This window comes from Paenibacillus xylanexedens (assembly GCF_017874615.1).
GTDB classification, from domain to species: domain Bacteria; phylum Bacillota; class Bacilli; order Paenibacillales; family Paenibacillaceae; genus Paenibacillus; species Paenibacillus xylanexedens.
In genome coordinates, this window is sequence record NZ_JAGIKV010000011.1 from 1 (window position 1) to 57,671 (window position 57,671).

Consider the following 57,671-nt stretch of genomic DNA (forward strand, 5'->3'; position numbering starts at 1 on the left):
TTCAAGCCAAACTCAAACAGCGCGCACCGATTGAATATCGATGCGCACTGGCAGCATAGCTTTTTTCATCTGTCTACTTGACAGGGGTATGACCATAATTAGCGGCTTTTTTTGTAAGTCCATACGAATACGTTCAGTTCTCGCTATGTTATACCTTAATATATATTCGTAAAGTCAATTAAGTCTTCTTCTTCCAAATAATTAAAAACTATAGTGTGCTTACCCAGCTCATATTCCATCTCATAACCACCCACAACTTCATTATAATATTCCGAGGTGGGTTTTCCCATCCATCGTTTCACATTCCATGGTGAGAGATATTGCTTTTCATTGTACAGCTGGATAACTGCAATACGTGATTTCTTGCTAAGCTCGTGCATGTATGAATCAAACCCGATGCCGAATTTAGAATAATAATAGTACGCTCCCCATTCCCCGTTTGAACGAGAATTGGGTTTCCCCAATTTTTTTTGCATTGCTTGAAGCGTCATACCAATCTTGATGTCCGTCCGACCTGGCAATACACCCTTTAAAGCGGCTTCCTTCAGGCTTTTCAGGTAAGCGCGATCGCCAACACCCGAGTTCGGCCAATCTCTTGAACGAAGGTTGCGCGTATCTTCCAACCGCATTTCCAATTTATTCACATTCAGCTTAAACGTATCAACCCCATAGACGAATTGAAGGTTGTTGTAATTTTTGAACTGTACTCGGGCACCTGAAAGAGTACGGATTCCATCATCTCTGCCTGCAGAGTAGGAATCGTCGATTTTTTTACCCTTATTATCGACATATGTTACACGGCGCAATTCCCCGGAACGAACAATATACGTTTTCACCTCATTGAAATTAGAAGTTCCCCAATCGGTGATCATCAGCATGTCTGGTGTACTGGCCTCTTTGCTCTTCACAACGAAGTTCCAGGTTTGAGGCAAAATAATCGTATTCAGATCCAGTTTTGCTGCTTGGACTGTTCCGTATGCTGCGCCTTTTTTCAGCAAGGCTGCACGATACGTTCCTGAATAACTCTTGTCGCCTTTTTTATTGTTGGTCCAACCATTTTCTTCGGTCAGCGTGCTTTTCTGTTCATCATAAGCAAAAATATAAACGGTGTAAGCCGTTTGCATGGCATCACGAAGCGTAAATGAAAGCCGGCTCATACTTTCGAGCTGTTTGGCGGAGATCTTCTCTCCTTTGGCAGCAGCATTGGGTGGTAGCAGAAGCAATGCGCTCAGAACATAGGCGATTAAGGTAAGTAAGGCCAGAGAAGCCCATTTTGCGTTGTGTTTAGGGTGTATCATTGATGACTCTCCTTTGAGTAAAAAAATAAAATCTAACAACTCTTTTCTAATTATGAATCGTTCACAATCTCAACATTCAAACAGGTACTTGCTAGCGTGTAATCTTGATCAAACTATGTAATTAATTTAGGTTCATGTTCAATAAGCATATCCTCCTACTAGTACTATTTTCCTAAGAATGATAACATACCCTTTCTAATAAAGAAATAACAATCTAATTAATAGATTTCGACTCATATAACATAAAAAAGCCGCTATTTAGCGGCTCTTAAAGTAGCTTCGAATACGATATGAATTATAAACAGGAGTACACTACATTACGTAAGCGTCGTTGAACGTATGGTTCCTGACTGTTCAGCAGATGCTGTGCATACATAACTGTAAGCTCTGAATCCGGATCAATAATAGCCATACAACCAGCAGCGCCGCTCCATCCAAATTCGCCAATTGGACTCAGTGAGCCGCTTGCTGCTTTGGAGATATGTGTGCGAACACCCAGTCCATAGCCGTATCCATACATATGATCCCAGGAATAATCAGCACGAGTCATCTCGTTCAGGTGGTCCGTTCGTATCAGTTCCACTGAAGCTTGTGACAGAATGCGCACGCCTTCGGGACTCGTACCGTGCCCAGTAAGCGCGTTCAGAAAACGTGCATAATCGCTAACGGTTGATAGCAACCCTGCACCGCCGCTTTCCAGCTCCGTACCCACACGGAATCCATTGCCGTCCAAACGTACAGCCTTTTCAAGCTCATCATTGTAAGCATACTGTGGAATCAGACGTGTCTGCTGCTCATCGTTCAGATTAAACGCTGTATCGTTCATGCCAAGGGGTCCGGTGATTTCGTCCCGCAGATACGTACCAAAGCGTTTGCCACTTACCACTTCCACCAAGGCTCCTAGCACATCATGGCACATGCTGTAATTCCAGTGTGTCCCTGGTTCAAACAGCAACGGTTCTTTCGCAAGCGCTCTCGCGAAGTCGCGTGTTGGCAACGTTCCGTCGGTGCTTTTTACAGCTTCTTGAATGCTTGGACTACCCACGTCATACGAGAACCCGGCGGTCATGGTGAACAAATCACGTACTGTAATGGCTCTTGTCGCCTTTTCCAGTCGGATCTCCCCGTTCGCCATCGTTTTCTTTACCGTCATCTCAGCATACTCTGGCAGATAATCAGACAGTGGGTCGCTTAGCAGCATTTCACCTCTCTCCACCAGTTGCAATCCTGCCACGCAGGTCATAATTTTGGTCATGGAGTATAGATTGAAGATCGCTCCATCACCGATAGGTGTTTTCTCTTCCAGATTGGCGTATCCATTACGATAATGGAAAACGGTATCATTTCGATGCATCACCAGCACCTCTGCCCACGGTATACGCCAGGATGTAATGCGGTCAATAAATGAAGCAAGCGGTTTAAAGTCCATTTTTTCCCGTCCTTCTATGTAAAATCGTTTATCATTTTGCGATGTGGTCCATATTCAATCCCACAATCGACATATTAATAATATACGACCTTTTACAACGATTGACCACCACCTATATACTCTCCTATGTGCAATTACAACTATATCTTCCTCTTCAATAAAACGCTTCGCACGAATAAAACCGATCCATGAAAGGATCGGCTTATGTTGTAACGTTTTAGACTTCACCGCGTCTGTTCTCAACCGATTTCATACGGTTTTGATCATCTGGTACCCGGTCAACACTGAACTCTTGACCAGCTTCAACCTCACCATGGCCTGAAATATTTCGGGAAAAATTAGTAAACTGTCTTTTTTGCTCATCCAGCTCGTGTTTTTGCTTCAAAAGCTCTTGCGGGTCTTGTTTTGTCACTATGCTAACCTCCCATACATAATAGAAGTCATGCAATTTAACTCGCACTACAGAAGTTTTCCATAAGTGAGCTGGGCTTATGCATGAAGTACAAAGTATTACTATTAAACAAGGTAAACAAAAACGCGCTGGCAAGAGTATTTCTCCTGTCAGCGCATTTTTTGTTAGTGAATATCTTTCTTTTTGAAATTGCCACCTCTTACTTCAGCTACATCATATACGACTACAAAAGCAGTTGGGTCAATTTCGTGAATGATATCTTTAATTTTACTCTCTTCCATCCGGTTAATGACACAAGTAATTTCCTTGAATTGCTCATTAGAGTAGCCACCGTAAGCCTCGGTATACGTTGCTCCACGGCCTAAACGGTCCCGAATGGTTTCAACCATGATTTCTGGTTGATTCGTAATAATTTTAAATGTTTTGGAGCCGCTCAAGCCCTCTTCAACAATATGTATTACTTTAGAAGCAATAAAATACGCAAGTCCTGACAAGATCGCGCCTTGCAGACCAAACACGGTAGAAACGACAATAAATACAAACATGTTGAGGAACAGGATGAGATCACTGGTTCCAAAAGGTACTTTTCGCGAAAGGAGTACAGCCAGCATATCTATGCCATCCAATGCCCCGCCATTACGTAATGCAAGTCCCATACCAAAACCGATGATAATCCCGCCGACAACCGTAACAAGCAAGGTATCACCTTCAATGATGGTTGGTATATGGTGCATCAGACTGGTGCTGATTGCGAGTGAAGCAATACCGATGATCGAATATAACGCAAAGCTTTTTCCGATTTGCTTGTACCCGAGCCACACAAATGGAATGTTAATAATCCCGATGAGCATCCCCAGTGGTAATCCGAACAGCTGTGATCCTACGATACTCAGACCTGTGACACCACCATCTGAGACATTATTCGGGATCAATATGGCTTCGAGGCCATATGCCGTTATAAATCCCCCAATGATAATCAATAATACTTTGGAGAGGATCTTTAACTTGTTTGACTTTTGTTTTCTGTTTTGATGCATTGCATTTCCCCCTTGATGAACAACCGATAAAAAACAGTCTATAATAAAAATCACTGTTTTGGCAATAGATCGTCATTTGTGTGTGTTAGTTCATTGTCCGATGAGCGCCCGATACGACGAAATTTTATGCTCAAGCATCTCATCTGCTGTGTTAAGTATGTGCATCTGTTTTTGAATCGACTCTTTATGCTCCTCCAGCAGCTTTAAACGATCCGCCGCCGTATGCTCCCCTTCCTGAAACAAGGACGCATATTTCTTAATAATAGCAATGGGCATTTGAGTCTCTTTTAATTTGATCACAAATTGCAGCCACTTCAGGTGTGACTCGTTGTATCGCCTGTCTCCACTGGCATCTCGGAGAGGGGTTACAATCTGTTCCTTCTCATAATAACGCAACGTATGTGCACTGATATGGAGTAATTCTGCCACTTCACCAATGGTATGCATGGTTAACCTTCCCTCCATTTTCCCGCTTGACTTAGAGTAAGCTCTAATCAGTATAATCAACTCGTGGTCACATCACAATAAAAAATGAAATCAGATCCAGGAGGAATTACTATGAAATATACAGTGATTACCGGTGCCAGTTCAGGCATTGGATATGAAGCGGCTTTAGCTTTTGCAGCTCGTGGCAAAAATATGATTCTGGCAGCACGCAGAACCGATGAATTGGACAAGTTAAAAGCAAAAGTAGCTGAAATCAATCCTGATCTGGATGTTGTCATTCGTACAGTGGATCTGTCGATTGCCGCTAATGTGCATGGATTCTATGAGAGTCTTCAGGCTTACTCCATCGAGACGTGGATTAACAACGCCGGATTCGGAAATTTTGCTTCCGTTGGCGAACAACATCTGCCCAAGATTGAACAGATGCTTCATCTAAATATAGAAGCTCTTACGATTCTTTCTTCCCTGTATGTACGTGATTATGCAGATGTTGATGGCACACAGATCATTAATATCTCCTCTGGTGGTGGATATACGATTGTAGCCGATGCAGTAACCTACTGCGCAACTAAGTTCTATGTAAGTGCCTTTACGGAAGGACTTGCGCAAGAGTTAAAAGGTAAGAACGCAGCGATGCAAGCCAAAGTTCTCGCACCTGCTGCAACCGAGACAGAATTTGCGAAACATTCCTTTAATGTAGATGAGTTTGAATATGAAGGCAGAGTTCCCAAGTTCCATACGGCGGAACAAATGGCTGGATTTTTGCTGGAGTTGTATGACAGTGAAAGTGTAGTCGGCATTGTGGATGGGTTGACGTATGACTTTGAACTAAGAGAACCGATCTTTCCATACGCTGCGAGAGCATCCTCGAAACCACAAAATTAACCCGAAAACTGAACTCTAAGCTAAGTCGGCTCAATACCGGTAAACATTCACCTAACCTCACTGATAAACATCAATGAATCTAATCGTTAAACTTCAGTTAACGTTAAAAAGGGAACCTGTCTCCAGGTTCCCTTCTTTGTATTTATTTTCAATTCTATATTAATACTTACTATATAATGAAGTAATTATGCCAGCCTCATTTTGAAATCCTGATATCCGAATTCACGGACAACTTCGCAATCGCCGTCTTTTCTTTTGACTGCAATCGCTGGAAGCGGCATGCCGTTGAACGTGTTGGTTTTCACCATGGAGTAAATCGCCATGTCCTCGAATACCAGACGGTCGCCTTCTTGCAAAGGCTGATCGAATGAATAATCCCCAATCACGTCACCAGACAGACAGGTTTGTCCACCTAAGCGATACAGATGAGCCTTCTCGCCTACTTCTCCAGAACCGATCAGCGGCGGGCGATATGGCATTTCCAGCACATCCGGCATATGGCATGTAGCTGAAGTATCCAGAATCGCAATGTCCATGCCGTTTTTATGGAAGTCCAGTACAGAAGTCACCAGATAACCCGCGTTCAGCGCAACAGCTTCTCCCGGCTCCAGATATACTTCCAGGCCATAGTCGTTCTGCATACGCTTGATGCATGCTTCCAGTCTTGGAATATCATAATCTTCACGTGTGATATGGTGTCCACCACCGAAGTTGATCCATTCCATTTGCGGCAACCATTGTCCGAACTTCTCGACAACTGCATTCAGCGTAGTCTCCAGATCGTCGGAGTTTTGCTGACACAGCGTGTGGAAGTGTAATCCGGAGACACCTTCCAACATCTCTGCATCGAAATCCTCCAGTTTCGCGCCAAAACGCGAACCCGGAGAACACGGATCATAGATCTCGTGCCCTTCTTGGGTAGAGCATTCAGGGTTGACGCGCAAGCCGACCTTACGGCCAGCCTGAAGCGCCTTATCCTTGAATTTTGCAAGCTGTGAAAAAGAATTGAAAATAATGTGATCGCAGATAGAGAGAATCTCGTCGATCTCTTCTGCGCGGTATGCTGGAGCAAAGACATGATTCTCTTTGCCCATTTCCTCATGGCCCAGACGCGCTTCATACAAACCGCTCGCCGTTGCACCGCTCAGGTATTCTCCAATCAGCGGATACATCGCAGTCATGGAGAATGCTTTTTGAGCCAGCACGATTTTGGCACCTGTACGCTGCATAACACCGTTCAGGATTTTCAGGTTTCTCTCGATAAGCGCCTCATCAACAACAAAACATGGTGTCGGTAATTGCTCGAACCGCATTTTAGCGAACAAGCTCCGATTCTTTAACTTCTTCTGGCAGCTCATCAACGAGTACCGGGTTGAAGTCTTCTACCCATGGGAGGCCCCATTTGTTCAACTCTTCCATGAATGGATCCGGGTTGAACTCTTCTACATTGTATACGCCTGGTTTGTTCCATTTGCCTGTCATAACCATTGCTGCGCCGATCATAGCTGGAACGCCTGTTGTGTACGAGATCGCTTGGGAACCCACTTCTTTGTAACACTCTTGGTGATCACAGATATTGTAAACATAATATGTTTTGTCTTGACCATCTTTTTTACCTTTGAAAATACAACCGATGTTTGTTTTACCTACAGTACGTGGTCCAAGGGATGCTGGATCAGGCAGTACTGCTTTCAGGAATTGCAGTGGAATAATTTGTTTACCTTCATATTCAATAGGCTCGATTGAAGTCATGCCTACATTTTCAAGAGCTTTCAAGTGAGTCAGGTAGCTTTGACCAAATGTCATGAAGAAACGGATACGTTTCAGACCTGGCATGTTTTTCGCCAAAGATTCCAGTTCTTCATGGTACAACAGGTACATGTCTTTCTCGCCAACTTCTTTGAAGTCGTAGACACGTTTGATTTCCATCGGCTTCGTTTCGATCCATTCACCATTTTCCCAATATTTTCCGTTCGCAGATACTTCGCGAATGTTGATCTCAGGGTTGAAGTTGGTTGCGAACGGATAGCCATGGTCGCCGCCATTGCAGTCCAGAATGTCGATGTACTCAATTTCGTCAAAGTAGTGCTTCAGGGCATAAGCGGAGAATACGCCAGTCACACCTGGGTCAAATCCACTACCGAGCAATGCAGTGATGCCTGCTTGTTCAAAACGCTCTTTGTAATCCCATTGCCAGCTGTATTCAAACTTCGCTGTATCATGTGGCTCATAGTTTGCTGTGTCCATGTAATTTGTTTTAGTTGCAAGGCAAGCATCCATGATTGTCAGATCTTGATACGGCAAAGCAAGGTTCATAACGATATCAGGTTTAACTTCGTTGATCAGAGCGATCAGTTCGTCAACATTGTCAGCATCAACTTGTGCTGTTGTAATTTTTGTTTTTCCGCCATCCAGCTTGGCTTTGAGTTCATCACATTTGGATTTTGTACGACTCGCGATGCAGATTTCCTCAAAAACTTCGCTGTTTTGAACGCATTTGTGTACTGCCACGGAAGCAACGCCGCCGGCGCCGATGATTAGTGCTTTTCCCATTTTACATTCTCCTATCCCAATATGTATTTTTTTAAAATTGGTTTAATACGGTGACAACAAGACAACAAAAAAAGCAAGGTGAAAAATGCTCGCAATCGCGCATCATCACACTTGCTTATCGATATACATCATAAAAAAGACGTGAAGTCTCCATGACCAAAAAAGTTCACAAGAACTCCTTTGGCGGAAAGCTCCTTCATGTATATCAATATTGGATCAGAGTCTATATAGCAAATAATTCGCCTTTACCACTCTTATTGACCGTTTCACAAGTTGATGTGCAATTGCACTGGTTGTAAAGTAACCAACTTATAAAATTTGAGCTTTGAACTCAATCAATAAAGCAACGTAAGTTGCCAATCGGCGTTTGACCCGGCTGTCCGTATGGCCTTAACTTCCTGGTGAAGTGGTCAAAATTATCTGCTGGAAAGCTCTAATTCATATTGATAAATAAACTTCCCAAAATCACAGGTCTTACACTATCAGACGTTGAAAAAAAAATCAAGCAATTATCAAAAAATAATTTTTTGTCCGGATAACGACTAGGAATGAAATTGATATCCTTCGAATACTTTTAACCCTTCTGCGCCCAGTAGTTTCCCTACTACCTCAGGCTTTTGAGGACTTTTGTCGAATACTTCTTCACACGCGATCATGATGTTGCCACCAGCAATTTCAGCTAATTGATCATGGGATACACTATACACCAGCCTCCCCAGATTCGACCAAACCATAGCACCGGAACACATCACACACGGTTCACAACTCGTATACAGAGTGTATTCGCTCAGGTCAAACACATGGTGTTCAGAACAATACTTTCGGATAAGCCCAATTTCTGCATGATGCGTAGGGTCACAAAAAGTGTTGATTTTGTTTTCCCCAATCATAACCACTTCTCCATTTTTCACCAGAATGGCTCCGAATGGTTCGTTTCCTTCTTTGCGAGCTTGCAAAGCAATCTCAATGGCTTTATGCATGAATTGTTCATCTTTATTCATAAGGTTTACCTCCACCACAAAAATTATGTATCCCACTTTATCTTTTACATTAAGATGTGTTCAATCCATTAACATGTTTCTTGTTCATTCCATTCTATCATCTATACAAATAAAGAGTATGACGAAAATTCGTCATACTCCAATGGGTCGTACTAAGTTTATCTATTAAAATTTCACAGGCAATGCTGCCAATCCCTGTGATGACAAAGCAGAATGCCACTGAATCTTTTCCTGAGGAATACTGAGTTGAATATCCGGTAGCCGACGTAAAAGCGTAGTAAACGCCACGTCCCCTTCTACACGAGCAAGTGGAGCACCGAGACACATATGGATGCCGTGTCCAAAGGCCAAATGCCGTTTTATTTTGCGTTCGATATCCAACTCTTCGGGGTCAGTGAACTGCTGCTCGTCCCGATTCGCTGATTTCAGAAGGGGAATCACAACATCTCCCTTTTGAATCAATTGTCCATCCAACTCCGTGTCCTGTGTTGCATAACGAGGACCTGAAGAAGTGGCGGGTCCGTTATATCGTAGCAACTCCTCCACCGCAGAAGGAACCAGATTCAGATCTTGTTTCAGTTGTTCCAGTTGTTCAGGATGGGTCAGAAGAAGATAAGAGCCGGTTGCAATCAGATTGGAAGTAGTCTCATGTCCAGCAAATATCAATAACATGATCATGGATATTAATTCATCTTCATTCAGTCGATCACCCTCCTCCTCAATCGCAATCAATTGACTGATGAGGTCATCTGAAGGTTCTACTCGTTTGTTCGCCACAAGCTGTGAGGTGTACTCTGCGAATGATCGCAAGTGCTGCGCTACGGCAGGGTCCTGTTTACCAAAACCAAGACCTTTTGCAATGGCTTCAGACCATACATGGATCTGAGGTCGGTCTTCCTGAGGTATACCCAACATCTCGGAAATAACGTTGATTGGGAAAGGATAGGCATAGTCTTTTACAAGATCCATCTCTCCTTTGCCTTCGAATTGGTCAATCAACTCATCGGCAATTTCCTGGACGCGTGGACGCAGGCTTTCCATATATCTTGGCGTGAAGGCTTTGGAAACCAGGCTACGCAGTCTACGGTGATCCGGTTCATCAACAAAGAGCATCGACTTTCCGGTAAAAAAGGTCTGGGGTTCCGTTGAACCAAGCTCGCCTGAGAGATTCTTTCGAATATCATTGCCACTATCAATAGAGTTCATATCTACCGTAAATCGAGAGTGATCTTTCAACACTTCCATAGCAACGTCCATCCGAGTTACAATCCAGGTTTGCCCTGCTCCACCCATCGGATTAGGAATAGGAACAACGGAGCCTTTGGCACGCATCTGTGCAAACATGGCAAATGGATCCTTACTATTTTCTTCGCTAAACAAATTAAATTCTACTTTTTCTGATGTCTGGTTATTCGAGTTATTCATATAAATCTTCCTTTCGAAGTGAAGTTATTCGAATCTATGGAAATATATGTTCATTCCGATTATATACTACTCGTATATTTAATTTCAAATATCATAGTTTAAACAACATAAAACAACTGTTATAACAACATTTTATTAATATACTAATAGTATATTAATAAAAACTAGGGGCATAAAAAAGCAAAAAAAGAGGTTGGCTTTGAGCCAACCCCCATATTAATTCCGTTGCTTCACCAGTTCCAAGTACCACCAACAGGCTTCGGTCATTCTATTGGCTTCAGATTGGAACGCACTGGATTTGTACTCTTTGTGAAACGCCTGAAGCACCACTTCGATTACAGGAATATTTAAATCCTCTTGATCCTGTAATAGCGCTAAAAGCCCCTTCGAAAGTTGCTTCAATGATGCAGATTCCTTGGATTTTTGAACACGGTTGTTGAACTCTTCCAATTCCTCCAACAGAGTATCAATATCCAGTCCCATATCATGGTTACGCTCATCGGCATTCAGGAAATAGAGAGACTGAAAGTCGAAAATATGTTCATTTCTCTGATGCATTGTTCTTAGGATCACTTCAATGTACGTTAGTACTTTTGGAACCACTTCGCTCCATACCGGTTTTGGCGTATTTAGACTTCTTGATGTGTTGGCAATCTGATGTAATATGCCATAGCACAATATTGCCCCTTCGTTGGCATATAAGCTAATGTCGTTCCCGTACACCTGAATCAAGCGTGTGGACAGCCATTTTAGGTGAACTGTAGCCAGTTTGGCTGAGTTGATCTCTCCGGAATAAAAACCCGTCCAATATAATTCCCATACTCGCTCTTTATTAGGTACGGACATTGGAATCGCAATCTGATCTACGAGCAGGTCATAATCCGATGTATAGTGATTTTGTTCAAGCTCTTTGCGAATGAACACATCCTCTTGCATGCGCTGATCAATAATCGAATATAAACAGTCTTCTTTCGAACTGAAGAATTTGTAGAATGTGCCTTTGGATACGCCTGATTGATCCAGGATCATCTGGATTGTTGTATTTGCATAGCTATGCTCTAAAAATAGTGCAAGTGCTGTTTCCAATAAACTTTGTTTACGACTACTCATATCTCGTTATCGCCCCAAGTTTTTCTATTGATTTTAACATTCATTCCTCAGGAGTTGAAGCATTGATTCGCAGTATAGCCGTCATATAAAATAATTGCACAATGAGTAAATTTGCACAATGAGCAACTTATTTGTTATGATAAACCTCACAAAGTGCATGTTCAGTAAGTGTGCTCTTCTTAAAAAGAATTAAACCATAGTCATTGGTGCTGGAGGTGAACGCATAAGCGGAGAATAATGATCAAACGAAACTTGCGACATTTGAAGAAAGAAGCAACTGAAAGAGCGCTTGCTGGTGCTGCATTTGAACTTACGCTTGAACATGGCCTTGATGGCTTTACGGTGGAAGATATCGTGCATCAGGTGGGTTGTTCACGCAGAACATTTGCAAACTACTTCACTTGTAAAGAAGAAGCCGTAGCAAGAGGCGCAACATCCGTTCAGAATACAACGGAACTCGAAGCTTTACTTACCGAAATGCCCGAAAATGTCTCCTTGCTTGACGTACTGTATGACCTGATCAAGATGCAGCTTACAACAGAACTATTAGGAAGACTTCATCAGCTACTATCGCTATCCCAGACCTATCCCGTGCTTGAACCGCATTACCTTGGAGCCATGCACCGGATGCAGACGCAGGCACAAGAAACCTTATTAGATTTATCTAACGGAAAGCACGACGAGATTTATACTTATCTTCTAATTAATGCAATGTACGGCACCATACTGCCATTAATTGATGGAAGACTCAATGTGTTGCTGCCCGGACAAGTCATTACTGAAGATACCAAGCCCGGTGCTGTAACGTTCGATCAATTTTTAGAAACCATGTTTGGTCACTTGCGAACAGGATTCGAACAAGCTAACCATCCACATTCATCTTAGAGGGAGTGTAAAATAGAGAAATGTCTACATTATTATACAGAGTGGGGAAAACCGCTTTTAGCAAACCTGCAACCTTCATCATTGGCTGGGTTTTAATTCTGGGAATTGTCATCTCCATGATCAGCATCAATGGTATTCACATCAGTTCTGAAATGAAGATTGAAGGCACAGAGTCACAGAAGGTTCTGGATCAATTGGCAAAAGAACTGCCAGCCGCCTCCGGCGGTCAAGGAAGTGTTGTCTTCAAGGCACCGGACAACGAGCGTTTGGATACGCCTGAACGTTTGGCGGCCATGATGAAAGGTGTTAATGAAGTTTACGGATTAGACAAAGTCATTAACCCTGCGGACTATGCAGCTGAAGCGGGTAATTCGGGTGCTCAGGCGGAGATGGCTCAGAATGCTCAGGCTACTGATATGGCGCAATCCGCAGCAACCACGCCTCCTCCCTATGGACCTTTGATGGTGGATGGTGTTCCTGTACCTGGAATGCTGATCTCTTCGGACGGCAGCATTGCACTGTTCCAGTTCCAATTTACAATTGAACAGTCTGCCATAACACAGGATGTATTTGATTCCGTTATTCAATCTGTTATGACGGTAGAGCAAGGAACCAATATTAAGGTACTGCCGGGCGAAACGCTCAAAACGGTATCGATTGGGGTCGGCTCGGCTGAGATTGTCGGATTGGTGATTGCTGTCATTGTATTGCTGATCACCCTTGGCTCCGTTGTTGCAGCAGGTCTGCCTCTGATCACTGCACTCCTCGGTGTTGCCATTGGAGTTGGTGGTGCGTTCTCCATCTCCAAATTCATTGAAATGCCTAGTGTCACTTCCGTTCTAGCTCTCATGGTTGGATTGGCTGTTGGAATCGATTATGCGCTCTTCATTGTTAATCGCCAGCGTCGAATGATCATTGATCAAGGCTTGAGCGCAAAAGAAGCAACGGCCAGAGCCATTGGTACATCGGGCAGCGCAGTATTTTTTGCCGGATTAACCGTCATTATTGCACTGTGCGGTATGCTTGTCATCGGTCTCACCTTCTTGTCTACGATGGCTTTGGTCGCAGCTGCCACCGTGCTCATCAACGTATTTGTTGCTTTAACTCTGTTACCGGCTTTACTGGGATTGGTAGGAGAACGCATCTGCTCCGCCAAAGCTCGTGAAAAAAGCGCGAAACATCCTAAAGCCGCTAGCAACGGAGTCGCGGACAGATGGGTGAAATTCGTTATTAAAAATCGTTGGGCTACCATTATCGCCATCATCGTCATTCTTGGTTTTGCCGCGACGCCTATCTCCAAAATGGAAATGGGCATCCCCGGCGCTTCCTCAGCGAATCTGGATACAACTGCAAGACAAAGTTATGATGACATCTCCGAAGGCTTCGGAGAAGGATTCAACGGACCACTTATTCTGGTCGCAGAGCCTAATCAGTCTTCCGCAAAAGTTACACCGGAACTCTTGGGCGGTCTGGTGATGGAACTCCAAGGACAGAATAACGTTGCACAAGTCACACCGCTTGGGATGACAGAAGATTTAGCTATTTTCAGTCTCATTCCAAAAACGGGTCCTAACGATAATCTCACTAAAACACTGGTCACTGATCTACGCGCGGCTGATTCCAGCATCGCACAGACCTATGATGTGAAACTTGGAGTTACTGGACTAACAGCTGTTAACATCGATATGTCAGCCAAACTGGCGCAGGTGTTCCCTATTTATGTAGGCATCATCATCCTGCTCTCGCTGATCATCCTGTTGCTCGTATTCCGTTCGATTATCGTTCCCATCAAAGCAACAATTGGCTTCCTGCTTAGTATCCTCGCTACATTCGGGATCACAACTGCTGTATTCCAATGGGGCTGGTTGCATTCGCTCTTTGGTTTCGATACCGGTGGCCCGCTGCTAAGCTTTATGCCGATTATCGTGACAGGTATCCTGTATGGCCTGGCGATGGACTATCAAGTCTTCCTTGTTAGCTCTATGCGGGAATCCTATGTTCATGGTCAACGCGGAACCGAATCCGTCGTTCATGGGTACAACCAGGTAAGTCGCGTGGTTGTTGCCGCTGCAGTGATTATGGTCTCTGTATTTGCAGGATTTATTTTCACCGACGATGTCATGATCAAGCAGATTGGTTTCACTTTGGCGGTAGGCATTCTTATCGATGCTTTCATCATCCGTATGGGCTTGGTCCCTGCCATCATGGCTATTTTCGGAGACAAAGCTTGGGCACTTCCAAAATGGCTGGATCGCATTCTACCAAACCTGGATGTTGAAGGCGAGAAGCTGATTGCTTCCCTGAATGCTGAAGAGCATGCCAACACGAAGTCTGGATTAAAATAATCCTGCCAATAGAATGGTGATACCATGATTACTATTACGACTAGATTCACCAATACAAAGACCTCCTCTGTTTTTATAAACAGGAGGTCTTTTTTCTTTTTCACATTTTATGCGGTGATGTCTTCAATATGGATAGTATAGCGTGGGGATTTAGCAGCATTAACAAACGCCGCAAATAACTTCTGACTGTAGTCATCTACTTTATAGCTGTACTCTGGATGCCACTGCACAGCCAAAACAAACGAGCGGTTTGGCATGACCACGGATTCGAAGAGCCCATCTTCAGCGACGGCCACAGCATTTAACTTATCCGATAACATTTTGATTCCCTGATGGTGGTAGCTGTTCACTTTTATCGTATCGGTTTGCAAAATATCGTATAGGATATTATTTTTCTCAATATGTACATCATGTACAAGATCCGTATACGGCGGACTTTGCTTATGATTAACGATCTTGTTCCCATGAAGTTGAAGGCTAGTGGGAATGTCTTGATATAAAGTTCCACCCAACATAACGTTAAATAGCTGCAGTCCACGGCATATGCCAAAGGCAGGTTTATCTAGCTCAATTACCTTTTGTAATAATATCGACTCCATCATATCGCGTTCAATACACAACTCTCCGCAGGTAACCTCAGCATGCTCATGATACAGCTCAGGATTGAGATCATGTCCCCCGGTGAACAGGAACCCATCGAACTGATTAGCCAGCGTTGCTATGATCTCGGTATCCGTTGTCAAAGGCAGCATAATTGGAATCCCACCTGCTCCCTCTATGGCGTTCATATAATCTGGAAGCATCCAGTAACTTTTTTTGTCTGTATCATATAAAGGCAGTACACCGATCATCGGCTTTTTCATGGGTTCCCCTCCTATCTTTTCATTCATTTTATCAGATCTCTTCATATACAAATTCACTGAATTATTGCATTTTCCTACCTTTACAATCTGCGAACCCGTTACATCCGGAATGCTGGAAAACTAAAAAAACAAACAAAGCCGCATAACAGCGACTTTGTTTGTAGTTCATATACCATATATACGCATTCATGTGTTTAGTCTAGAAAGCATCTCATCTAAGCTGCTTTTACAGTGGTTGCTTCGTCTGAATTCACTTGGATGGAACGCTGGCATATCAGGGTAACGACAAAAGCCAGCAAGGCAAGCATCACAGCAACTGGAGGCACCCACTGGAGACCACCCATATTAACGGCAATTCCCCCGGCACCAGAGCCTAGCGCTATACCTACATTGGCCGCCACAGGCAGGAGTGTAGATGCAAATGCTTTGGACCCCGGCGCGATCGATCCTGACACATCAAACAAATATAACTGGGATGCCGCGCTCATCGAGGATGACAGACATCCAATCAGAAACAGGAATGCCAAGCCGATCCACAGATTGGAAACGGCAAAACTCATGCCCAGGAAGAGGATCGCTTGGATAACGAAAAGCCCCTTGAGCTTGGGTAGGAAATCACCCTTGGCTATTTTGGCACCAATCCAGTTACTCAAGATGCTGCAGGCGCCATAGATCAGGAGTATGGCACTAATCCATTGTACAGGCACACCCATCGTTTCACTCAGGAGTGGCGTAATGTACGTAAAAACGACGAAAATACAGCTGTTTCCCAGTACAGGGATCAGACAGGCCAGCAATATCCGTGGTTTTAAAAAGAGAGAGATCTGATCACTGAACGAACCTGCAATCGTTGTTGTTTGGCGTGGCAGAATACGGAACATGAACACCAGCGGCACAACACCTATGCATGCCGTAACAACAAACGTCATGGACCAGCTCAGATGTTGTCCGATAAAAGTACCGAGCGGAACACCTAGCACATTAGCGATTGAAAATCCGCCCAGAATCCAGGCGATAGCTTCCCCTCTTCGCTCCCGGTTCACTGCGTCGCTTACGATCGAGATCGAAAGTGATATCGTAAGTCCACAAGCAACGGCCGACACGATGCGAATGGCCATCAGAGAAGAGAACGTTGTTGAGAACACGGTCAATAGATTTAATGCTAACACGATTGCAAATCCGATGAATATGGAACTTCTTCTGGATATTTTGGCCAAGAAAGCCACAGCAAATGGTGTACCCACTGCGTATGCAATCGCAAAACCGGAGACAAGCATACCCGCGGCAGCAAGTGATACTTTCATGTAACTTTCAATTTCCTTCAACACACCCACGATAACATACTCGGTTGTTCCCAGTACAAAGCTAACAAGCGTAAGCGTTAAAATAAGTAGGTTCTCTCTATTTCTAGTCATAAATCAATACTCACTAATCCTTTCTATTGTTGCAAGCGCTTCAATTTTGTCTACGATCATTAATTCATGTATTTTCTGCTATCCCATCCCTTCACTTTCGATATATAGTACATTTTGGATAGTGAAATTGTACTGTCAGATATACCATGGCGACAATCAAGGTTGTTGTGGTTTTATTGCAAAACATTATATATGTTGTCATTTCAACACAGACTTTCATTACAGATTCTGAAGGGAAGACATAGATGAATACACACCACGAATTCGGCCAACGGCATCCAAATCGAGATTGCACCATTATTTATGTAGGAAAACTGGCTGACAATCCCCATTGGAGTTTTCCGACGCATAAACATGACGATCTGCATGAGATTATCTACGTAACTGAAGGCAAAGGATTGTTTACCATTGACGGTACCAAACACTGGGCTCAAAAAGGGGACATGCTCATATATAACAAGGGTACTCTTCACGAGGAGAAGTCTAATCCTGAATTCCCGTTATCCACCTTTTATTGCGGCTTTCGTTTTACAGAAGGCACCCAGACCCTTGAGGATTGGGTCATCCCTCCCTCTAACAATCCGATCATTCGAGCCAACCGATATTCCGATGAGCTCCATTCGTTAATGCAGACTCTCTTCAATGAATTTTCAATCCGGGAACATGGATACGAGTCGATCTCTGGGCATGTCCTGAAAGCAATACTTCTGATCGTCGATCGGCAGTCCCGTCAACAGCTTCCTAGTGGGGAGATCGTTGGGAGCAATACCCTTGCTGAGAGCATTAAAGACTATTTGGATACCAACTATCGGCAGAACATTAAACTCAAAGAGTTGGCAGATCAATTTCATATCGATTTTTATTACTTAATTCACATGTATAAAAATCACTTTGGCACTTCTCCTTATCATTACCTGATTCAACGAAGAATGGGTGAAGCTACCCGATTATTAGTCTCAACCAACAAAAAAATATGGGAGATCGCTAAACTGGTCGGTTATGATAACCCCAATTACTTTACGATTTTATTTACCAAAACGGTTGGTGAATCACCACGAAGTTTCCGAAAAAAGAATCAAAAGGATATGTTCGGGGATAAGGTGTCACATTCTTACTAATCTTACTACATGCAAAAAGGCGCTCCATTGGGGAGCGCCTGGTGCTTTACATATCTCTTTACATATTTCTTTACACATTTACTTACTTCTACTCTAGAGCTTAAAGCGACGAACCAGTTCTTGCATATTCTCAGCTGTTTTGGATAGCTGTGCCGATGATGCCGATATCTCCTGCATCGCCGCCATTTGTTCTTGGGCTGCTGCTGAAGTTGTCTGAGCACTATCAGCCGACACTTTAGAGATATGATTCATCGCGGCAACGGTAGCTGAGACTTCTTCCGTACTGGCTGACAACTGTTCTGAGACAGCGGAAATATCCTGAATTTGATCCACGATATGCGTTGTATATTGTTCAATGTTCGATATGGTTGCTGAAGCTTCTTGGCTGATCCGCATACCTTCACCGACTTGATTACGAACTTTATCATTCATAAGAGATGTGGATTTGGCAATCAAATCAAGCATTTTACCAATGGTAGCGCCAATCTCGTCCGCACTTTGTTTGGATTGCATCGATAACGTGCGCACTTCACCAGCAACGACAGCAAAACCTTTTCCATGTTCTCCTGCTCTTGATGCTTCAATAGAGGCATTCAGTGATAGAAGATTGGTTTGCCGAGAGATATCCGCAATCGCTTCATTCATTCGATTGGCTTCAGCGGATAGACTGGACAGCTCATTAATCAATGCCGAGGTTTCTTCAACAGCTCCGAGAATATGTTCCATTTGTTCTCCGACCTGGTTTATGGTTTTCCCGCCATTAGCAACAGCGCGCTCCGTCTCTTCAGCCGAATGCACAATCGCACTCGCAGATTCTGCAATTGTACTGATGCCTCTCGCCATCTCTTCTACGGCATTCGCGGTTTGTTCCGAATTCTCCGCCCCAACGATAGCTGATTCGGCAGTCTGTTGCATGGTTTCAGCCACATGTTGAACCGATTGAGTCGTTTGTTCTGTGCTCTCCTGAATCATTTGTGAAGAGTGGCTTAACAACGATGATGTCTGATGAAGTTCAGCAACCACCGATTGAAGGGAACTGGTCATTTGATCAAAATCATTTGCCAATATACCAAATTCGTTTTCGGTTTTAAGATTCACTCGTTCAGACAGATTCCCTTCGCTTACGCTGCGAGTTGCCTTTCGCAGTTTTTGCATAGGTACAATAAAAGATCTCAGAATGAAGAAAATAATTACACCGGCAATCAATACAGATATAGCAATGACCGTTAGACTCGATACCATGATGGGTTTCGCTGCGGCGATAAAGTCTTCATGGCCCATCAATGCAATGACATTCCAACCCGTCAAAGCGTTAATACCGTTATACACTTCCAGATCATACGCCAGATCCGTTCTTACAAATTGGGAAAATGCCATCGGTTCATCGGGACTTGAAGCCGTATTCGGATGGACTGGAATTCCCTCAATAAGTGCTCCGCCGAGCTCTCCTCCTCCACCTTTTGCAATCGCACCGGACCAAGCCGCAATCGTTCGATTGGAGTCCACTACAATCAGACTTCCATTGCCGCCTACATCCACATATGATAACGCTTTTGCTAATGGCTCCAGATCAAGTTTAATACTTGCTACACCATGTTCATCTGAAAGAGCTTTTGAAATCTCTACATAAATCTTCCCGGATGCCGGATCATTCATAATACTCGAAAAATAGAGTGATCCATTGTTACTTTCACCATTGGCATACCATTCTGTGCTGCGTGGATCGTATGTTGCATCCTCTATTGCTGGAGATGATATAACACCGCCTTGGTCGTTACCCACGGTTATGGCAAGAATATCAGGATATGTATCAGCTAACTGGTCGATTCCTACTTGTACTGCTTCGTTGTTCGTCTGACTGGGGGTGGTGCCATACATGCGGTCTATGTAACTCAATAATGCTGCTTTTTCCCCCACCAGATTGTTAATATGCTGCCCTGTCATGGTTAAAATGGTGTTGATGGGATCCGTCATTTTTTGTTGTACCTGATCTTTGGCACTATCATATGAAAAGTATCCGATAAGTGCAGTTGGGATGATAAGTACCGCAAGGAAAGCTGCAATTAGTCTGGTGCTCATTAAACGTAAAACGCTTCCTCCTTTCTTATAAAATGACCTTTTTTTCTTTTCCTTTTTCAAGTTCAATCTTCCTCTCTTTATTCATTTTTGATAGAATCAATCGGCAAGTAAACGCAAAAAAACCCATATATATGCACACCCAAAGAAACGTTGAGCGTGTATATACATAGGTATTGCCTGAATGAATTCAGTAACAAGCCGTATTTATTTATTATTATAACATAAATAAAAAGGGTTTGTTAACTATGATTGGGTCTTTATACCAGACATCTGTTGTTTATAATCCGTAGGACTTAGCCCCGTATACTCTTTGAACACCTTCGAGAAATAGTGCTGGTCGCTAAATGACAGTAAATCGGAAACCTCCTTAAACTTCATGTCCGGTTGACTTTCCATCAGTCTGCAGGCTTCCTGAATGCGAAGCCGGGTGTAATACTGGACAAACGTAATTTGTGTTGCATTTTTGATCACTCTGCTGACGTACGACGGGCTAACGTGAAACTTCATGGCAATGTCGTTGATAGATAATTGAGAGTATTTATTTAGTTTTACGTAATCGTCAATCTGTTCGAACAGGATCGCCTTGCTTTTTCGAACGTGGGATTGCAGCATATCGAAGCACTGTCCCGTCCATTCCGCCAGTTCCCGGCAAAAATCGGCATAGGACTGTGCCTGGGCGAATTGTCTAGACCGAAGCTCCAGACCCAACCTCATGCCCGACCCCTGTTCCTCGTACAGATGAGCAAACGTGTCTACAATCAATCCAATAAACCGCTCCACCTCGGTCATATGTACATTTTCCTCTGCCCATCGATTCAGCAATTCGGATAACTTAAAAGCAAACCGCTCTTTCTGACGAGCCTGTATCATCTGTACAAAAGCAGATTCCTGCACCGGATCCAGACAGCCTGTCTCAGATCTGGCCATCGACACCGGATTCCCGGTATCCAACACTATTCCTTGTTTCAACCGTTGCTGCTCAGACAAAATGGACGACATTCGGTGATAGAGCTCCGGCAGATTACCAGACTCAGCGTATAGAAGTTGTCCTCCAATGATTGCATCGATGTCATGCGCAACCAAATGCCGTCGCATCGATTCAAGACATTCATGTACGGAAGAGTACACCTCAAGTGCACTCTTGTTGACAAAAGCGATAAATTGATATGAAGTTTGACTGGTGTAAACACGACAAGGATGGAATGCAAAAAAATCCTGCACTAAACCCTCAAGTTCCACCTGCACCCATCGTTCATGCCCTGCGGTAAAAGGCTGTTTGCTCATAATGATCATCATCTGGCTGAATAAGGGCGGAAACTCCTCCCCCTGTTTCGGCGTAGTCTCACATTGGGGGTGAATGATTTCCTGCAAATCCAGCAGTTCCTTGGACATCTGTTGATCAAGTTGGTCAATTACCCGACTCATGACTTCTTCAAGCGCCTCTCGCTCGACAGGTTTTAACAAATAGTCAAACACTTGCAGGTTCAATGCTTTTCTTGTGTATTCAAAATCGCTGTAACCGCTAATCAAGATGACCTTCAGATCCGGGTTGGCAATTTTGGCTTGCTCAATCAGGGACAGCCCATCCATTTTCGGCATTCGTATATCGGTCAACAGCAGATCAATCGGTTCCTGCTTTAACGCTGCCAAGGCTTCTTCTCCATTCGTTGCCGTAGCCGCTACACGAATCGGGAAGCTCAGCGTCTCCAAGAGCATTTTAATATTACGTAATATCGGTTTGCTATCCTCAACGATCATAACGTTATACATCATCTATGCCTCCTCGCTAGTAAAAATCTCTCGTCAGTGAGCCGATGATTTGAATCGTTGCTCCATGTTGCTCTTCCGCATGATTGTTAAATATATTAATAAAAAGCCTGTTGTTATACATTAGTTTGAGTCGATTGACACTGTTGATAATCCCCATGTTACCAAGGGCTGTGGCACGATCGGCAGTCTGGTTCATTCCGGAACCCGAGGCCTGAATATTGGCTAAAATCTCCTTGATCTTATCCGGTGGAAAACCCTCTCCGTTATCTTTGATCTCCAAAGCCCATAATCCGTTATATTGCTTCACCGTAATCTGGATACGCCAAGGCGGCATGGTGTTGGCAAAGGCATGTTCAATGCAGTTTTCCACAAACGGCTGAATGACCAACCGCGGCAATCGGATATCGTTCGCCAGCTCGTCAGCACAGATGTCCCACTCCAGATCCTCTTCGTACTTTTGTTGTACAAGGGATAGATAATGTCTCGTATGTTGAAGCTCCTCAGCCAAAGTCACATGCGCGTATGGTGAAGAGACAATATAACGCAGACTGTCCGAAAGATGTTTGCACATATCCGATACAACTTTGGTCTTCCCCTCTTGGGCGGCAATACTGATCAGGTATAAGACATTATGAATAAAATGAGGTGCAATCTGGGCTTGCAGCGCCGAATTACGCGCCTTTACTTCTTCATGAAGCGCCGATTTTTCCCGGTCAATCGATTGCTGCAACCTCTCCATCAGATCCTGAAAGGCTTCATTTAGCAATAAGAGATCGTTATTCTTCGGCGTTTCATCCACTTTCAGATTCATATTGCTGTAGTTCATGCGCCAGATCTGACCGCGTAGCTTGCGGATAGGCAGCAGCAGGTTACGTGTCGACAAGAAGATATACACAAATGAAACCAGCATCAGTGCTGTAATCAGCAGAATGGACATCGTCTGAACCGAATGGATCGAGCCCAGAACAGATTTTTTGGGCGTTATGATATACGTGATCCAGCCTGTACTGGGTGAAGTGGAATGTGTGATATAATTGTCGTTTTTGTCCACATCCAGTCCCTCGTCTGATGAAGGCTTTGTCCAATTGGTAAATGTCACACCCGCTTCCGAGCCCGTCATCTGCTCCCCTTGTTCATTCAGAATATAGACATCGCCAGCGGTAATACCCTCCGTCAGATTCTGTATATAGGCCTGTTCCATCTGGATGCTAAGATAACCGTACACCTTGCCATTCTGATCATTAATCGTGCGCACAAAGGAGATCGTATCGTCTTGACGCAGCAGAACAAAACCACTTTCCTTCCAATCTCGTCCGACCTGACTACTCTCCATCATGGTGTTCAGGATTGCGGGAGGATTGCCCGAACCCAGATATGTTGTCAGGAGCACACCGTGATTGTCGTAGATGGACATGTCCTTAATATTCATACTCGGCCCGATGGCCTGAAACATAATGTCTTTGATGATCCGAATCTGTTTCAGCCTTTCATAATTACTATGCGCAGAGGAGCTCTTGTCCATGGCTGCAAAGATATTTTTACTGGATAATATTCGCTGCGACATCTGGTTCTGTTGTTCTACGTATAGATCCACTTGCTCTCTTACCTTCGTAGCTGTAACGAGCGTATCCTGCTCTGTTTTCAGTTTGAGCGGGCGGACAACGATCACATTTACATAAACGATAAAACAGCCCAGCACGAACAAAAGCAGAGCCAGAAATGTCAAAAACACCTTTGTCTGCAAACTGAATTGAGTTGCTTTATGTATGAGCTTTGCCATTCTCAGAGATGCCCTCCTGTTCTGACATGATGTGAAGTCCCTTATATTCATGTCTACTCTATCACGGTATTTCATGAAATGATAGCGATTTCAAGTTCAGGATTTTACACATCAACGTTCAAGCACAGACATGTACCGGGGCGAGAAAAGAATCTATAATCGGACTTGTAAACGGATTCACTACGCGTTTCAGAGGGGGATTTGCATTGAAAACAATAAAAAGAAAAAAGGCGTTTTCTATTATTCTGGCCAGTTTATTATCGGTCTCGTTAACGGCTTGTGGATCAGGGGGTACGGATTCCGGCACAACTGCTGGCGGGGACAGCAAGAGTGGCAAAGTTACATTGGAGCTGGCAATCTCTAAAAGTTCTCAGGACTCTGCTTTCATCCAGCAGAACATTCTTGATGCATTCGAAAAACAAACGAACATTCGTGTCAATTTGCAGCTGATTCCAGCGGAACAAACGACAACTGTACTGCAAACCAAGCTGGCTGTAGATGAAACGCCTGATATTATTCAGTACAATCTGGCGAGCGCAGTCACGGATTTGAACCTTGAACGTAACTTCGAGATTCTGGATAACGAGCCTTGGGCGAGCAGAATTGTGAACAAAGACGTCCTCTCTTCTGGTGGTCATCTCTACAGCTTCCATGTCAGCCAAGATACGGGGATGCAAGGGGTCGTTTATAACAAACAAATCTTTGAAGAACTCGGGTTGTCGCTTCCAACCAACTACGAAGAATTTCTGGCAATCTGTGAAAAAATCAAAGCAAGTGGTATTACGCCTGTATTCATGCCTTACAAAGATGCCTGGGCTGCCAACATCTGGCCTGCTGCAGCTTTTGCCGATTTTGTAGCCAAAAATGAACCGACTTTTTTTGATGAGCTGAACAGCAATAAGAAAAAATGGTCTGATATCCCGGAATTCAAAACATTCCTGGAACAACAATATGAAATTTACACCAAAGGTTACACCAACACGGATGTGCTTAGCGACAGCTATGACATGGCCGTAGGTAAATTCCTGAACAAGGAAGTGGCCATGATGTTTATGGGCGATTGGTTAATCGAAGGCGTGGCCGAGCAAGATCCAAATATGGAACTGGGCGTATTCCCGATTCCATCGTCGGATAATGCCAGTCTGGGCGCAAGTCCACTGGGCGGACAACTGTTCATTCCGAAGAAATCCAAACATCTGGATGAAGCCAAACAGTTCCTGGACTATATCGCTTCCAAAGATGTCGCACAACAGATCGTCGATTCCAAAGGATACGTATCTAATTTCAGTGACGTCACCACACCAGAATTGCCGGCTTACAAGCAGGATATTGTAGACAACTATATTACGCCGAAGAAAACCGTGCTGACAACGGATGCATACATGCTGGTTGATCGCAGCGAATTGTACCGATTATTGCAGGATCAATTTGCGGGTGGATTGTCACCGGAAGAAGTACTGAAATCCTGGGATGAGAAGTTCAGTCAGCTGATGCAGGATAAAGGCGTAGAAGGTTTCTAAAGAGTGAAATATAAGGCAGCATAACAGGATCGATCGTTATGCTGCCTAGTTATAACGGAGTGTGAGACATGAAAAGGACTAAAAATTTGTATTCGTATTACATGATATTTCCCGCACTGATCATCTACTCCATCTTTTTTGTTGTGCCTGCTCTCGCCGCTTTCTATTACTCATTCACGGATTGGCGGCTGGATCGGCTGGAGCTGAAGTTCATCGGGTGGGATAATTTCCAGAAAATTTTCTCGGACAAAACGCTGATTCTGGCGCTGAAAAACACGGCGATATTTGCGATTGTCACCGTCGTTGGCAAAAATGTCATCGGTCTATTGCTGGCCGTAGGACTTAACATGCGATTAAGAACAAAGAACCTGCTGCGCGCGATCTTCTACTCCCCTTCCATACTCAGCATTCTTGTGATCAGCATTCTGTTCACTCCCATGTTGCGTACCGAAGGTACAATCAACAATTTGTTGGAATCTGTAGGATTACATTCGTTAAGCCAAGCTTGGCTGACTAACCCATCGATTGTGATCTGGACGATTGCCATCGTCTCGATCTGGCAGAGTGCCGGGTTCCAGATGGCTATCTATCTGGCGGGCCTGCAGTCCATTTCTCAAGAGTATTACGAAGCAGCCAAGATTGATGGCGCAAGTTCGTGGAGAAGTTTTTTCAAAATCACACTACCACTCTTGCTGCCCGCAATTAACATTAACCTGATGCTGACATTGATCGGTGGACTCAAAGTATTCTCCGAAGTATATGTCATGACCGGTGGTGGCCCGGGTAACGCTTCCCAGGTCGTAGGTACAATCATTCTGCGATCTTTCGGCGAAGGCAACTGGGGACTTGGTACGGCGGTCAACACCCTTCTGTTCGTGGTCGTTACCATTATCGCTATACCGCTATTGATCTTCATGCGGCGTAAGGAGGTTACGGAATAACATGGGCTATACACGCAAACTCGCCATCCGCAACTATATCGTGGAAGGTTTCCTGATTCTGGCCTCTCTTATCGTTCTGTTGCCGCTTGTCATTCTGATCTTTGGTTCATTCAAAACCAGCGCCGAAGTGCTTAGCTTCTCCCTGAGTTTTCCGGAAACATGGCAGTTCTCGAACTATGTTCGTGTCTTCCAGGAAGGCGGTCTGTCGCGTGCGTTCTTCAACAGCATTTTGATTACTGGCGTATCTTCCATCATTAATATCGTTGCTTCTTCGGCAGCAGCATTCATTCTTGCACGTCGGGAAACCAAACTATCCGGCACGATCTACATGTATTTCTTCATGGGACTTATTGCGCCAATGTCGATTATTACGACTATACGGGTCGTGCAGGGATTGGGATTCTACGGCAGCATCACAAGTGTTATCCTGATCTACGCCGCGTTAAATACAGCCTTCAGTGTATTCTTGTATAGTGGATTCATCAAAACCATTCCACGAGCGCTGGACGAAGTGGCATTTCTGGAAGGAGCAAGTGTGTTCGGGGTGTTCTTCCGCATCGTCACACCGCTCATCCTGCCCGTTAACGCAACGGTAGCGATCATGGTGTTCATGTCCGTCTGGAATGACATCACAATTCCGGTATACTTCCTGACAGACAGTTCCACTTGGACGATGCCACTGTCGATCTACAATTTCTACGGCAAATATAGCCGGGACTGGAACCTGATCTTCGCCAATCTTGTGCTTACTTCGCTGCCTGTATTCATCCTGTATCTATTTGGGCAAAAATATATTGTCAGCGGCCTTACTGCTGGTGCAGTTAAAGGTTAAACCTCATATTCTCACCTTTCTTGAAGGAATGGAATTGGAGAATTCATGACGTACTCAACCCCCACCAGATCTGGCGGGGGTTGTTTTATTTATAGCGAGAAATGTATCTACAGCTCTCTATTTTTGAAACAATTGCGGGTAAAGGGCAGCAACACCACCAGCAAGACCCTGTTGTACATTCCGACTGGTATCATCAGCAATAATCTCGTAGAGATCCGCTTCGATGGAATCTATTGCAATTTTGGCAATATCCGTTGGGCTCGTTTTTGGTGCGTCGATACCTGCCGTCATATCCGTATCCATGAACGCCACGTGCAATCCGGCAACGCTAACGTTCTTAGGCGCTAATTCCAGACGTAATGCATTCGTAATTCCCCACTGAGCGGATTTTGCAGCTGAATATGCACCTGAGTTACCAAGGCTGAGCCAAGATAGAGCAGACAGGATATTCAGTATCGAACCGCCACCATTCTTCTCTATCACCGGTGCAAACGCACGAATCATTGAAAGCGTACCGAATACATGTGTATTGAACTCCAAGTGAATATCGTTCAGCTCACCTGTGAGCAGAGAAGCACCCGTAGCGGAACCAGCATTATTGATTAAAAGGGTTACATCACTAGCTACCTCAACTGCAGCCATGACAGATTGTGAATCCGTAATATCGAGTTGAAGCGGAATAGCCCCCGGCAGATCAATGGATTCAGGGTTTCGCGCGCCAGCATACACTTTGGTTCCCCTCGCCAGCAGTTCAAGAGCAAGTTCCTTGCCCAACCCTCGGTTAGCCCCACTTACTATAGCAACTTGTTTCGAAATATTCATTTATTATTACTCCCTCTCATTGAGAATGTATTCATTTTCGAGCTGTTATGGGAATGATCATTCTCATAACTCCCAATATCAATCTATCACATCAGGAACGATCAGTAAAGAATAACTTTTATGATTCATGTCTTTAGTAAAAGAAGATGCCCGATAACCTTTGAAAAAAGGCTCCGAGCATCTTTCTTTGGTCCTTCATTGAGAACGGATTTACATATGGATTATGATTTTATGTCATACAGATTCGCAGGTAACGCCTGCACAAATGGTGACCAGTCGCTCACTGTATATAGATGAAGTCGGTGCATGGCTCGTGTGCACGCCGTATACAGAAGCTTGCGATCATATTCCTGGCTGTAAGCAACGGGTGAAGCATCATAGACCAGGACAGCATCGAACTCAACGCCTTTGGCGAGATACACAGGAATAACCATGATTCCTTTTTCGAAAATCTGTGTGTCCTTTGTTATGAGCTGCAACCCTTCGCCGCCTTGACTTTGCAACCTTTCATAGGCGTCACGGCTTTCAGCCGCGGTTTTCGTAATCACAGCGATGGAATCAAACCCCTCCGCCTTAAGCGCGGCGATGTCTGCGAAAATCTGCGCACCACGCAGCTTATCGTCCTTCAATTTTGTTAAAAGAGGCTTCTGATCTCCCCTTTCAAACGGTCTGATCTCTCCCCCCCCTGGGAGCATGCATTTCGTGAATTCAACAATCTCTCTGGTTGAACGATAACTGCGTACCAGGCGTATCAATGTAGTTTCGCCTTCTCCATATAGGTGAACCAATGGCGAGTTGGATGCTGCCAAATCCGTAGCCTGCATAAAGATGGCTTGCCCGAAATCCCCCAGCACCGTCATGCGGGCACGAGGAAACAGTTTCTTGAGATATTCGTATTGAAACGCCGAATAATCCTGGCCTTCATCGACAAAGACATAACGAATCTCTGTGTTCGTCCGGACGCCTTCGATCATCTCTTTTACATATAAATACGGGGTAGCATCCTCATGGAACAGCTTGTTCTGAAGGATCATTGCGTTGGTCTGTTTACAAATCTCAGGCCAGTGCTGTGGGGGGATTGCCCCATTCGTTTGTTCCCGATAAGCGGCTTCATCTACAAATAGTTGTTCGTATATCCCTTTCACATCCACGAACTGAAATTTCCGCACACTCTTTCTTAAAGGTTTAAACATGTCTTTCACCAATTTCTGACGAAGCAACTCTTCTTCCCGCACTGCAAAGTTAAAGGCGCCCTCATCTTGCACTGCCTTGTTATTTCCGTTATCTCGAGCTGCATATTTTTCTGCCACATCAAACACAGGCTTTTCTTTGTGCAACATGCGGAAAGCTTCCACATACTCATCCGTGTCCAGATAATTCAATTCCTCCTGAACCCAGTCTGCTTCCCGCTCCAGACGTTCCAGCGAAACAAGTTCTCTCAGCAACCATTCCTGCAAAAGAAGAATGCGGTTGGACAAGGTAAGATTTTGATCCAAACTGTAAAATTGAGTCTTAATTCGGTCCGCAGTGATGAATTCACGTCCCCGAAATTGAATCCCGTTAAACCGCATCCCTTCTCTTCCTAACCACTTACCGTAGTTTTGGAGCACTTCAAGGAATGTCTCGGAAGCTTTGTACTTAATCGCCTCCAGACGAGCTTCATATCCCGGATCATTCTGAGCTGTTAGCACATATTCAATCTGGTCAAAGGCATCCTCTGGTCGGATGGAGGAATCCAGCCAATAATTCAGATATTCCTGGAAAGTTGTCTGCTGCATGTTCTCTTCGCCAAGTTCCGGGAGTACGGTTGAGATATAACTGGTAAACATCGGATTCGGCGAGAAAAGCACAATCTGATCTGCTTTGACGGTCTGGCGGTGTTTATATAGTAAGTAAGCGACTCGCTGTAACACAGCGGACGTCTTGCCACTGCCAGCTGCCCCCTGAACGATAAGCATTCGACTTCGGTCATCACGGATAATGGCGTTCTGTTCCTTCTGGATCGTTGCTACAATGCTCTTCATTTGTGAGTCTGCACCCTTGGCGAGCACTTGCTGCAACAATTCGTCACCAATCGTCTCAGTTGAATCAAACATGCTATGAAGCTGCCCATGTTGAATCTGGAATTGACGCTTGAGCTCCATCTTTCCGTCGATTCGTCCTGAAGGTGTGTCATAACTTGCTGGCCCGGGAGAGTGATCATAGTACAGACTCGCAATTGGCGTACGCCAGTCATAGATTAGAAAGTTCAATCCATCTTCATCCATGAAGGATGATACGCCGATGTAGATCTGTTCCGTCAATGTCATGCCTTTTTCCTTATAGTCGAAACGGCCAAAATACGGCGTTGGAAGCAGTCTCTTTGTATTTTTCCATTGTTGTGTTAACAGCTTGTGCCCGCGCTCCCTCTCGGCCAACACTCTCGACTGCTGATTAATGGTATAAAATGCATCTTCAAAATCCGTGTACGAACCCGTATTAATCGTCACTTCTTCCCAGAATCGTTTACGAATTTCGGCAGCCTGTTCATGCAGTCCGGCAACCTTCGGTTCTAACTCGTCGAGTCTTGCCTGAAGCTTGTTCCTCACCTGCACTAATCTTTCCTCTTCCAACTTCCAATCGTTTGTTTTATCCATGAATGAGTCCACTCCCTTTTCCATTTATTAGGACCAAAAAAAGAGCATTGACAAATCGGAATGTCGGATGTAAAATTAAATTAGGAGAAATAATAGTTCACCCTTTTTATTTAATCAAAATGTCAAGTGCGCTATAGATTATATCATGGCTTTTTTTCACGTTCAATGCTTTTTTTCGTTCTGTCTGAGTTGAACAATAATTTATATTATATAAGGTGTCCCTCGAGCTACACTGGGGGCATCTTTTTTTGTGTCCTGGGCATGGTTCATACCCTGAATGCGCTGTAAGCTATACACCCCTTTATATATTCGATAAAATGAACGAAACATGAAACATGAGTTGATGCTTTTGGGAGGGATACATAAATATGAATATAGAACCTGTGGAGGACCGTTGTCCTGTTGAGTTTGCAGTCAATATGATTGGTGGGAAATGGAAGCTATTAATTATAAATCGGCTCATCCGCCATTCAACAATTCGATTCAATGAATTGCAGAAAATGCTTGATCCCATTACCCATCGCACGTTAACCAGGCAATTACGAGAACTTGAAGAAGCTGGTTTGATAAACCGTGTTACCCACCCTGTAGTTCCGCCTAAAGTCGAATATTCCCTTACAGAAAAAGGACAAAGCCTGACTTCGATCTTGTTTCAGCTAGGTGATTGGGGATCGAAACATATGTAAAACGCCTTCCCATAGTATCCTAAGGGATACTCTATATCATTTATGTGCGTACTTACGCTCCTATTCTAAATCCGTTATGCTGAGGTCATTGCTGAGTGTTAACTCATTCATTCCAATCACATATTGAAAGGAAGTTATTGACCACTATGACACAGAATGATCGATTTTTAGTATATGGGGCATCGGGCTCCCAAGGCGGCGCTGTCGCTCAATTACTCGTTCAACACGGTTGTGAGGTTCGCACGATTACTCGAAATGAGGCAACAGCCAAAACACTGAAGGAACAAAACATTGAAGCTTTCATCGGGGATCTATCAGATGTGGAACAGCTCCATACGGCGCATGAAGGTGTAAGTAAAGTATTCCTGAACCTGCCGGTGGAGTTCAATTCGGATAAGATCAGACAATATACCAAAAATGCAATTGATGCTGCTATACAGGCAAACGTTAAATTGATTGTAGTTAACACGGGTACCTATGTTCCTGACCCTATCACCCATTCCAAAGGAATTGAATTGAAACGTGAAGTTATCCATGAATTGCAGCAAAGTGGTCTTCCATATATCATTGTGGAACCCATTGTATACTTGGAAAACTTCCTGATTCCCGGAATACTGAACAATGGCGTTTTGGCCTACCCGGTACCAGCAGACAAGCCGATCTCCTGGATTAGCTTAAACGATGCAGCTCAATTCCACTATTATGCCTTGACTCATTCGGAATTGGCAGGAAGCATTATCCCAGCACCTGGATTAGAAGCCCTGACAGGTGTACAATTAGCGGAACAATTCAGTGCTGTATTAGGTGAAAAGATCAGCTTCATGTCTCTACCTTTTGATCATTTTGAAGCAGCGATTCAGCCTTTGTTGGGAAGTGAGACAGCAGCAGGTCTTAAAGGATTGTACCAATGGATTGATGGGCATACAGATCTTCTTCCACGGTATGAAGAGTTGGATGATAACATCAAAGCCAATCTTAAATTAACCAAAATAAGCGATTGGATTCATCGAACAATGATTAAATAATATTTTATGAACAAGCCCTTTGAATCTCCAACGGAGAAACGAGTGGCTTGTTCTTTTTATATGAGAACTTTAATGGACTCAACTGATGCAGATTCAGAGATTGTGATAGGAATAGGCAAAACTTTGATAGAAATGTGGTACAGGTTGGTTCATTCGATATGACATAATAATGTGTATATAGATCACCGTACAGGTGGAAATAATAAACATTAGAAAGGATTTGAACATAACATGGAATATACGAAACTTGGTAATACAGGCTTGGACGTATCTCGATTTTGCCTGGGATGTATGGGATTTGGGGACGCCAGTAAATGGGTTCATGAATGGGTACTGAATGAAGAAAATTCTCGCCCGGTGATAAAGAAAGCGCTGGAACTAGGCATTAATTTCTTCGATACAGCGAATGTATACTCTCTGGGTACAAGCGAGGAGTATCTTGGTCGGGCGTTAAAAGATTATGCCAATCGGGATGAGGTTGTCATTGCTACCAAAGTACACGGACAAATGCATCAAGGACCCAACGGTTCTGGTCTTTCCAGAAAAGCCATCCTGAGTGAGATTGATAAAAGCCTGAAACGATTGGAAACCGATTATGTGGATCTCTATATCATTCATCGTTGGGACTACAATACGCCTACTGAAGAAACCATGGAAGCCTTACATGATGTGGTGAAGTCCGGTAAAGTGAGATATATTGGCGCTTCGGCCATGTTTGCATGGCAGTTCCAAAAAGCATTACATGTAGCAGAGAAAAATGGTTGGACCAAGTTTGTCTCCATGCAGAACCACTTGAATCTCATCTACCGTGAAGAGGAACGAGAAATGTTGCCTTTATGCAAGGAAGAAAAGATTGGTGTGACTCCTTACAGTCCTCTTGCTTCAGGCAGGTTAACCCGTGATTGGTCCGTATCAACACTTCGATCCGAGACAGACAAAATTCAGAAATCCAAGTACAATGCAACAAGTGATGCGGATCGGCTTGTTGTTGAACGAGTTGCATCCATTGCAGAAAAATACGGTGTCCCTCGCACACACATTGCACTTGCCTGGTTGCTGCAAAAAAACACTGTAGCGGCTCCAATTATCGGTGCCACCAAAATATCGCATCTGGAAGATGCGGTAGGTGCTCTTTCTGTTAAATTGACCTCAGAAGACGTCTCATTCCTTGAAGAGCCCTATGTCCCTCACCCTGTAGTAGGTGCTCAATGATCGCTTTAGCTTAAAGTACAGAAGACCTCCTCTTTCCGCATCCGGAAGTTGGGGTCTTCTTTTTATATCGCGATTTATTTACGCCAAAATGTTGAACATTCTGCCTTATCCGCTATATTGAACTCAATCATTCTCTCAAGTAACGAAAAATCAATCTCCTGTTTCCACTTCATTCGCACCAACTCTTTGGTGTGATCATACCCCGCCTGAGTGATCTCTTCCGAAAAACGATTAATTCCTGCCTTCTCGGGAGCAACAGCCAAGTGTTGCTTGGATACACTAAAGCCAATAATAAAGGTATCATGGTCGGTAAACATCGGTTGATTCCAGGCTATTTTTTGCTTTAAATTCGGGAATTTTTCAGTGACCCAGTTCAAAACTTCTTCCGTTCGTGCCTGGTGTTCCGGGTTATCGATGCGTGCTATAAATTCTGCAAAGGTCTCCATTAGTTTCCCCCTATAACAAGAAATCTACTACATATATTGTCCCATTCAAACTCATTCTATCATGAATATCAAATTCAAAAACCCTTATCTGCCGATAACTCAACAAAAAATGAGCAGCCTGCTAGACTTTAGATATTTTCCTCTATCCAAGATCGCAACTTATCCGCATAGAAAGCGCAGTCATCTGGATCGGACGGAGAACCATTTGTCAAATACAGTTGATCATTCACGTATCTAGGGTAAACATGCAGATGATAATGCCACACGTCTTGATTGCCAGCAGGTTCATTATGTTGCCGTGTCGAAATCCCATCACATCCATATGTACTTTTCATTGCAAATGCTGTAAGCTGAGCCGCGCGGTGAATTTCAACAGCGTAATCCGCAGGGAGTTCAAAAATATTCTCGAAATGTTGATTGGGAACAATAAGAACATGTCCTTTATTGTTTGGCCACCATTTGCCGCTATAAATGCCGTTACCTTTTCATTCTGATAGATGATATCCCTTTGTTTTGTTCCCTGATCAGGTCGCTCGATACCCCAAATACGACAAAATGGACATTCATACCCTTCAGGCTGATGTGAAAATGATGCCTTCATCTTTCTCATTCCACTCCTTTCATGTTCGCTTCACTAGTTATTAGACGCAGTTACCTTCTGTTCGTTGCGATATTCTGCCCGTAGTGTAACGTCCTGTTTTAAACATGTATAATTCACTTGGTAAATTGTACAGATGGATCTATTTTTTTATGATAATATTTCTAATGTTGTTTACATAACAAAACATTATGGGGGTTTATTTTAATTGCAGAAAAAGAAAGTTATAATTTCATTGAGAGAACTATTAGTTCCCGTAGATGCAGAATTTCACTTCAGTGTTGCAAACGAAAATCAAATCAACGTTGCATGATGAAGAAAAAATATATTAAAATCGTCATTTTCGTTGTCGTTTTAATGATTATTTCTTCAACTTTTATTCTAATTGAGAACTCAATCACCAAGAAAGAAATTGAGGTTAATTCGAATTATTATACTGGTTTTGTTTCGAGAGTACAGAAATTGTATGATACACTTTCTCAAACCAGTGAGGTAGAGTCTAATGAAGAAATCGATCAAATGTTTAATGTTTATACTTCCATTATTTTAGTGAATGACCGATTGACTCTCCTTAAAGAAAATACTAAAAATTTCTCTGATGTAAACATTCTTATAAATGACTTTTTAATATTTAGGAATGAATATGGTTATCTTCTAAAGGACCAAATAAAAGGTAATCGTGCAGATTCTGAAGTACTTATAAAAGTGGTCAAACAGATCAAATTATTCCTGAATGACTTGCCAATAGAGTACCAGAATTCCAAGGAATTTTCTGATAAATTTAATGCAGCTGCTGACCATATTAAGCCTTTATTACATCTTAATTTCTAATCTATTTGAGCCGCCGTTGCGGCTCTTTTTCTACTTATACATATAATGTTAAAAGAATTGTTAATATTAAATATGAACTTTCACCAAGAAAGTGAGCTATAAAACTATCCTTCAATGAACAAAACAGAAAAGCAGCTAACCTTATCGGCAGCTGCTTTCTACTATCTTTAACTATCATTATTGCACACTTCACAATTACATGGTGCTGATATCAATAACAAAGCGATATTTCACGTCGGAAGCCAGTACACGTTTGTATGCTTCGTCAATCTGGTCAGCGGAGATAACCTCAATATTAGGCGCAATATCATGTTCTGCACAGAAATCAAGCATTTCCTGTGTCTCTCGAATGCCACCAATCATAGATCCTGCGAATGAACGGCGATGACCGATGAGTGAGAATACGTTAACAGCTAAGGGCTCTGCAGGAGCACCCACGTTCACGAGTGTACCATCGAGTGTGAGCAGTGAGAAATAAGCGTTAATGTCAATATTCGCACTTACTGTGTTAATCATCAGATCAAATGTGCCTGCAAGTTTCTCGAATGTTTCCGGTTCGCTTGTAGCAAAGTAGTGATCTGCACCAAATTGCAGTCCATCTTCTTTTTTGCTCAAGGATTGGGAGAGAACCGTTACTTCCGCACCCATCGCATGTGCAATTTTGACAGCCATATGACCTAGACCACCCATACCTACAACGGCAACCTTCTTACCTGGGCCAGCTCCCCAGTGATGCAGTGGCGAATATGTCGTAATACCGGCACAGAGCAAAGGTGCAGCAGCATCAAGTGCAATGTTATCAGGGATGCGAACGATGAAATCCTCTACGACAACAATGTGAGTTGAATATCCACCTTGCGTAGGCTCACCGTATTTGTCTACCCCAGCATAAGTGGGGATATTTCCTTTGAGACAGTATTGCTCTTCACCTTTGCGGCAGTTATCACACTCGCCACAAGAGTCAACCATACATCCGACTCCTACTCGGTCACCGACTTTGTAATTGGAGACCCCTGTTCCTACATCGGTTACAATCCCGGCAATCTCGTGTCCAGGAACGAGTGGATAATTCACGGGGCCCCATTCACCGTGGGCAGTATGAATGTCAGAATGGCAGATACCGGCATATTTAATCTCGATTAATACATCATTGGTATCCAGATCACGTCGTTTAATTTCAGCACTTCTGAATTGTTGGTCTGGTCCGTCAACGGCTCTGGCTTTAGCTATAATCAATGGTATAACCTCCTAGTAATTTAAAGTTCAAAATAATCTTACCCCCTCTAGTTAACTCTAGGTCAAATGTTTATCTTATTTTTTTATCTCCAACGTACTTTGACATTCAGTAATCCAACATGTTAGAATTCACTCGGATCAATCCTAGAGTTAACTCGAAGTCTACCCCTAGTAGAAAGGAATTTTATGAAAATGACCTATTCAATCGGTGAAGTTGCCAAAAAATTAGACCTTACGGTATATACATTGCGTTACTACGACAAGGAAGGACTTATGCCTTTTGTGGAACGTACCACGAGTGGAACACGTTTGTTCAAAGACTCCGACATTGACTTTCTAAAGATCATTCAATGTCTGAAGCTGACCGGCATGCCTATTAAAGACATTAAGGACTTTATTGAATGGTGCTCTGAAGGGGACTCCTCGCTGAAGCAAAGATATGACATGTTTACGGAGCGAAAAGCTATTGTGGAAGCACAAATGGAGGAACTAAGAAGAACCATCGAAGTCATCGAGCACAAACGCTCCTACTACGAAACAGCTTTGGAGGCTGGAACCGAAGAGATTCATAAAATTAAACCGATGGAAAATGCCATCACCAATTAATGGTTCATGCTTTCTATTTTCTAAAATTAGCGCACAAAAAAAGTAGTTTGAAGTCCTCTAACGGATTTCAAGCTACTTTTTTGGGTATGTCTCTACTCATCATTTTTCCAAAAGTTTCATCGTTACATGGATAATCCGGTTTAATTTTTCCTTATCCGTCGAAGTTCTTGCCATGGCTCTGATGCCGACAGAAATATTGTGCAGGTACTCTGCCATTTCCTTCGCATCATGATCAGAAGAGAATTCTCCCTCCCGCTGCCCCCATTGAATAATCTGCTCGAACATTCGCTCAGCTTCGTTAAACGATTCAAGAGATCGGTTGTCCACTTCCTGATCACGTGTGCCCAGCTCCACAGCCGAGTTCACGATCAAACAACCCGATGGCGTATCCTCTGCTTCACTGATCATAACTTCGAAGATTTTATGCAGTGCTTCCACTGCCGTCTTGGATGCCTTGATTTCTGCAAGTAATGTGGTGCTGACCTTACCTCTGTAACGATCCATTGCCTGCAAAAACAGCGAATGTTTGTCGTCAAATGTATCATATATACTTCTGCGATGAATTCCCATATGCTCAACCAGGTCACTCATCGACGTTTTCTCATAACCTTGTTCCCAGAAGATCTTCATTGCTTTATCCAATACTTCGTTCACTTCAAACTCTTTACTTCTAGCCATTCGACTTCCCTCCCAAAATCAATCTAACACATCGGGAACGATCAGTAAATAAAAGATGCAGATACCCTTTTCATTCTCTTATCATGAATTAGCTGAACCGTAAGTGTATATCTTCTGTACTTGTTGTATATCATGACCTGTGTACTTGTGATTATGTAACCAGCAATCAGAATGTCTTATCCATTCCCATCAAATGTTTGCCTATTCCTATCCGTTTTCTACCACCTTCGGTCAATATACGATAGAATGTGATTATTATGTTGTGAGGAAAAAAGGAGAACTTTGCATGCCTGATCAAATACACGAACAACAAAACGAATTAGCCACACTCATTGACCGTTTTTCTGACAATGACGGGGTGCACCCGACGGGAATCCCTTCTTTATTTCTAATCCGTGAATCGGTCGTTACTGAACCTATATTTAGAGTGAATGAACCATCCTTTTGCATTATCGTTCAGGGTGAGAAAGAAGTCCTGCTGGGACAGGATCGTTTCCGGTATGGTCCAGGAAGTTATATCGTGGCAACCGTTGACTTGCCGGTTAGTGGACAAGTGATTCAAGCCTCGTCTGAGGCTCCCTATCTGGCCCTGAAACTTGAATTCACATCAAGTGAGATTCTGGAGGTATTGAACCATTCCGATTTCCCAGCAAGACCGCGAAAAACGACGAGACGTGCGATGTTTGTCAGCCAAGCCGAGCCGTCTCTGCTGGATGCAGTTGTCAGGTTAGCCCGTTTGTTGGAAGATCATTCGGAAGATATCCCTCTGCTCGCTCCTTTGTTCAAAAAAGAAATTCTCTATAAAGTTCTGAAAGGCCCACATGGGATTGCACTAGAACAAGCTACCATGGAAGGCAGCCATACTCATCGAATCAGAGACGTTATTGAATATATTATGAATCATTCTGAGCAGAATTTTCAGGTTGAGGAATTGGCGGATTTGGCGAATATGAGCACTGCCTCACTGCACAGACACTTTAAAGAAGTGACTGCCATGAGCCCAATTCAGTTTCAAAAACAACTTAGACTGCAAGAAGCGCGCCGCCTGTTAATATCCAAGTCCACCGATGCAGCAGATGTAGCATTTCAGGTAGGTTACGAGAGCCCTTCCCAATTCAGCCGTGAATATTCTCGCATGTTCGGATTTCCGCCCAGAGAAGATATTAAACGCTTGAGAGGCGGAAGTGATGAAACGACTACCATCTCTTGACTGGTTACTGGCTAGTATCGTTCCTTTACCTCATCTAGTTTAACCTCAAAAAGGACTCCTTCTGTTTTGCCAGTCGGAGTCCTTCCCTTATGCAAGGATTAATGAAGATCATTAAATCGTTAATACATTAAATATTAAATTATCAATACATTAAAAACCAGTCGTATATTGTTTTGGAACGTCCGTTGTCTTGCGCAAAGCAGTCGCAGCTTCCAAGGCCCAGTAAGGATTTCTTAACAGACCTCTGCCAACTGCAACGAGATCGGCTTCTTCATTGCCGATGACTGCATTCGCCAACGTAGGATCATCGAGTCTTCCAACAGCGATCACGGGCACATCAAGAGCCTCTTTGATTGCTTTAGCGAGAGGTACTTGATAAGCCGCGTGAGTTCCTGGTCTGCCCCATGCAGCAATAGGTCCCTCGCCACCAGATGAGATGTCAAATACATCAACGCCTGCCTCTTGATATGCCTTCGCAAACTCGGAACTTTCGTTAATGCCATAGCCACCTTCGACGTATTCTTTGGCTGAAATACGCATCATCAAGGGCATATCTTCGGGCATCTCTGCCTTTGCAGCCTGAATGATCTCCCGTCCGAATAACGTTAAATCTTGACCATATTCGTCTTCGCGCTTGTTTGTTAGTGGAGAATGGAACTGATGAATCAGATATCCATGTGCGCCATGAATCTCAATTGTATCAAAGCCCGCTTTTACAGCACGAGCTACAGCACTCCGGAATTTTTCAACCATTCCTTTTACCTCATCCGTTGTGAGCGCTCGAGGTTGCTTGGAATTCTCATCAAAGGCGATCGCGGACGGAGCTACTGGAACCTCGGCATCTTCTGCTTTTCGGCCCGCATGAGCAATCTGAATACCAACCTTGGCACCATAACTGTGACACGCATCTACGATCCGCTTCAGAGCCGGGATCTGTTCATCAGACCATAACCCAAGATCATAATCTGAAATTCGGCCATCCGGTTCCACATCTGTCATTTCAATGATAATGAGACCTGTTCCTCCCACGGCACGACTAACGTAGTGCATATAATGCCAATCGGTTGCAATACCATCTTTTTGCTCAACTGAATATTGGCACATTGGTGCCATTACGACACGGTTTTTAAGCTCCAGGCTTTTAAAAGAATATGGACTAAACAAATCTGTCATCAAAATAAAACTCCCCTTTTCATCATGAATCATAAAAATGCATGCGCAAGCATCGAATCAATGCCTACAATTAATAACTCCGTATGATTTAGAACTCACATATATCTTTTACTTCATCACATAAAGACATTCAAATCCATGCTTTCGCAAAATACGAACAGCCTTTTTGGATTGAAGCATACCAGGTGACATTATAATTACGTTATCTTCTCGAAGAAGGTATTTTTCCCATGTGAAAGCAAGACGCCCCAATGAGATGTTAATCGTATCCGGAGTAGGATTAGCCATATAATCCGTCGCATCTCGAATATCAATCACTTTATACTGCCGAAAATCACGCTCTTGTCTAAGAAATACTTGATAATCTATATATTCAAGATTGCGCACTGGCCAAAATTGACGTACAACGATGAAGATACCTAATATGAAGGTCAAAAGCATCAACATAATCATTGTATAGCCCTCTCTTAACTCATCTGATATCGTTGAAAATTTTGTTTTGGATCAGAGCCCACTCAATGCCTCAGATATTGTATCCTCACCAGCGATTAGATCAAATGAACGCTTGTAGGTATTCTTCTCACTCAAACTGGCCAAAATCACATGAGCTACATCTTCACGAGCAATCTGTCCATTTGATCCTACGACGAATACCTTTATGTTCAATACCTCCTTTATACAAAATCACCGCATCCATATTAAATTCATGCGCATGCATTTAATTTAACGTATATATTAATGAGTGTCAAGTCTTCTTATAGGGTAAATGACTACATTACCCTATATTCACCCTAGCCTTAGAACAATTCTTTAGTGAGGTTCTCTAATCGAGTCTCAAATCCATCCTGTTCCAATTCAGTTTGCAAGACCTGATTAAACGTTTGAAGTGCTTTCTTGTATTTATTCTCTCCAAGCTCCGTAATTCGAGTGTAAATGCCACGCCGGTCATCTTCACATGCATGTCTTTCCAGAGCCCCACAGTCTTTGGCTTCCATCCTAACGACGAGCCTGGAAGTAGCACTTTGGCTCAACCCTACTAGTTCTTGAAGTTGCTGTAGGCGTAATTCCTTACCCTCCGCATTATATATGAAGTTTAACACATAAAATTCCTTCAAAGATAAGTCATATTGTTGAAGCAGAGCTTGTTCCAGCTTCTCGTTCAGATGGGTATGAATGTTAGAGAAAGCCAACCAAACATTCAAACGTTCACTCTTTTGCTGCAATCTAGATCACCCCACTTGATATTTAATGTTCATCAGCTGTTATCCTATTGTATCAAGCTTAATTACATTGGTCAAAACCCATCCAAGTTCGACGTATATAACATTCTAAGCTCATAAGAAGAGCATTTCCCCGTCTTGTAACGACATTTGGAAATGCTCCGGTTTTACCATTTATGCAGTCTAATCTTACTTCGCGGTAAGCAGGCTATCGGAAATAAATTGCAGCTGACCTTCCAACGTTAACGGATCGTTGTACGAGTCTGAGGTCGGATCAAGCTGGAACACATCATTTGCCTTCACCGCAGGCAAGTTCTTCCACAATGTATTATCATATACGATCTTGGGATCGGTTGTATCTCCCGACCACGGGCTGGTGAAGATGATATCCCCCGCATACTCTGGTAATAGTTCCATGGAGATCGAAGCCCATCCAGTACCGCTGTCAATCGCTTCAGCTTGGGCCTTGGCTGGTGCCTTGAGATCAAACTCCCCGTAAATAATTTCACCGCCTCGACCATAGTTATGACCGAATACAAATAATCCTTTGGCATACGGATTCAGGATGGAAACGGTGCGATCGCCCACAGCTTCCTGAACCTTGGGCTTCAGTTCGTTGATCTTCGCTTCCCATTTAGCATTCCAAGCTTTAGCTGCGTCTTCTCTATTGGTGAGCTTACCCATCTCGAGCATGAGATCCTTGAAATCGCGCTTACCAAATGTAATCTGTACGACAGGCGCAATCTGCTCCAGCTTGTCGATACCCTCTGTTCCAGTGTACACGATAAATAAGTCAGGTTTTAAACTGATTAGTTTCTCTGGTGTAGGCTCTTGACCCAGATCACTGGTTCCCGCTGCTGCAAGTTGATCCTTGATATATTTGTTGTTCATCGCTCCTGATAATGCGCCGACTACTGGTGCATCCAGGGCAACAAAGTACCCTGTCGAAAATGATGTCAAATCAATAATGCGCTTAGGATTCTTGGGTACCTGTACTTCGCCTGCATCCGATTGATATGTAACAAGTTCCACTTCGGCAGTCGCCGTTGATTCAGCGGAAGAAGTCGAATCCGAGTTCGTCTTGGTTTCTGTCTCCGCAGCTGCATTTGTGCTATCACCTGTTGTACTATTGGTCGTGGCAGACTGACCACATGCACTAAGTACAATCAGCAAGATAAGTGCCATCATGATCCATATTGATTTTCTCTGTTTACGCAAAATAAACCCACCCCTTCGTTGATATTGATAATCGTTATCAACGATATCATGCTATGCAGGATTTGACAAGCTATGTTTATTTCCCTCTCTCTATGAACTCTAACTTGCAAGTCACCAACTTAAACAGCTATCATCAATAGAGTAGACAAGTCACTTTTATTAAAAAGAGAGATCATTGGAAAGCCAATGAAACGTATTCAAGGAGGACAACATGGAAGAGATTATATTGTGGTTAAAGTATTTGTTTTTAGGTATTGTTCAAGGTGCGACGGAGCCAATCCCCGTCTCCTCAAGCGGTCATCTGATCATCGCTCAGAAACTCATGGGCATCAAGCAGAATGGATTGTCATTTGAAATTTTAACCAATACGGCATCACTTATCGCTATTATTTTTATTTTCCGGCAAGATATCAAAAAATTGATTATTGGTGCACTTGGTTACCTGCGTACTCGTAAAGAAGAATATCGAGCAGACTTCATGTTTTGCTTATACATAATTATTGGTACGATCCCTGCTGCTGTCGTTGCAGTCCTGTTCAAGGATCGGATTGAAGAAATCTTCTCATCCGTATATACCGTTTCCATCGCGCTATTGATCACTGGGGTCGCCTTGTGGCTGATTCGTAATCTTCGTGGTCGTAAGCAAGATGGTGATCTGTCTACGAAAGATGCACTGTTGGTAGGTCTGGCTCAAGCGGTCGCTCTTATTCCGGGGATTAGCCGCTCAGGGGCAACTGTAATTGCGTCCATCGCTGTTGGCATGAAACAGGAAACAGCTTTGAAGTTCTCCTTTATGCTGTACATTCCCATCAGTATTGGTGGACTCATCATGGGGGTATCCGACATTGCCAATGATCCGAATCGATCACAGCTGGCTATCCCTTATCTGATCGCATTCATCACGACGCTCTTCGTCACGTATTTCTCCATGAGATGGTTTATGGGCATTATGGCCAAAGGCAATCTGAAATACTTTTCGTATTACTGTTTTGCCGCAGGTACATTGTTACTGATCTTTTTGTGACAAAAGTAGCCCTACAATACAAAAAGGAACAACCAACACGTATGTCTGGTTGTTCCTTTTGACGATTACCCTCACAAACCAAACCATAGAAATCAAACGCTTGAATTAAAAATTCACTCCATATTATAGATATCCTACAAAAAGAAATAACTTCACTCTAGAACGGCTTACTACAATCCAATAAACATATTTCTGCTAAGCGGCCCCCAATTTCCACCAGTGAATCCTGATCTCCCTTCCAAATTCACAAAACATGGAAGTAAAATATAAAGAACCCCCATAGTCGCGTTAACATTGAAAGTTATAACAAATCTTGTTTTGGAATTATTGATTGGAGCTATCATCCCCCGATCAGCACGGATCGTATTTTCTTTGGCAAGGGCTTCTCCCATTCCTAAACTGGCTATGTCTGAAGGGCTAGACATATTACTTCTTATCCAATAATTCGATATGTTTGTTGCTGACATTAAATCCGCTGGTTGATCATACGTTACTACAATTTGATTGGATGCGACTTGCCTAACCTCCACAATCACAGGATGAGGCATCATGGTTTCTCTCTCTCTGTACCCCATGTTCTCGATCCGATAAGGATGTTCTGTATTGCAATGATTATTAATTGACATTAGATTCCCTCCATGGCTGACCTCAATAGTCATTTATCCTGAGGTAATGTATGTAGGTGAATGACTATTGGTGTCTCCGGGATGTAGGTTCATATCATTAGTAACCATTATTCATTACGTTAAGGAATCAAGGCAATGGTCCATAACTTTGCATAACCTTGCGTCATTAACACAAAGAAAGTCACCAAAAGGGCGACTTTCTTTGTGTTTGCCTTCTGCTCAAACAACTTCGTGTACCAAGTCTTTCTGGTAGGCAAGGACCTTGTCCCAATTGCCACTGAAAACAGGAATTCGATAATACCCTACACGCTCATACAGCGCTGCAGCTTCTGGTTGCAAGGGACCTGTTTGCAGTTTCAGATTGGTATAACCAAGTTCGTTCGCAAGACGCTCTGCCTCGGCCAATATAGCCTGGGCAATCCCCTTACGGCGGTAACCACTGCGTGTATACATGCGTTTAACTTCTACAGATGTATCATCAAGGGGTCTAAGTGCTCCGCAACCGACCGGATACCCGTCGATCCTGGCAACGATAAAAGCCGCACGTGGCACTTCAACGTCTGATAGTTGAAATCCCGCCGTTCCATCACCGCCATATAACAAACCGAGTTCTTCACTCAGTTCATTGATCAATAACAGCGAATCCTCGCTCCGAATATCTTCAGCTGCTGCATGCACGATATGTGTCATCCCACATACCCCCTTTATCTTATTGGACTTATTGGTTTTGATGATATATCTAAATTATCATTCCCAACAGCAAGCGTCAATTCCCCCATCCATTGAATATTTCTATAAGTATCCGCGTATCTTTTTGCAGTCTTTATTCGTTTACCTAAGTAATATAACGAGCAACGATGTATATGAATTTAAATTCTTGGAGGTCTGATATTATGGAAATTTCAAAGGGAATAGAGATGCTTCAGCTTGATTTTGAGGGGAATATAATTCACCCTGTTCTGATATGGGATGAAGAAATGGTTGTGTTAATTGATACTGGTTTCCCTGGACAATATGACGATTTGCGTATCGTACTCGAAAAGATTGGTGTGCCGATCAGCCGACTTAAAGCAGTGATTTTGACGCATCAGGATGTGGACCATATCGGCTGTCTTCCCGAGATTTTGCAGGAGTGTGGTGATCATGTCAGGATATATGCGCATGAGCTGGATAAGCCATATATTGAGGGGCAGCTCCCTCTTCTCAAAGACGGTCACCTTGAGCATCCTCCAATGGGCAAAGTAGATGGAACGGTGACTGATGGTCAGGAACTGCCGTTTTGCGGCGGAATTCGCGTTATTCATACACCTGGTCATACGCCAGGTCATATCAGTCTATATTTGATGGGCAGCAAGACGCTCATCGCCGGAGATTCAATGTACAGTGTAGACGGCATGCTTGGAGGCATTCATGAACCTACTACGCTGGATACAGAGACAGCTCGGTTCTCTTTGAAAAAGTATATTGAACTCGACATTACATCTGTGGTTTGTTATCACGGTGGACTAAGTCATGGGAATGTAAATGAACAGATCTCAGAGCTAGTTAAAATGAACTAACGAATAGTATGCTTCCGATGTAGCTTTCTTGCAGAAAGCTTGTAGGCGAACGCTCCGCTTCTTCAGGTTCTTTCTGTCCGCTCCGTTTTGTGTAAATGTTTAGTTCAATTTATATAGTTAAGGGTTTATTGTTTTGCATACTGCAAAATGGCTGTAGCCGCACGAATTCGCAACTCTCCTTCTTCACTGTGTAACGCTTCTCTCAGCACTCGGAGAGCTGTCTGAATCGTGGCTTCATCTATTCCTGTTGAGAGAGAGTTGGTTGCTTCAGCTGTTATACTGCCTGCAAGACCTCGATCCAGCTGTGCTTGTGATATGGGATACTCAAACTTCGCAAGGATGGCTGAGTCATTTTGCAGTACCTGCACTTTATCATTCAGCTCAGCGCGAGGAATACGACCCAACCATGTAACTCCGCGACGGTGACAGATCAATTCGTTTTCTGTGCCAGCGGAATCGTCGTAATAATAATCCCCGATATCCCCAACATACGTCCATTCATCATCGCTAATTAAGACATTATCTCCATCTTGCATGAGGTTAACAAACATATGTAGTGTCGCGAGTATGCTCGCCAATTCCGCTTCATCCAAGGGATAGTGTTGAACCAACTGTTCCTTCCATAGCTCCGGGGGCGTATGCTCCAGATCCCCTGTACTTGACCAAGCAATACCAATATAATTGTCTTCCAAAAAGGATGTTACTCTGTTGATTCCGTGCACGGTGGACTGGATATGATACAGATTCATGCGTAGCGCCTTCCTTTCAATCATTCGTATGAACATAGTTCACCATTGTAACATTAGCGGGGTCTATTTCAAACGTAATGATCTCTTTCCCATATGGCGGGTTATGTGGACCGTAGAAAGTTCTGACTTCCAGAACGGTTCGAAAGCTATAACCACCTTGTGTGTGCCTTTTAAGTTCCAATACGTGAATGTCATATAGCCCATAGTTAGGGACCTGCTTATGATTTTCCTGATAATAGCTGGTAATCTCACGGGCAATGTATGGGTTGAGCATCGTAAGTGCTATTGCCTTATAGTCATGCTCCTGTATGCTCTCAGGATCTGCATATGTAACATCTGTGTATAGGGAAACACTATTTATCATTAATGTTGCTGCAAGTATAAAGTGAAAAAGACGTTTCTGAAATCCCATACTCATCAACCTTTTTTAATTTCTATTATTCCGAGTGAATGCAAAAGCATACAAAATATGATTATGATCTATTATTTATGCTTAGCTGAGTGGAAGGTTATTCTGTCATCGGAGTGGCAAGTGTAAATACTCGTTAATTCAACTTATATAGCATACACCTTTTGATATAGCCCTAGGCTATAACTAGGTATAATTTAATGGAATTACATTATAACTCCGGATCTGTGATAAATTTTGTGTAACATAAAAGCAGAGGGGTTTTAAACGATGACGAAAAGTAGTGTATTGGGATATCCGCGTATTGGTGCTGATCGGGAATGGAAGAAAGCGTTGGAAGCGTTCTGGGCAGGCAAGCTGGAGGAAACAGAATTTCACGCACGTTTGCAAGAGATTCGCATAGATCATTTGCGCAAGCAACAAGCAAAAGGTATAGACATCATTCCGGTTAATGACTTTAGCTATTATGATCATATCCTGGATACGGCTGTGATGTTTGGCATTATCCCTAAACGTTTTGCATATGATGGTGGTTCCGTTCCGTTGTCCGTATATTATGGCATCGCCCGGGGAACGAAAGATGCCGCAGCAAGCGAAATGACAAAATGGTTTAACACCAACTATCACTACATAGTACCTGAACTGGACGGGGCTTCCCCAACTCTGACGGAGAACAAACCACTTCTCGCTTATCGTGAAGCAAAAGAAAACCTCGGCATTGAAGGAAAACCGGTTATCGTTGGACCGTTAACCTTCCTGAAGCTCTCCAAAGGCTATGATAAATCCGAGACAGACGCTTGGTTGGACCGCTTGCTTCTACTCTATACTCAATTGCTTCAGGAACTTGCGAGCGAAGGCGTTCAGTGGGTGCAGGTCGACGAACCTATTCTGGTAACCAAATTAAGCGATGAAGACGTACAGCGTCTGAATAAAATATATGAAACATTTGCAGTAGCCGTTCCAGGCCTGAATATCATGCTGCAAACGTACTTTGAATCTGTCGAAAACTACAACGATATTGTTGCACTGCCAGTTCAAGGTGTAGGACTTGATTTTGTACACGGACTCTCTGGTAACACTCAATCTATTCGGACATCCGGTTTCCCGGCAGACAAAGTGCTCGGTGCAGGTATTATTGATGGACGTGGGATCTGGAAAGCTTCCCTTCAAACAAAACTGAATTTGCTGAATGAATTGACTGAGTTCGTGACGCCTAAACGTATCATCGTGCAATCATCTTGCAGCCTGCTGCATGTGCCAGTTACGACAGACCGTGAGGCAAAACTTACATCTGAACTGAAAAATGCTCTTGCATTTGCAGATGAAAAGCTGGATGAGATTGTTCTTTTGACTACAGCCTTATCTTCACCAAGTGCAGAGATTACTGCCAAAATAGACGAAGCAGAGCTTCCTCTTCTGGCGCTTCAGCAATCCGAAGATCGGAACCGTACCGCTGTACAGAAAGCCGTTGCTTCCATCAGTGTTCAACAGCCAGAGCGCTCCCGTCCTTTTGCAGAGCGTCATGAAGCCCAACAGGCCAAATGGCAATTGCCACTCTTCCCGACAACAACGATTGGTAGTTTCCCGCAATCTGCTGAAGTCAGAAAAGCACGTCAGTTGTGGCGCAAAGGTGAGTTGAACAACGAACAGTATGCTGCCTTCATCCGGGAGCAGATTGATATCTGGATTAAGCTTCAGGAAGAGATCGGAATTGACGTACTGGTGCATGGTGAGTTTGAGCGTACCGACATGGTTGAATTCTTTGGCGAGAAACTTGCCGGTTTTGCCTTTACACAGTTCGGCTGGGTTCAATCGTATGGTTCACGTTGTGTGAAGCCACCTATTATCTTCGGCGATGTTGCATTTACGGGTGAAATGACAGTGGAAGAAACGAAATACGCCCAATCGCAGACTGAGCGTCCTGTTAAAGGCATGCTGACTGGCCCGATTACCATCATGAACTGGTCATTCGTACGCGAAGACATTGCTCGTGAGCAGATTGCCTATCAATTGGCGTATGCGTTGAGACAGGAAGTCGAAGCACTTGAACAGGCAGGCATTGGTATGATTCAGGTTGACGAGCCGGCTGTTCGTGAAGGGCTTCCGTTGAAAGAAAATGAACAAGCTGATTACCTGGCTTGGGCAGTCAAAGCTTTCCGTATCTCCACGTGCACGGTGCATGAAACGACTCAAATCCATACGCATATGTGCTATTGCGAATTCCATGACATGATTGATTCCATTGAAGCTATGGATGCGGATGTTATCTCCATTGAGACATCCCGTAGTCACGGTGAACTGATTCATAGCTTTGAAGAAAATACGTATGAGCTCGGTATCGGTCTTGGCGTATATGATATCCATAGTCCACGTGTTCCAAGTGTGGATGAAATGAGCAGCATGATTGAACGCGCTCTGCGTGTTCTTGATCCGAAGTTGTTCTGGATTAACCCGGACTGCGGATTAAAAACCCGTGGACAGGAAGAAACGGTAGCTTCTCTGCGTAACATGGTTGACGCAACCAGAATCGCTCGTAACAATCACGCTTCAACTGCTGTATTGTAATCGGCTGCGAAGCAGCATAACTTCAAAAGTAAAGCCGGACACCCCTTCGTTAAATGGGTGTCCGGCTTTTTATATGGTTACTTTTTGTAGTTACTTTTAACGTACATTCATTTCACTTGTAACATGGCGATCTCGGGCGTTCCCGCTTCTTTTCTCATCTTTCTATGCGTACAACTAAATACTCTCTTCCAGCCATTGCTGCAACGGTGTATCTTCGGTCAGTTCACCGAGCAGTATGTGACGGAACTCTCCATCCCTATCAATGACCATTGTTGCGGGCAAACCCGTTATACGATACATACCTGATATGTTGCCCGTCACATCAATGATCACCGGAAAATCAAACGCCTGCTTATCCATAAATTCACGAATCGTGCCCTTCGATTCCCCCACGTTAACAAACAGGGTTTCTACGTCATTCTGATAGTCCTGAGCAATCTGGTGAACGAGCGGCATCTCCCTTACACAAGGTGTGCACCATGAAGCCCAAAAGTTAATCATGACGGCTTTGCCCCGATAATCCGACAGCTTGACTTGTTCGCCTGCTGAATTAACCGCTGTGAACTCAGGAGCCACGGCACCTGCTTCAATGGCGTTACCTCGCTCAGACTCGGGTGTCGATACACTTTCGAAAATGGCCCATGTACCTGCTAATAATGCGATCACACCAATCAAAATTGTAAGTGTACGTCTGTTATTAAACCTCTTCTTCATCTTCTTATTCTTCTGCAATGAACTCACCTTCACTTTAAACCAAGACTTTGATGGAATGCTGCATGGAGCGAACCGAATTGATCACAAAAGTCGTGAGTAGAGCCCTCTCCAACATTACGTCCATGGTTCATGAATATCACCTGATCCGCAATATCGTCTGCGATCTCCAACTGATGGGTCGAGAACACGACCATGTGGCCTTCCTGTTTGATGCCCTTGAGCAGCTGAGTTAATTCCTGCATCCAAAATGGGTCCAATCCATTCGTTGGCTCATCCATGATGAGCAGTGGAGGTTTCGACAGCACAGCCTGGGCGAATAACACACGTTGGCGCATGCCTTTGGAGAAGGTCGTAACCCGGTTTTTCTTTTGATCCTCCAAACCTACCATGGTCAGTACTTCCTGTACTCTCTCCTTGGGAACTTTCCTCAGAGAAGCCCAGAACAGAAGCATTTCCTCCGCACTCAGTCCTTGATTAAATTGATAATCGTCCGGCATATATCCAATCTGCTCTGAATAACGCTTGCGCTCCTTCAACCATCGTACATTGTTCACTGCAACCTCACCGGAGGTAGGCCGAAGAATTCCTGCGATCATACGCAGCACCGTGCTCTTTCCTGCACCATTCCCTCCACAGAGGGCAAGCACTTGGCCTGAAGTAATGCGAAAGGAGATATCCTCAACAATCGGTTGCTTTTTAATGGATTTGCACAATCCCATCACTTCGAGTCCCATCTTATCCATGAGAACGCCCCCTCTCCCAGATCGCGTATACCGCCAGGACAGAGAAGGCAATCCAGAATAGGCATATCCCGATGAAGATCCAACTGCCACTTGGTTGCTGCACCCACTCCACCCATCGATAATATTCTGGTCCAAGAATGGAGCCGCCTCCCAGTTTGATGACTACAAACAATCGCACCAGCTCGGCCGGATTGATGAGTGTTAGCATAACCAGCAGCGGTTTCACCCATAGATAAGGCATCAGTCCCAGCACAGAGAGCAATAAGGTCGGCCATCCAATGACTGCGAAAAACCATACGGTCACGGATATGGTTAACGCCTGCCACCGATTGCGCGACAACGAACCGATAAATAGCGCCAACGTCAGGAATAACAACACCAGTCCACACGAGAATGCCAGAAAGAGAAGATATGTCATTACATCCAGTGGATTTCCGATTACTCCGCTAATGACCCCCATCAGGCCGTATCCAAACGCAACAATGGTAATTAAAACAATCGACAGCCCAAGATACTTGCCCACAATAAAAGACATCGTGCCAATGGGATACGTGGACAGCAGTTGCCAGCTACCGTCTTCCTTTTCGGATGTTAGTGAGAAGGAACCGAGGAACAGCGTCATTAATGGTAAGAGGTAAAGAATGAGATTCAACATCGAACCTGTTGTGCCCGAATATCCTTCAACCAGATTCTGCGAATTCAGAAGTAACAAGCTTAAGCTAAAGGTGCAAAAAAGGATCAGAAACGAATACGCCCAGGGATTGCGAAATCCCATTTTCACTTCTCGTCTTGCAATCTGTATCATATCTGACATCATTGATCACCATTTTCTATTGTCATACTTAGTGGCCTGACTCTTCTTTCATCTCACCTTCCTGATGCATCTCATTACCGTCCCCTTCTTCACCATGCCCATGTTCACCCATCATGTCCATATTCTCTGTGTTCTGTTTCCAGTCATGAGAGGCAAGATCCTCAGCGGTCATAATGGTTCCAACACCTTGCTCTGCAATGAAAGCTTCAGCCGAGGGCTTGTCCTTAAAATTAAGAATTCCATAGGCCATAGGCGTACGCAATGAAGCGTCGTATACATACGTGGCTTTGCTGTATTCAATCCATTCCTTGTCATTATAGTCACGTACATAGTCCATGCCGATGTTATCTGTGCCATTTTCTGTTTTCCACTGGTTCATGCAGCCGATATCATCGAACTTGTAATTTTGGCCGTCTTTCGTAGTGAGCTGTGTTGCATATGCATCGTCCTTCACCTGCATTTTACAGATCGCACAGATATCCACGTCTTCATTGATCGGCAATGCCGCGTATTTTGTTCCGCAAGCGGTTAACAGCACCATGCCAAACATAAGTACCATAACCATGGACCATCTTCTGTTCAAGCTTTTGTTCATTTTCGTAATACCCCCATATAGATGATTATAAAAGTTGCCATACCCAACAGAATTAACCCGAACATCCACACCATCTTGGAACCTGTAGCACTTTTCACTGACTTGTGCAGATCAGATTCCGTATCCATGCTCATTCGTGGCGATTTGTCGGTAGTCCATTGTTCTCTGCCTTCTGTAAACAACTCACTCAGAAAGACCATACCCGGTGATTGAAAAAAGAGCTGATACGCAGAATTTCGACTAACCAATTGCTCATAAAAAGGATTAATGGCATAGGAGATTTCACTGATCCCATCCCGATTCAGATCGAGCCCCTGAAAGGAGTCCCAGTAGTTCTCCATCAGGACATTATTCGGGCTATCCAGCGCCGAAGCTTCAATGACATTAGACACCAATTGGTTACGTGTAAACTCATTAGCTTCTGCCAGAACAAGCTGGATGCCAACAAAATTCCGAAGCACCGCATTGTCATGGATCTCATTGCCCGATGACTCTGCAATATTCATGCCAACACGATTACCCTCCACCACATTGTTGTGAATTGAGGATTGATGCACGTCATACAACAAAATCCCTTGAGAATGAACATTAGTACTCTGTTTGCGAAAAGAATTGCCCGATATAACCGTATTCTTGACGCCCATGATCATGGCACCTGTCATGTTCTCTTCTCCGGTATTATCCATGACAGAAGAGCCGTCAATATACATGCAATGGATGCCGTACCTTGTATGTAACAGCCTGTTATTTTGCACAGTAGACTTGCGACTGTTCTCCAGATAGATTCCATCCCTCATGCCGGTGATCTCATTGGCTTCAATGAAGCTATCATGGGAGTTGTACAGATCAATGCCATTGCCCTTCTGGCCACTGGAAGCAGAATCAGACCCGGCCCACGTAATGTTGTTCCGCTGAATCGTTGCCTGACTCGAATTCCGGATGATCATCCCATACCCCTGGGTCTGAATATGCAGATCCGTGATTTCACTGTTTTTCCCTTCAACCTGAATCGCTGCAGTCTGTTCATTCGTATCATGTTCAATTGTAAAACCGCTCAATTTCACCCCATCCGAGCGAATCATTATCGTAGAGGTGGCTTCCGCATTAACAACTATGACCGTAGGATCACCCTGAATGGTGATGTTTTTGTCAATCGTCACGGGTCCAGAATAACGACCTGATGCAAGTTCAATGACTTCTCCAGGTGCAGAACGGTCAATCATAGGCTGAAGGGGAATGAGATCACGATGTCCGGAAGAGGCCATGACTGCACCGTGCGGAAGGGATAGCAGGAGCATCATCATTCCGATTAGAAAAATGAAACCTGTAACCCGACTTTTCTTACAACTGTTGAATGTACCCAAGCCTGCCCAAGGATTACTCATGATTCAAACCGCGCAATTCCGGCTTCTTGTTACAGTTGCTTATTGCTGTGGCAATGTATTCAACGGGTCTTACATTAATCCAAAATATACGTTGGTTGTACACACCATCCCTCCATTCCACTTAAAATCAACTCTCCATGTTCCTCATCCATTGAAGCAACGTAATAAATGAAGCGTTATCACAATCCTGATCATAGTGTACTTAAAATGATATTTATTCCATATAGCTCAATTAGGCTATAGACGCAACATTTTTGTGTCGATATTGTGATGTGAATCAAAAAAAGCCGCCATATAGGCGACTTCGAAGTAATATATTATTCAAATGGATAGGTCCAAAATGTTTCTCTGCCAAAACGTTTCTTGATTTCTTCATTATTCAGCTCACGATTTCCTACAAGCTCTGCTGCCTGGAATTGTGAACGATGGGCACGAATGGACGCCATTTTTCGATCCAAAAATTCGGATACGTCAACAAATACATCCGGTTTGCCAATGTACTGTTCCTGATTATTAGCGAACGCAACGCAGTGAACAATCGGACGTTCATCCACAGGAAGTTTAGTGATTGTACGTATAACAGCGGCTCCCGTTGCATCATGATCAGGATGAACACTGTACCCCGGATAGAACGTAATGACCAGCGTGGGGTTCAACTCTTTAAGTAGTGACATGATGGTATCTTCCAGTAACTGTGGGTCTTCGAACTCCAGCATTTTATCGTGGAAACCCAGCATTCTCAGGTCCTGAATACCAATCGCTTCAGAAGCTTCGATGAGTTCCTGTTTACGGATGCCAGGCAACGTCACTCGGTTGGCAAATGGAGGAATCCCCATATTGCGCCCCATCTCGCCAAGTGTTAGACAAGCATAGGTTACATGGGCACCGCCATCTATGTATTTGGCTAACGTTCCCGATACAGAGAAAGCTTCATCATCTGGATGTGGATATACCACCAAGATGCGCTCATGCTCGTTGTGTGTAGTATTCATGATTATTCAATCCTCCGCTTTCATCAGAACATTTCTCGGCTTAATTGTAACGCCACAACTAGTTTACCCTGGCTGTCGTGACCGGCGAGAATCAGTCTTTCTTGTTCCTGCTCATCAATATGTGTAAGTCCTTCGGCGTAAAGCCATCCCTGCGTTGTTTTCAGACCAACACGGTATGGACCTGTACCTGAAATGGACCCCTGCGTATATCGTATGGCCGCATTAGTAATGAATGCCGATGCTGGATGTTTTGTACTGTCCATGTGTTGTGCGTAAGCACCTGACGTAAGTTCTAGATGTACGTATAAGTCCTGATCAGCAAGATTATTGATCCGGAGCTGAATGTCTTGAGGTTTAATTGGTTGCATAGCGGCCTCCTTGTCTAATGTAATTGTACGAATTTCATTTTAACATATCCACAAGAGAATATACATGGAGTGACCCTGTCGACCTCACATAGAGCCCTCTCATGATGATTCCAGTTTGAAAACAAGAACAGATTTGCATGGTTTTTTCTCTTTTTATTCATGGATGATAACTATATTATGAAGTGTAGGCAAAAACGCCCGTGTTGAAGAACCTTAAATCTTAAATGAATCTTGCTCCAACTTGTTTGGAAAGGAGTTTAACTCGACTTGAAATCTCTAATACAACTACTTCATTTTGGCTATCATCAGGCCATGAGCTGTATATTTCCCGTAGCGATCTTTGGAACACTGGCCCTGTCCAGCGTAATTCCTATTCCTTTCCTTCATCGATATGATGCCATTCTGCTCGTATTGCTTGCTGTGCAGTACCTAATGTATCGAAGCGGCTTGGAAACCAAGGATGAAATCAAGGTCATCTGTGTATTTCACATTATTGGCCTGGTGCTAGAAATCTATAAAGTATGGATGGGATCATGGTCATACCCTGAGCAAGCATACAGCAAAATCCTGGGTGTCCCTCTTTATAGTGGATTCATGTATGCAAGTGTAGCCAGTTTTATGTGTCAGGTGTGGCGAAGACTGCGGATGGACATGACCGGATGGCCTGGTTTTGCACCTTCGATGCTGCTCGGAGCAGCCATCTATATTAACTTTTTCACTCATCATTTTATGCCCGATTTTCGCTGGTGGCTGACGGCGCTTGTATTTATTGTCTTCTGGAAAACCTGGATTATTTACCGGGTACGAGCTACGACCTATCGAATGCCCTTATCGCTTGCATTTATCATTGTTGGTTTCTTCATCTGGACTGCTGAGAACATCGCTACATTTTTCAATGCCTGGAAATACCCTGATCAGCATGATGCTTGGCAACTGGTTAGCTTTAGTAAGATCAGTTCGTGGTTCTTGCTGGTCATCATCAGTGTCATCATCGTTGCGCAGCTCAAATATGTGAAAGCCAATCGAACCGCAGATGATCCAAAGTCCAGTTAACTATTTATTCTCTAACCTTAAAACAGCAGCGATCTTAGACTCGTACCTAAAGTCTTCGAATGCCGCTGTTTTTTGCGTGGTTCTATTTGAGATTATTCAACAAATAATGAGCCAAAGCCATCTGCCTCTTCAATGTCTTTGTTGATTAAGAGGTATGCTCATATAATTCAACGCAAACTTGGATTCAACTGATTCATTAATGGAATATCCTCCACCCCATACCCATTTCCATCCGAAAATGTTCTTGCGGGTATACTCCATCTGAAGATTACTGTTGTTTTCCCGACCCTTTTTTTGTGTAAACAAAATCATGCCCCCGTCCACAGCCTCCTGATGAATGAATTGGGAGGTATAAAACTCACCTCTAAATTCTTGAACGGCCCCTTGAGGACTGTTCGCTATAGGAATATGTATAGGTTCACTTAATCCCCAAACCTTGGATATCCGTTGATCGGCTAGCCCACCAGCTCGTTCATTCATATACATATATGCCAAGATTGACAGGGGCGATAGTAAAATTACCATTGCAGTGATTAGCAAAATTCTCCTGTTACGCTTGATTATCTCCATGTACACTCCTTATGATAACGATGAAATATTAAATACAATCACTCTGATATTACCATAATTAGCATATGAATTCTTTGCTCAGTATAATTCGGACAATCAAAAAAGGCCGCCAACGGCGACCTCCTAATGATTCCAATGAAGTTACTCTCCCAGAAAGATTACTTCGGTTTCCAATTCAACTTGGAACGTATCATATACTTTCTTCTGAATAAATTGGATCAGATCCATATAATCCTGGGCAGTAGCGTGATCCACATTTACGATAAAACCTGCATGCTTCATGGAGATTTCAGCACCTCCGATGCGAGTACCCTGCAAGTTACAATCCTGAATCAGTTTACCGGCAAAATATCCTTCGGGCCGTTTAAATACACTTCCACAAGAGGGGAACTCAAGCGGCTGCTTGGATTCTCTCAGGAACGTTAATTCCTTCATTTTGCTTGCAATATCTTCCTTGTTTCCTTTTTTGAGCCCGAATTCGGCCTCCAGTATGATATAGTGATCCATCTTGAAGAGACTATTTCGATAACCAAACTTCATCTCTTCTCGCGGGATCTCCAACACTGCGCCGTCTTTGGTGATCACAGTCGCACGTTCAACAACGTCGGCGATCTGACCGCCATAAGCACCGGCATTCATGTAAAGTGCGCCCCCCGTGCTGCCGGGAATGCCACAAGCAAACTCCAAACCGGTCAAGTTATGCTCCAAAGCAAGTCTGGATACATCAATGATATCAACGCCGCTTTGCGCAATCATGCTGTCC

The 57,671-nt window shown here is 43.7% G+C and carries 56 protein-coding genes (1 of these 56 running past the window's edge); 17 read left to right on the top strand and 39 right to left on the bottom strand.

Annotated elements, in window-relative coordinates:
- Positions 1-155: 155 nt before the first annotated feature.
- The 5 genes from J2Z28_RS15605 to J2Z28_RS15625 all read right to left on the bottom strand — a co-directional run bounded on the left by J2Z28_RS15605 (position 156) and on the right by J2Z28_RS15625 (position 4,623).
- The gene (locus tag J2Z28_RS15605) at positions 156-1,298 is read right to left on the bottom strand and encodes a DUF4309 domain-containing protein (protein ID WP_211083173.1); all 1,143 of its coding nucleotides are present in this window, start codon (positions 1,296-1,298) and stop codon (positions 156-158) included.
- A gap of 295 nt (positions 1,299-1,593) precedes the next feature.
- Positions 1,594-2,727 (bottom strand): serine hydrolase domain-containing protein, encoded by a 1,134-nt coding sequence (locus J2Z28_RS15610; RefSeq protein ID WP_211083174.1) that lies wholly within the window; start codon positions 2,725-2,727, stop codon positions 1,594-1,596.
- Positions 2,728-2,944: 217 nt separating this feature from the next.
- The gene (locus J2Z28_RS15615; protein WP_017688524.1) at positions 2,945-3,139 is read right to left on the bottom strand and encodes a hypothetical protein; all 195 of its coding nucleotides are present in this window, start codon (positions 3,137-3,139) and stop codon (positions 2,945-2,947) included.
- A gap of 164 nt (positions 3,140-3,303) precedes the next feature.
- A complete protein-coding gene (locus J2Z28_RS15620) occupies positions 3,304-4,176 on the bottom strand; it encodes a YitT family protein (protein ID WP_017688526.1) in 873 nt (290 codons plus the stop codon).
- Between the two features lie 90 nt (positions 4,177-4,266).
- Positions 4,267-4,623, bottom strand: a complete 357-nt coding sequence (locus J2Z28_RS15625) for a MerR family transcriptional regulator (protein WP_017688527.1) — start codon at positions 4,621-4,623, stop codon at positions 4,267-4,269.
- Positions 4,624-4,734: 111 nt separating this feature from the next.
- Between J2Z28_RS15625 and J2Z28_RS15630 the strand changes: the two genes are divergently transcribed.
- A complete protein-coding gene (locus J2Z28_RS15630) occupies positions 4,735-5,508 on the top strand; it encodes an SDR family NAD(P)-dependent oxidoreductase (RefSeq protein WP_100526214.1) in 774 nt (257 codons plus the stop codon).
- 185 nt (positions 5,509-5,693) lie between these two features.
- Here the strand turns inward: J2Z28_RS15630 and nspC are convergent, their stop codons facing one another.
- The 5 genes from nspC to J2Z28_RS15655 all read right to left on the bottom strand — a co-directional run bounded on the left by nspC (position 5,694) and on the right by J2Z28_RS15655 (position 11,597).
- The gene (gene nspC / locus J2Z28_RS15635) at positions 5,694-6,821 is read right to left on the bottom strand and encodes a carboxynorspermidine decarboxylase (RefSeq protein WP_211083175.1); all 1,128 of its coding nucleotides are present in this window, start codon (positions 6,819-6,821) and stop codon (positions 5,694-5,696) included.
- A 1-nt stretch (position 6,822) separates the two neighbouring features.
- Positions 6,823-8,061 carry a saccharopine dehydrogenase family protein gene (locus J2Z28_RS15640; protein ID WP_211083176.1) on the bottom strand — a complete coding sequence of 413 codons (1,239 nt, stop codon included), beginning with the start codon at positions 8,059-8,061 and terminating at the stop codon, positions 6,823-6,825.
- Positions 8,062-8,603: 542 nt separating this feature from the next.
- Entirely contained in the window at positions 8,604-9,062 is a 459-nt protein-coding gene (locus J2Z28_RS15645) for a nucleoside deaminase (RefSeq protein ID WP_211083177.1), read from the bottom strand.
- Between the two features lie 165 nt (positions 9,063-9,227).
- Positions 9,228-10,487 carry a cytochrome P450 family protein gene (locus tag J2Z28_RS15650; RefSeq protein ID WP_211083178.1) on the bottom strand — a complete coding sequence of 420 codons (1,260 nt, stop codon included), beginning with the start codon at positions 10,485-10,487 and terminating at the stop codon, positions 9,228-9,230.
- Between the two features lie 216 nt (positions 10,488-10,703).
- Positions 10,704-11,597 (bottom strand): TetR/AcrR family transcriptional regulator, encoded by an 894-nt coding sequence (locus tag J2Z28_RS15655; protein WP_211083179.1) that lies wholly within the window; start codon positions 11,595-11,597, stop codon positions 10,704-10,706.
- Positions 11,598-11,834: 237 nt separating this feature from the next.
- Here J2Z28_RS15655 and J2Z28_RS15660 point away from each other — a divergent pair, with 237 nt between their 5' ends.
- Together J2Z28_RS15660 and J2Z28_RS15665 are read left to right on the top strand one after the other, a co-directional pair.
- Entirely contained in the window at positions 11,835-12,482 is a 648-nt protein-coding gene (locus J2Z28_RS15660) for a TetR/AcrR family transcriptional regulator (protein WP_211083180.1), read from the top strand.
- Positions 12,483-12,502: 20 nt separating this feature from the next.
- Positions 12,503-14,827, top strand: a complete 2,325-nt coding sequence (locus J2Z28_RS15665; RefSeq protein WP_211083181.1) for an MMPL family transporter — start codon at positions 12,503-12,505, stop codon at positions 14,825-14,827.
- Positions 14,828-14,934: 107 nt separating this feature from the next.
- On the opposite strand, the gene J2Z28_RS15670 is transcribed toward J2Z28_RS15665, so the two are convergent.
- Positions 14,935-15,690 carry a gamma-glutamyl-gamma-aminobutyrate hydrolase family protein gene (locus J2Z28_RS15670; RefSeq protein ID WP_211083182.1) on the bottom strand — a complete coding sequence of 252 codons (756 nt, stop codon included), beginning with the start codon at positions 15,688-15,690 and terminating at the stop codon, positions 14,935-14,937.
- Positions 15,691-15,905: 215 nt separating this feature from the next.
- Complete coding sequence (locus tag J2Z28_RS15675; RefSeq protein ID WP_211083183.1) at positions 15,906-17,105, bottom strand: MFS transporter; 1,200 nt, start codon at positions 17,103-17,105, stop codon at positions 15,906-15,908.
- A 245-nt stretch (positions 17,106-17,350) separates the two neighbouring features.
- On the opposite strand from J2Z28_RS15675, the gene J2Z28_RS15680 reads away from it, so the two are divergent.
- Positions 17,351-18,223, top strand: a complete 873-nt coding sequence (locus tag J2Z28_RS15680) for an AraC family transcriptional regulator (protein WP_211083184.1) — start codon at positions 17,351-17,353, stop codon at positions 18,221-18,223.
- 93 nt (positions 18,224-18,316) lie between these two features.
- Here J2Z28_RS15680 and J2Z28_RS15685 read toward each other — a convergent pair whose 3' ends face one another.
- The 3 genes from J2Z28_RS15685 to J2Z28_RS15695 form a co-directional block, all read right to left on the bottom strand.
- Entirely contained in the window at positions 18,317-20,302 is a 1,986-nt protein-coding gene (locus J2Z28_RS15685; protein ID WP_244988331.1) for a methyl-accepting chemotaxis protein, read from the bottom strand.
- Positions 20,303-20,545: 243 nt separating this feature from the next.
- On the bottom strand, positions 20,546-22,075 hold the full coding sequence (locus J2Z28_RS15690) for a response regulator (protein WP_244988332.1): 1,530 nt from the start codon (positions 22,073-22,075) through the stop codon (positions 20,546-20,548).
- Positions 22,076-22,088: 13 nt separating this feature from the next.
- Positions 22,089-23,852, bottom strand: coding sequence for a sensor histidine kinase (locus tag J2Z28_RS15695; protein ID WP_211083186.1), 1,764 nt, complete (start codon positions 23,850-23,852; stop codon positions 22,089-22,091).
- A 206-nt stretch (positions 23,853-24,058) separates the two neighbouring features.
- Between J2Z28_RS15695 and J2Z28_RS15700 the strand changes: the two genes are divergently transcribed.
- The 3 genes from J2Z28_RS15700 (at position 24,059) to J2Z28_RS15710 (ending at position 27,145) form a co-directional block, all read left to right on the top strand.
- Entirely contained in the window at positions 24,059-25,372 is a 1,314-nt protein-coding gene (locus J2Z28_RS15700; protein ID WP_211083187.1) for an ABC transporter substrate-binding protein, read from the top strand.
- Between the two features lie 68 nt (positions 25,373-25,440).
- Positions 25,441-26,313 (top strand): carbohydrate ABC transporter permease, encoded by an 873-nt coding sequence (locus tag J2Z28_RS15705; RefSeq protein ID WP_036670879.1) that lies wholly within the window; start codon positions 25,441-25,443, stop codon positions 26,311-26,313.
- Between the two features lies 1 nt (position 26,314).
- Positions 26,315-27,145: a carbohydrate ABC transporter permease gene (locus J2Z28_RS15710; protein ID WP_017688542.1), complete on the top strand. Its 831-nt coding sequence runs from the start codon at positions 26,315-26,317 to the stop codon at positions 27,143-27,145.
- A gap of 117 nt (positions 27,146-27,262) precedes the next feature.
- Here the strand turns inward: J2Z28_RS15710 and J2Z28_RS15715 are convergent, their stop codons facing one another.
- Both J2Z28_RS15715 and helD read right to left on the bottom strand, forming a co-directional pair.
- Positions 27,263-27,967 carry an SDR family oxidoreductase gene (locus J2Z28_RS15715; RefSeq protein WP_211083188.1) on the bottom strand — a complete coding sequence of 235 codons (705 nt, stop codon included), beginning with the start codon at positions 27,965-27,967 and terminating at the stop codon, positions 27,263-27,265.
- 221 nt (positions 27,968-28,188) lie between these two features.
- Complete coding sequence (helD, locus tag J2Z28_RS15720; RefSeq protein ID WP_211083189.1) at positions 28,189-30,603, bottom strand: RNA polymerase recycling motor HelD; 2,415 nt, start codon at positions 30,601-30,603, stop codon at positions 28,189-28,191.
- Positions 30,604-30,971: 368 nt separating this feature from the next.
- Between helD and J2Z28_RS15725 the strand changes: the two genes are divergently transcribed.
- The 3 genes from J2Z28_RS15725 (at position 30,972) to J2Z28_RS15735 (ending at position 33,526) form a co-directional block, all read left to right on the top strand.
- On the top strand, positions 30,972-31,289 hold the full coding sequence (locus J2Z28_RS15725; RefSeq protein WP_017688544.1) for a winged helix-turn-helix transcriptional regulator: 318 nt from the start codon (positions 30,972-30,974) through the stop codon (positions 31,287-31,289).
- Positions 31,290-31,435: 146 nt separating this feature from the next.
- Positions 31,436-32,314 (top strand): SDR family oxidoreductase, encoded by an 879-nt coding sequence (locus tag J2Z28_RS15730; RefSeq protein WP_211083190.1) that lies wholly within the window; start codon positions 31,436-31,438, stop codon positions 32,312-32,314.
- A gap of 231 nt (positions 32,315-32,545) precedes the next feature.
- The gene (locus J2Z28_RS15735; protein ID WP_211083191.1) at positions 32,546-33,526 is read left to right on the top strand and encodes an aldo/keto reductase; all 981 of its coding nucleotides are present in this window, start codon (positions 32,546-32,548) and stop codon (positions 33,524-33,526) included.
- Between the two features lie 74 nt (positions 33,527-33,600).
- Here the strand turns inward: J2Z28_RS15735 and J2Z28_RS15740 are convergent, their stop codons facing one another.
- Positions 33,601-33,972 carry an iron chaperone gene (locus J2Z28_RS15740; protein WP_076317922.1) on the bottom strand — a complete coding sequence of 124 codons (372 nt, stop codon included), beginning with the start codon at positions 33,970-33,972 and terminating at the stop codon, positions 33,601-33,603.
- A gap of 128 nt (positions 33,973-34,100) precedes the next feature.
- Positions 34,101-34,445 carry an HIT family protein gene (locus J2Z28_RS31245; RefSeq protein ID WP_342357509.1) on the bottom strand — a complete coding sequence of 115 codons (345 nt, stop codon included), beginning with the start codon at positions 34,443-34,445 and terminating at the stop codon, positions 34,101-34,103.
- 434 nt (positions 34,446-34,879) lie between these two features.
- Here J2Z28_RS31245 and J2Z28_RS15750 point away from each other — a divergent pair, with 434 nt between their 5' ends.
- Complete coding sequence (locus J2Z28_RS15750) at positions 34,880-35,401, top strand: hypothetical protein (protein ID WP_211083192.1); 522 nt, start codon at positions 34,880-34,882, stop codon at positions 35,399-35,401.
- A gap of 195 nt (positions 35,402-35,596) precedes the next feature.
- Here J2Z28_RS15750 and J2Z28_RS15755 read toward each other — a convergent pair whose 3' ends face one another.
- Positions 35,597-36,637, bottom strand: coding sequence for an NAD(P)-dependent alcohol dehydrogenase (locus tag J2Z28_RS15755; RefSeq protein WP_211083193.1), 1,041 nt, complete (start codon positions 36,635-36,637; stop codon positions 35,597-35,599).
- A gap of 192 nt (positions 36,638-36,829) precedes the next feature.
- On the opposite strand from J2Z28_RS15755, the gene J2Z28_RS15760 reads away from it, so the two are divergent.
- Positions 36,830-37,243, top strand: coding sequence for a MerR family transcriptional regulator (locus tag J2Z28_RS15760; protein ID WP_415841471.1), 414 nt, complete (start codon positions 36,830-36,832; stop codon positions 37,241-37,243).
- A gap of 99 nt (positions 37,244-37,342) precedes the next feature.
- On the opposite strand, the gene J2Z28_RS15765 is transcribed toward J2Z28_RS15760, so the two are convergent.
- A complete protein-coding gene (locus tag J2Z28_RS15765; protein WP_211083195.1) occupies positions 37,343-37,921 on the bottom strand; it encodes a TetR/AcrR family transcriptional regulator in 579 nt (192 codons plus the stop codon).
- A gap of 286 nt (positions 37,922-38,207) precedes the next feature.
- Between J2Z28_RS15765 and J2Z28_RS15770 the strand changes: the two genes are divergently transcribed.
- On the top strand, positions 38,208-39,131 hold the full coding sequence (locus J2Z28_RS15770) for an AraC family transcriptional regulator (protein WP_211083196.1): 924 nt from the start codon (positions 38,208-38,210) through the stop codon (positions 39,129-39,131).
- Positions 39,132-39,281: 150 nt separating this feature from the next.
- Here J2Z28_RS15770 and J2Z28_RS15775 read toward each other — a convergent pair whose 3' ends face one another.
- From J2Z28_RS15775 to J2Z28_RS15795, 5 genes are all read right to left on the bottom strand, one after another.
- Entirely contained in the window at positions 39,282-40,304 is a 1,023-nt protein-coding gene (locus J2Z28_RS15775) for an NADH:flavin oxidoreductase/NADH oxidase (protein WP_211083197.1), read from the bottom strand.
- Positions 40,305-40,412: 108 nt separating this feature from the next.
- Complete coding sequence (locus J2Z28_RS15780) at positions 40,413-40,757, bottom strand: rhodanese-like domain-containing protein (RefSeq protein ID WP_017688554.1); 345 nt, start codon at positions 40,755-40,757, stop codon at positions 40,413-40,415.
- 51 nt (positions 40,758-40,808) lie between these two features.
- Entirely contained in the window at positions 40,809-40,970 is a 162-nt protein-coding gene (locus J2Z28_RS15785) for a hypothetical protein (protein WP_211083307.1), read from the bottom strand.
- 131 nt (positions 40,971-41,101) lie between these two features.
- Complete coding sequence (locus J2Z28_RS15790) at positions 41,102-41,527, bottom strand: MarR family winged helix-turn-helix transcriptional regulator (RefSeq protein WP_017688556.1); 426 nt, start codon at positions 41,525-41,527, stop codon at positions 41,102-41,104.
- Between the two features lie 186 nt (positions 41,528-41,713).
- Positions 41,714-42,742, bottom strand: coding sequence for an ABC transporter substrate-binding protein (locus J2Z28_RS15795; protein ID WP_211083198.1), 1,029 nt, complete (start codon positions 42,740-42,742; stop codon positions 41,714-41,716).
- Between the two features lie 211 nt (positions 42,743-42,953).
- Between J2Z28_RS15795 and J2Z28_RS15800 the strand changes: the two genes are divergently transcribed.
- Entirely contained in the window at positions 42,954-43,766 is an 813-nt protein-coding gene (locus J2Z28_RS15800; protein WP_211083199.1) for an undecaprenyl-diphosphate phosphatase, read from the top strand.
- Positions 43,767-43,936: 170 nt separating this feature from the next.
- Here the strand turns inward: J2Z28_RS15800 and J2Z28_RS15805 are convergent, their stop codons facing one another.
- Both J2Z28_RS15805 and J2Z28_RS15810 read right to left on the bottom strand, forming a co-directional pair.
- Positions 43,937-44,392, bottom strand: coding sequence for a hypothetical protein (locus tag J2Z28_RS15805; protein WP_342357508.1), 456 nt, complete (start codon positions 44,390-44,392; stop codon positions 43,937-43,939).
- 219 nt (positions 44,393-44,611) lie between these two features.
- Positions 44,612-45,082, bottom strand: a complete 471-nt coding sequence (locus tag J2Z28_RS15810) for a GNAT family N-acetyltransferase (RefSeq protein WP_211083200.1) — start codon at positions 45,080-45,082, stop codon at positions 44,612-44,614.
- Between the two features lie 203 nt (positions 45,083-45,285).
- On the opposite strand from J2Z28_RS15810, the gene J2Z28_RS15815 reads away from it, so the two are divergent.
- Positions 45,286-45,951, top strand: a complete 666-nt coding sequence (locus tag J2Z28_RS15815; RefSeq protein ID WP_211083201.1) for an MBL fold metallo-hydrolase — start codon at positions 45,286-45,288, stop codon at positions 45,949-45,951.
- Between the two features lie 125 nt (positions 45,952-46,076).
- On the opposite strand, the gene J2Z28_RS15820 is transcribed toward J2Z28_RS15815, so the two are convergent.
- Both J2Z28_RS15820 and J2Z28_RS31815 read right to left on the bottom strand, forming a co-directional pair.
- The gene (locus J2Z28_RS15820) at positions 46,077-46,700 is read right to left on the bottom strand and encodes a hypothetical protein (protein WP_211083202.1); all 624 of its coding nucleotides are present in this window, start codon (positions 46,698-46,700) and stop codon (positions 46,077-46,079) included.
- Positions 46,701-46,716: 16 nt separating this feature from the next.
- Positions 46,717-47,118, bottom strand: a complete 402-nt coding sequence (locus tag J2Z28_RS31815) for a DUF3888 domain-containing protein (RefSeq protein WP_425325413.1) — start codon at positions 47,116-47,118, stop codon at positions 46,717-46,719.
- 261 nt (positions 47,119-47,379) lie between these two features.
- Between J2Z28_RS31815 and metE the strand changes: the two genes are divergently transcribed.
- Entirely contained in the window at positions 47,380-49,674 is a 2,295-nt protein-coding gene (gene metE / locus J2Z28_RS15830) for a 5-methyltetrahydropteroyltriglutamate--homocysteine S-methyltransferase (protein WP_211083204.1), read from the top strand.
- Positions 49,675-49,848: 174 nt separating this feature from the next.
- Here metE and J2Z28_RS15835 read toward each other — a convergent pair whose 3' ends face one another.
- From J2Z28_RS15835 to J2Z28_RS15865, 7 genes are all read right to left on the bottom strand, one after another.
- Positions 49,849-50,388: a TlpA family protein disulfide reductase gene (locus J2Z28_RS15835; RefSeq protein WP_211083205.1), complete on the bottom strand. Its 540-nt coding sequence runs from the start codon at positions 50,386-50,388 to the stop codon at positions 49,849-49,851.
- Between the two features lie 29 nt (positions 50,389-50,417).
- On the bottom strand, positions 50,418-51,131 hold the full coding sequence (locus J2Z28_RS15840; protein ID WP_036608081.1) for an ABC transporter ATP-binding protein: 714 nt from the start codon (positions 51,129-51,131) through the stop codon (positions 50,418-50,420).
- A complete protein-coding gene (locus J2Z28_RS15845) occupies positions 51,124-51,945 on the bottom strand; it encodes an ABC transporter permease (RefSeq protein ID WP_211083206.1) in 822 nt (273 codons plus the stop codon). The genes J2Z28_RS15840 and J2Z28_RS15845 overlap by 8 nt, the downstream gene beginning before the upstream one ends.
- 28 nt (positions 51,946-51,973) lie before the next feature.
- On the bottom strand, positions 51,974-52,540 hold the full coding sequence (locus tag J2Z28_RS15850; protein ID WP_017688568.1) for a nitrous oxide reductase accessory protein NosL: 567 nt from the start codon (positions 52,538-52,540) through the stop codon (positions 51,974-51,976).
- Positions 52,537-53,925 (bottom strand): right-handed parallel beta-helix repeat-containing protein, encoded by a 1,389-nt coding sequence (locus J2Z28_RS15855; protein WP_244988333.1) that lies wholly within the window; start codon positions 53,923-53,925, stop codon positions 52,537-52,539. Before J2Z28_RS15855 ends, J2Z28_RS15850 begins: the two co-directional genes overlap by 4 nt.
- 317 nt (positions 53,926-54,242) lie before the next feature.
- A complete protein-coding gene (gene bshB2, locus J2Z28_RS15860; protein ID WP_036670850.1) occupies positions 54,243-54,917 on the bottom strand; it encodes a bacillithiol biosynthesis deacetylase BshB2 in 675 nt (224 codons plus the stop codon).
- Between the two features lie 23 nt (positions 54,918-54,940).
- Positions 54,941-55,285 carry a YojF family protein gene (locus J2Z28_RS15865; protein WP_017688572.1) on the bottom strand — a complete coding sequence of 115 codons (345 nt, stop codon included), beginning with the start codon at positions 55,283-55,285 and terminating at the stop codon, positions 54,941-54,943.
- Positions 55,286-55,552: 267 nt separating this feature from the next.
- Here J2Z28_RS15865 and J2Z28_RS15870 point away from each other — a divergent pair, with 267 nt between their 5' ends.
- On the top strand, positions 55,553-56,338 hold the full coding sequence (locus J2Z28_RS15870; protein ID WP_211083207.1) for a DUF817 domain-containing protein: 786 nt from the start codon (positions 55,553-55,555) through the stop codon (positions 56,336-56,338).
- 129 nt (positions 56,339-56,467) lie between these two features.
- On the opposite strand, the gene J2Z28_RS15875 is transcribed toward J2Z28_RS15870, so the two are convergent.
- Together J2Z28_RS15875 and murB are read right to left on the bottom strand one after the other, a co-directional pair.
- Complete coding sequence (locus J2Z28_RS15875; RefSeq protein WP_211083208.1) at positions 56,468-56,908, bottom strand: hypothetical protein; 441 nt, start codon at positions 56,906-56,908, stop codon at positions 56,468-56,470.
- Between the two features lie 141 nt (positions 56,909-57,049).
- Positions 57,050-57,671, bottom strand: the 3' portion of a protein-coding gene (murB, locus tag J2Z28_RS15880; protein ID WP_415841472.1) for a UDP-N-acetylmuramate dehydrogenase. 287 nt of this gene lie beyond the right edge of the window; 622 of the gene's 909 nt are visible here — the last part of the coding sequence; the start codon falls outside the window, past its right edge; it ends in the stop codon at positions 57,050-57,052.

Excerpts from the sequence above, each read along its gene's own strand:
- J2Z28_RS15605 (WP_211083173.1), bottom strand. The coding sequence starts at position 1,298 with ATGATACACCCTAAACACAACGCAAAATGGGCTTCTCTGGCCTTACTT.
- J2Z28_RS15610 (WP_211083174.1), bottom strand. The coding sequence starts at position 2,727 with ATGGACTTTAAACCGCTTGCTTCATTTATTGACCGCATTACATCCTGG.
- J2Z28_RS15620 (WP_017688526.1), bottom strand. The coding sequence starts at position 4,176 with ATGCATCAAAACAGAAAACAAAAGTCAAACAAGTTAAAGATCCTCTCC.
- J2Z28_RS15625 (WP_017688527.1), bottom strand. The coding sequence starts at position 4,623 with ATGCATACCATTGGTGAAGTGGCAGAATTACTCCATATCAGTGCACAT.
- J2Z28_RS15630 (WP_100526214.1), top strand. The coding sequence starts at position 4,735 with ATGAAATATACAGTGATTACCGGTGCCAGTTCAGGCATTGGATATGAA.
- nspC (WP_211083175.1), bottom strand. The coding sequence starts at position 6,821 with ATGCGGTTCGAGCAATTACCGACACCATGTTTTGTTGTTGATGAGGCG.
- J2Z28_RS15640 (WP_211083176.1), bottom strand. The coding sequence starts at position 8,061 with ATGGGAAAAGCACTAATCATCGGCGCCGGCGGCGTTGCTTCCGTGGCA.
- J2Z28_RS15645 (WP_211083177.1), bottom strand. The coding sequence starts at position 9,062 with ATGAATAAAGATGAACAATTCATGCATAAAGCCATTGAGATTGCTTTG.
- J2Z28_RS15650 (WP_211083178.1), bottom strand. The coding sequence starts at position 10,487 with ATGAATAACTCGAATAACCAGACATCAGAAAAAGTAGAATTTAATTTG.
- J2Z28_RS15655 (WP_211083179.1), bottom strand. The coding sequence starts at position 11,597 with ATGAGTAGTCGTAAACAAAGTTTATTGGAAACAGCACTTGCACTATTT.
- J2Z28_RS15660 (WP_211083180.1), top strand. The coding sequence starts at position 11,835 with ATGATCAAACGAAACTTGCGACATTTGAAGAAAGAAGCAACTGAAAGA.
- J2Z28_RS15665 (WP_211083181.1), top strand. The coding sequence starts at position 12,503 with ATGTCTACATTATTATACAGAGTGGGGAAAACCGCTTTTAGCAAACCT.
- J2Z28_RS15670 (WP_211083182.1), bottom strand. The coding sequence starts at position 15,690 with ATGAAAAAGCCGATGATCGGTGTACTGCCTTTATATGATACAGACAAA.
- J2Z28_RS15675 (WP_211083183.1), bottom strand. The coding sequence starts at position 17,105 with ATGACTAGAAATAGAGAGAACCTACTTATTTTAACGCTTACGCTTGTT.
- J2Z28_RS15680 (WP_211083184.1), top strand. The coding sequence starts at position 17,351 with ATGAATACACACCACGAATTCGGCCAACGGCATCCAAATCGAGATTGC.
- J2Z28_RS15685 (WP_244988331.1), bottom strand. The coding sequence starts at position 20,302 with ATGAGCACCAGACTAATTGCAGCTTTCCTTGCGGTACTTATCATCCCA.
- J2Z28_RS15690 (WP_244988332.1), bottom strand. The coding sequence starts at position 22,075 with ATGATGTATAACGTTATGATCGTTGAGGATAGCAAACCGATATTACGT.
- J2Z28_RS15695 (WP_211083186.1), bottom strand. The coding sequence starts at position 23,852 with ATGGCAAAGCTCATACATAAAGCAACTCAATTCAGTTTGCAGACAAAG.
- J2Z28_RS15705 (WP_036670879.1), top strand. The coding sequence starts at position 25,441 with ATGAAAAGGACTAAAAATTTGTATTCGTATTACATGATATTTCCCGCA.
- J2Z28_RS15710 (WP_017688542.1), top strand. The coding sequence starts at position 26,315 with ATGGGCTATACACGCAAACTCGCCATCCGCAACTATATCGTGGAAGGT.
- J2Z28_RS15715 (WP_211083188.1), bottom strand. The coding sequence starts at position 27,967 with ATGAATATTTCGAAACAAGTTGCTATAGTAAGTGGGGCTAACCGAGGG.
- helD (WP_211083189.1), bottom strand. The coding sequence starts at position 30,603 with ATGGATAAAACAAACGATTGGAAGTTGGAAGAGGAAAGATTAGTGCAG.
- J2Z28_RS15725 (WP_017688544.1), top strand. The coding sequence starts at position 30,972 with ATGAATATAGAACCTGTGGAGGACCGTTGTCCTGTTGAGTTTGCAGTC.
- J2Z28_RS15730 (WP_211083190.1), top strand. The coding sequence starts at position 31,436 with ATGACACAGAATGATCGATTTTTAGTATATGGGGCATCGGGCTCCCAA.
- J2Z28_RS15735 (WP_211083191.1), top strand. The coding sequence starts at position 32,546 with ATGGAATATACGAAACTTGGTAATACAGGCTTGGACGTATCTCGATTT.
- J2Z28_RS15740 (WP_076317922.1), bottom strand. The coding sequence starts at position 33,972 with ATGGAGACCTTTGCAGAATTTATAGCACGCATCGATAACCCGGAACAC.
- J2Z28_RS15750 (WP_211083192.1), top strand. The coding sequence starts at position 34,880 with ATGATGAAGAAAAAATATATTAAAATCGTCATTTTCGTTGTCGTTTTA.
- J2Z28_RS15760 (WP_415841471.1), top strand. The coding sequence starts at position 36,830 with ATGACCTATTCAATCGGTGAAGTTGCCAAAAAATTAGACCTTACGGTA.
- J2Z28_RS15765 (WP_211083195.1), bottom strand. The coding sequence starts at position 37,921 with ATGGCTAGAAGTAAAGAGTTTGAAGTGAACGAAGTATTGGATAAAGCA.
- J2Z28_RS15770 (WP_211083196.1), top strand. The coding sequence starts at position 38,208 with ATGCCTGATCAAATACACGAACAACAAAACGAATTAGCCACACTCATT.
- J2Z28_RS15775 (WP_211083197.1), bottom strand. The coding sequence starts at position 40,304 with ATGACAGATTTGTTTAGTCCATATTCTTTTAAAAGCCTGGAGCTTAAA.
- J2Z28_RS15780 (WP_017688554.1), bottom strand. The coding sequence starts at position 40,757 with ATGATTATGTTGATGCTTTTGACCTTCATATTAGGTATCTTCATCGTT.
- J2Z28_RS15800 (WP_211083199.1), top strand. The coding sequence starts at position 42,954 with ATGGAAGAGATTATATTGTGGTTAAAGTATTTGTTTTTAGGTATTGTT.
- J2Z28_RS15805 (WP_342357508.1), bottom strand. The coding sequence starts at position 44,392 with ATGTCAATTAATAATCATTGCAATACAGAACATCCTTATCGGATCGAG.
- J2Z28_RS15810 (WP_211083200.1), bottom strand. The coding sequence starts at position 45,082 with ATGACACATATCGTGCATGCAGCAGCTGAAGATATTCGGAGCGAGGAT.
- J2Z28_RS15815 (WP_211083201.1), top strand. The coding sequence starts at position 45,286 with ATGGAAATTTCAAAGGGAATAGAGATGCTTCAGCTTGATTTTGAGGGG.
- J2Z28_RS15820 (WP_211083202.1), bottom strand. The coding sequence starts at position 46,700 with ATGAATCTGTATCATATCCAGTCCACCGTGCACGGAATCAACAGAGTA.
- J2Z28_RS31815 (WP_425325413.1), bottom strand. The coding sequence starts at position 47,118 with ATGAGTATGGGATTTCAGAAACGTCTTTTTCACTTTATACTTGCAGCA.
- metE (WP_211083204.1), top strand. The coding sequence starts at position 47,380 with ATGACGAAAAGTAGTGTATTGGGATATCCGCGTATTGGTGCTGATCGG.
- J2Z28_RS15835 (WP_211083205.1), bottom strand. The coding sequence starts at position 50,388 with ATGAAGAAGAGGTTTAATAACAGACGTACACTTACAATTTTGATTGGT.
- J2Z28_RS15840 (WP_036608081.1), bottom strand. The coding sequence starts at position 51,131 with ATGGATAAGATGGGACTCGAAGTGATGGGATTGTGCAAATCCATTAAA.
- J2Z28_RS15845 (WP_211083206.1), bottom strand. The coding sequence starts at position 51,945 with ATGTCAGATATGATACAGATTGCAAGACGAGAAGTGAAAATGGGATTT.
- J2Z28_RS15850 (WP_017688568.1), bottom strand. The coding sequence starts at position 52,540 with ATGAACAAAAGCTTGAACAGAAGATGGTCCATGGTTATGGTACTTATG.
- J2Z28_RS15855 (WP_244988333.1), bottom strand. The coding sequence starts at position 53,925 with ATGAGTAATCCTTGGGCAGGCTTGGGTACATTCAACAGTTGTAAGAAA.
- bshB2 (WP_036670850.1), bottom strand. The coding sequence starts at position 54,917 with ATGAATACTACACACAACGAGCATGAGCGCATCTTGGTGGTATATCCA.
- J2Z28_RS15865 (WP_017688572.1), bottom strand. The coding sequence starts at position 55,285 with ATGCAACCAATTAAACCTCAAGACATTCAGCTCCGGATCAATAATCTT.
- J2Z28_RS15875 (WP_211083208.1), bottom strand. The coding sequence starts at position 56,908 with ATGGAGATAATCAAGCGTAACAGGAGAATTTTGCTAATCACTGCAATG.